42 protein-coding genes and 2 pseudogenes (1 of these 44 cut by a window edge) are annotated in these 42,575 nt (G+C 70.3%); 15 read left to right on the top strand and 29 right to left on the bottom strand.

Going from position 1 to position 42,575, the window contains the following annotated elements:
* Nucleotides 1-128: pseudogene (locus ACIOHC_RS33155) on the bottom strand (electron transfer flavoprotein subunit beta); the annotation flags it as partial.
* A 145-nt stretch (nucleotides 129-273) separates the two neighbouring features.
* Here ACIOHC_RS33155 and ACIOHC_RS33150 point away from each other — a divergent pair.
* From ACIOHC_RS33150 to ACIOHC_RS33135, 4 genes are all read left to right on the top strand, one after another.
* Nucleotides 274-945, top strand: coding sequence for a TetR family transcriptional regulator (locus tag ACIOHC_RS33150; RefSeq protein ID WP_351087376.1), 672 nt, complete (start codon nucleotides 274-276; stop codon nucleotides 943-945).
* Nucleotides 946-1,089: 144 nt separating this feature from the next.
* Nucleotides 1,090-1,449, top strand: coding sequence for a hypothetical protein (locus ACIOHC_RS33145; protein ID WP_351087374.1), 360 nt, complete (start codon nucleotides 1,090-1,092; stop codon nucleotides 1,447-1,449).
* 482 nt (nucleotides 1,450-1,931) lie between these two features.
* Nucleotides 1,932-3,809, top strand: coding sequence for a gamma-glutamyltransferase family protein (locus tag ACIOHC_RS33140; protein ID WP_401845183.1), 1,878 nt, complete (start codon nucleotides 1,932-1,934; stop codon nucleotides 3,807-3,809).
* A gap of 63 nt (nucleotides 3,810-3,872) precedes the next feature.
* Nucleotides 3,873-4,718, top strand: a complete 846-nt coding sequence (locus ACIOHC_RS33135) for an inositol monophosphatase family protein (protein WP_351080527.1) — start codon at nucleotides 3,873-3,875, stop codon at nucleotides 4,716-4,718.
* Here ACIOHC_RS33135 and ACIOHC_RS33130 read toward each other — a convergent pair.
* Together ACIOHC_RS33130 and ACIOHC_RS33125 are read right to left on the bottom strand one after the other, a co-directional pair.
* Nucleotides 4,654-4,953 (bottom strand): annotated as a pseudogene (locus tag ACIOHC_RS33130) (hypothetical protein); the annotation flags it as partial. The gene ACIOHC_RS33135 and the pseudogene ACIOHC_RS33130 overlap by 65 nt on opposite strands.
* A gap of 96 nt (nucleotides 4,954-5,049) precedes the next feature.
* Nucleotides 5,050-5,445 carry a VOC family protein gene (locus ACIOHC_RS33125; RefSeq protein ID WP_351080529.1) on the bottom strand — a complete coding sequence of 132 codons (396 nt, stop codon included), beginning with the start codon at nucleotides 5,443-5,445 and terminating at the stop codon, nucleotides 5,050-5,052.
* Between the two features lie 173 nt (nucleotides 5,446-5,618).
* Here ACIOHC_RS33125 and ACIOHC_RS33120 point away from each other — a divergent pair, with 173 nt between their 5' ends.
* Nucleotides 5,619-7,034 (top strand): NAD(P)/FAD-dependent oxidoreductase, encoded by a 1,416-nt coding sequence (locus tag ACIOHC_RS33120; RefSeq protein WP_351080531.1) that lies wholly within the window; start codon nucleotides 5,619-5,621, stop codon nucleotides 7,032-7,034.
* Nucleotides 7,035-7,293: 259 nt separating this feature from the next.
* On the top strand, nucleotides 7,294-8,589 hold the full coding sequence (locus ACIOHC_RS33115) for a hypothetical protein (protein ID WP_401845180.1): 1,296 nt from the start codon (nucleotides 7,294-7,296) through the stop codon (nucleotides 8,587-8,589).
* Between the two features lie 101 nt (nucleotides 8,590-8,690).
* Here the strand turns inward: ACIOHC_RS33115 and rpsR are convergent, their stop codons facing one another.
* From rpsR to rpmG, 4 genes are all read right to left on the bottom strand, one after another.
* A complete protein-coding gene (gene rpsR, locus ACIOHC_RS33110) occupies nucleotides 8,691-8,927 on the bottom strand; it encodes a 30S ribosomal protein S18 (RefSeq protein WP_351080535.1) in 237 nt (78 codons plus the stop codon).
* A 65-nt stretch (nucleotides 8,928-8,992) separates the two neighbouring features.
* Nucleotides 8,993-10,147 (bottom strand): GTP-binding protein, encoded by a 1,155-nt coding sequence (locus ACIOHC_RS33105; protein WP_351080536.1) that lies wholly within the window; start codon nucleotides 10,145-10,147, stop codon nucleotides 8,993-8,995.
* Entirely contained in the window at nucleotides 10,147-10,401 is a 255-nt protein-coding gene (locus ACIOHC_RS33100; protein ID WP_351080537.1) for a type B 50S ribosomal protein L31, read from the bottom strand. Before ACIOHC_RS33100 ends, ACIOHC_RS33105 begins: the two co-directional genes overlap by 1 nt.
* Nucleotides 10,402-10,433: 32 nt before the next feature.
* Complete coding sequence (gene rpmG, locus ACIOHC_RS33095) at nucleotides 10,434-10,598, bottom strand: 50S ribosomal protein L33 (RefSeq protein WP_351080538.1); 165 nt, start codon at nucleotides 10,596-10,598, stop codon at nucleotides 10,434-10,436.
* Nucleotides 10,599-10,665: 67 nt separating this feature from the next.
* Between rpmG and rpmB the strand changes: the two genes are divergently transcribed.
* Nucleotides 10,666-10,902, top strand: a complete 237-nt coding sequence (gene rpmB, locus ACIOHC_RS33090; RefSeq protein WP_365694596.1) for a 50S ribosomal protein L28 — start codon at nucleotides 10,666-10,668, stop codon at nucleotides 10,900-10,902.
* Nucleotides 10,902-11,207 carry a 30S ribosomal protein S14 gene (gene rpsN / locus ACIOHC_RS33085; protein WP_351080542.1) on the top strand — a complete coding sequence of 102 codons (306 nt, stop codon included), beginning with the start codon at nucleotides 10,902-10,904 and terminating at the stop codon, nucleotides 11,205-11,207. Before rpmB ends, rpsN begins: the two co-directional genes overlap by 1 nt.
* A 415-nt stretch (nucleotides 11,208-11,622) precedes the next feature.
* On the opposite strand, the gene rpmF is transcribed toward rpsN, so the two are convergent.
* Nucleotides 11,623-11,793, bottom strand: coding sequence for a 50S ribosomal protein L32 (gene rpmF, locus ACIOHC_RS33080; protein ID WP_401845176.1), 171 nt, complete (start codon nucleotides 11,791-11,793; stop codon nucleotides 11,623-11,625).
* A gap of 128 nt (nucleotides 11,794-11,921) precedes the next feature.
* On the bottom strand, nucleotides 11,922-13,127 hold the full coding sequence (locus ACIOHC_RS33075) for a PstS family phosphate ABC transporter substrate-binding protein (protein ID WP_401845174.1): 1,206 nt from the start codon (nucleotides 13,125-13,127) through the stop codon (nucleotides 11,922-11,924).
* A 302-nt stretch (nucleotides 13,128-13,429) separates the two neighbouring features.
* On the opposite strand from ACIOHC_RS33075, the gene ACIOHC_RS33070 reads away from it, so the two are divergent.
* Together ACIOHC_RS33070 and ACIOHC_RS33065 are read left to right on the top strand one after the other, a co-directional pair.
* On the top strand, nucleotides 13,430-14,902 hold the full coding sequence (locus tag ACIOHC_RS33070; protein WP_351080548.1) for an AlkA N-terminal domain-containing protein: 1,473 nt from the start codon (nucleotides 13,430-13,432) through the stop codon (nucleotides 14,900-14,902).
* Between the two features lie 20 nt (nucleotides 14,903-14,922).
* Nucleotides 14,923-15,447 carry a methylated-DNA--[protein]-cysteine S-methyltransferase gene (locus ACIOHC_RS33065; protein WP_351080550.1) on the top strand — a complete coding sequence of 175 codons (525 nt, stop codon included), beginning with the start codon at nucleotides 14,923-14,925 and terminating at the stop codon, nucleotides 15,445-15,447.
* Between the two features lie 144 nt (nucleotides 15,448-15,591).
* Here the strand turns inward: ACIOHC_RS33065 and ACIOHC_RS33060 are convergent, their stop codons facing one another.
* Nucleotides 15,592-16,176, bottom strand: coding sequence for a TMEM165/GDT1 family protein (locus ACIOHC_RS33060; protein ID WP_351080552.1), 585 nt, complete (start codon nucleotides 16,174-16,176; stop codon nucleotides 15,592-15,594).
* A 336-nt stretch (nucleotides 16,177-16,512) separates the two neighbouring features.
* On the opposite strand from ACIOHC_RS33060, the gene ACIOHC_RS33055 reads away from it, so the two are divergent.
* Nucleotides 16,513-16,917, top strand: a complete 405-nt coding sequence (locus ACIOHC_RS33055; protein WP_351080554.1) for a (2Fe-2S) ferredoxin domain-containing protein — start codon at nucleotides 16,513-16,515, stop codon at nucleotides 16,915-16,917.
* 98 nt (nucleotides 16,918-17,015) lie between these two features.
* Here the strand turns inward: ACIOHC_RS33055 and ACIOHC_RS33050 are convergent, their stop codons facing one another.
* The 3 genes from ACIOHC_RS33050 to ACIOHC_RS33040 all read right to left on the bottom strand — a co-directional run bounded on the left by ACIOHC_RS33050 (nucleotide 17,016) and on the right by ACIOHC_RS33040 (nucleotide 19,737).
* On the bottom strand, nucleotides 17,016-17,780 hold the full coding sequence (locus tag ACIOHC_RS33050; protein WP_351080556.1) for a Sir2 family NAD-dependent protein deacetylase: 765 nt from the start codon (nucleotides 17,778-17,780) through the stop codon (nucleotides 17,016-17,018).
* Nucleotides 17,781-17,823: 43 nt separating this feature from the next.
* Nucleotides 17,824-19,050 carry a hypothetical protein gene (locus ACIOHC_RS33045; protein WP_351080558.1) on the bottom strand — a complete coding sequence of 409 codons (1,227 nt, stop codon included), beginning with the start codon at nucleotides 19,048-19,050 and terminating at the stop codon, nucleotides 17,824-17,826.
* Nucleotides 19,051-19,242: 192 nt separating this feature from the next.
* Nucleotides 19,243-19,737: an NUDIX hydrolase gene (locus ACIOHC_RS33040; protein ID WP_351080560.1), complete on the bottom strand. Its 495-nt coding sequence runs from the start codon at nucleotides 19,735-19,737 to the stop codon at nucleotides 19,243-19,245.
* 130 nt (nucleotides 19,738-19,867) lie between these two features.
* Here ACIOHC_RS33040 and ACIOHC_RS33035 point away from each other — a divergent pair, with 130 nt between their 5' ends.
* Nucleotides 19,868-20,983, top strand: coding sequence for a glycerate kinase (locus ACIOHC_RS33035; protein ID WP_351080562.1), 1,116 nt, complete (start codon nucleotides 19,868-19,870; stop codon nucleotides 20,981-20,983).
* Nucleotides 20,984-21,077: 94 nt separating this feature from the next.
* Here ACIOHC_RS33035 and ACIOHC_RS33030 read toward each other — a convergent pair whose 3' ends face one another.
* From ACIOHC_RS33030 to ACIOHC_RS33020, 3 genes are all read right to left on the bottom strand, one after another.
* A complete protein-coding gene (locus ACIOHC_RS33030) occupies nucleotides 21,078-21,608 on the bottom strand; it encodes an SRPBCC family protein (RefSeq protein WP_351080564.1) in 531 nt (176 codons plus the stop codon).
* Nucleotides 21,609-21,737: 129 nt separating this feature from the next.
* Nucleotides 21,738-22,673: an MASE1 domain-containing protein gene (locus tag ACIOHC_RS33025; protein ID WP_351080566.1), complete on the bottom strand. Its 936-nt coding sequence runs from the start codon at nucleotides 22,671-22,673 to the stop codon at nucleotides 21,738-21,740.
* A gap of 183 nt (nucleotides 22,674-22,856) precedes the next feature.
* The gene (locus ACIOHC_RS33020) at nucleotides 22,857-23,738 is read right to left on the bottom strand and encodes a PP2C family protein-serine/threonine phosphatase (RefSeq protein WP_389637599.1); all 882 of its coding nucleotides are present in this window, start codon (nucleotides 23,736-23,738) and stop codon (nucleotides 22,857-22,859) included.
* A gap of 261 nt (nucleotides 23,739-23,999) precedes the next feature.
* On the opposite strand from ACIOHC_RS33020, the gene ACIOHC_RS33015 reads away from it, so the two are divergent.
* A complete protein-coding gene (locus ACIOHC_RS33015; RefSeq protein ID WP_401845170.1) occupies nucleotides 24,000-25,031 on the top strand; it encodes a zinc-binding alcohol dehydrogenase family protein in 1,032 nt (343 codons plus the stop codon).
* Between the two features lie 242 nt (nucleotides 25,032-25,273).
* Here the strand turns inward: ACIOHC_RS33015 and pssA are convergent, their stop codons facing one another.
* From pssA to ACIOHC_RS32965, 10 genes are all read right to left on the bottom strand, one after another.
* On the bottom strand, nucleotides 25,274-26,131 hold the full coding sequence (gene pssA / locus ACIOHC_RS33010) for a CDP-diacylglycerol--serine O-phosphatidyltransferase (protein WP_351080570.1): 858 nt from the start codon (nucleotides 26,129-26,131) through the stop codon (nucleotides 25,274-25,276).
* On the bottom strand, nucleotides 26,118-26,765 hold the full coding sequence (locus ACIOHC_RS33005; protein ID WP_351080572.1) for a phosphatidylserine decarboxylase: 648 nt from the start codon (nucleotides 26,763-26,765) through the stop codon (nucleotides 26,118-26,120). The genes pssA and ACIOHC_RS33005 overlap by 14 nt, the downstream gene beginning before the upstream one ends.
* A gap of 181 nt (nucleotides 26,766-26,946) precedes the next feature.
* Nucleotides 26,947-28,152, bottom strand: a complete 1,206-nt coding sequence (locus tag ACIOHC_RS33000; RefSeq protein WP_351080574.1) for an acyl-CoA dehydrogenase family protein — start codon at nucleotides 28,150-28,152, stop codon at nucleotides 26,947-26,949.
* Nucleotides 28,149-28,682, bottom strand: a complete 534-nt coding sequence (locus ACIOHC_RS32995; RefSeq protein ID WP_351080576.1) for a MaoC family dehydratase — start codon at nucleotides 28,680-28,682, stop codon at nucleotides 28,149-28,151. Before ACIOHC_RS32995 ends, ACIOHC_RS33000 begins: the two co-directional genes overlap by 4 nt.
* A gap of 2 nt (nucleotides 28,683-28,684) precedes the next feature.
* Nucleotides 28,685-29,647, bottom strand: coding sequence for a CoA ester lyase (locus tag ACIOHC_RS32990; protein WP_351080578.1), 963 nt, complete (start codon nucleotides 29,645-29,647; stop codon nucleotides 28,685-28,687).
* A complete protein-coding gene (locus ACIOHC_RS32985; RefSeq protein WP_365693370.1) occupies nucleotides 29,644-31,656 on the bottom strand; it encodes a protein meaA in 2,013 nt (670 codons plus the stop codon). Before ACIOHC_RS32985 ends, ACIOHC_RS32990 begins: the two co-directional genes overlap by 4 nt.
* Before the next feature lies 1 nt (nucleotide 31,657).
* A complete protein-coding gene (gene ccrA / locus ACIOHC_RS32980) occupies nucleotides 31,658-33,031 on the bottom strand; it encodes a crotonyl-CoA carboxylase/reductase (RefSeq protein WP_365693368.1) in 1,374 nt (457 codons plus the stop codon).
* A gap of 360 nt (nucleotides 33,032-33,391) precedes the next feature.
* On the bottom strand, nucleotides 33,392-34,189 hold the full coding sequence (locus ACIOHC_RS32975; protein WP_365693366.1) for a GNAT family N-acetyltransferase: 798 nt from the start codon (nucleotides 34,187-34,189) through the stop codon (nucleotides 33,392-33,394).
* Nucleotides 34,190-34,285: 96 nt separating this feature from the next.
* Nucleotides 34,286-35,101, bottom strand: coding sequence for a TetR family transcriptional regulator (locus ACIOHC_RS32970; RefSeq protein ID WP_365693364.1), 816 nt, complete (start codon nucleotides 35,099-35,101; stop codon nucleotides 34,286-34,288).
* A 292-nt stretch (nucleotides 35,102-35,393) separates the two neighbouring features.
* Nucleotides 35,394-37,175: a 3-hydroxybutyryl-CoA dehydrogenase gene (locus tag ACIOHC_RS32965; RefSeq protein ID WP_365693363.1), complete on the bottom strand. Its 1,782-nt coding sequence runs from the start codon at nucleotides 37,173-37,175 to the stop codon at nucleotides 35,394-35,396.
* A 358-nt stretch (nucleotides 37,176-37,533) separates the two neighbouring features.
* On the opposite strand from ACIOHC_RS32965, the gene ACIOHC_RS32960 reads away from it, so the two are divergent.
* On the top strand, nucleotides 37,534-38,106 hold the full coding sequence (locus ACIOHC_RS32960; protein WP_365693361.1) for an adenylosuccinate lyase: 573 nt from the start codon (nucleotides 37,534-37,536) through the stop codon (nucleotides 38,104-38,106).
* 64 nt (nucleotides 38,107-38,170) lie between these two features.
* On the opposite strand, the gene ACIOHC_RS32955 is transcribed toward ACIOHC_RS32960, so the two are convergent.
* The 3 genes from ACIOHC_RS32955 to ACIOHC_RS32945 all read right to left on the bottom strand — a co-directional run bounded on the left by ACIOHC_RS32955 (nucleotide 38,171) and on the right by ACIOHC_RS32945 (nucleotide 41,412).
* Nucleotides 38,171-38,722: a GNAT family N-acetyltransferase gene (locus tag ACIOHC_RS32955; RefSeq protein ID WP_365693359.1), complete on the bottom strand. Its 552-nt coding sequence runs from the start codon at nucleotides 38,720-38,722 to the stop codon at nucleotides 38,171-38,173.
* Between the two features lie 65 nt (nucleotides 38,723-38,787).
* Entirely contained in the window at nucleotides 38,788-40,392 is a 1,605-nt protein-coding gene (locus ACIOHC_RS32950) for an alpha/beta hydrolase (RefSeq protein ID WP_351080591.1), read from the bottom strand.
* Between the two features lie 144 nt (nucleotides 40,393-40,536).
* Nucleotides 40,537-41,412: a radical SAM protein gene (locus tag ACIOHC_RS32945; RefSeq protein ID WP_401845167.1), complete on the bottom strand. Its 876-nt coding sequence runs from the start codon at nucleotides 41,410-41,412 to the stop codon at nucleotides 40,537-40,539.
* Between the two features lie 35 nt (nucleotides 41,413-41,447).
* Between ACIOHC_RS32945 and ACIOHC_RS32940 the strand changes: the two genes are divergently transcribed.
* A protein-coding gene (locus ACIOHC_RS32940) for a recombinase family protein (protein WP_401845166.1) crosses the window boundary here: on the top strand, nucleotides 41,448-42,575 show its 5' portion. It continues 456 nt past the right edge of the window; 1,128 of the gene's 1,584 nt are visible here — the first part of the coding sequence; the start codon lies at nucleotides 41,448-41,450; its stop codon lies off the right edge, out of view.

The following is a 42,575-nucleotide window of genomic DNA, read 5'->3' as shown; positions in this document are numbered from 1 at the left end:
GCATACTCGTCCAGCTCCGACAACAGACCATCGACATCCTCACGGTCCACCGTCAGATCATCGGCGAAATGCCGGTCACCCGTGGCGTCGGGCACGTACTTCACACAGACAACGATCCTCAAGCTCACGCCGGCTCTCCTACCTGGGTGTGGGTCGTAGGGACGACCATATGGCACTCAGTACCCTCTGTAAAGGAACCTGGTGCCAAAAAGGGCTCTCCGGTGCTACGTTCCCCGCATGACTGACGCACGCAGACCACCGAAGAAGGCCCCCATGCGGGAGGTGCTCGCCGAGGCGGCCTTCGCGCTCTTCCTGGAGCGGGGTTTCGAACAGACCACGGTGGACGACATCGTGGCGCGGGCCGGGGTCGGGCGCCGGTCGTTCTTCCGGTACTTCCCCTCCAAGGAGGACGCGGTCTTCCCGGATCACGAGCGCTGCCTCGCCGACATGACCGAGTTCCTCGCGACGGTCGGTGACGTGGATCCGGTCGACGCGGTGTGCGACGCGGCCCGGCTCGTGCTGCGGATGTACTCCGCCAACCCGGAGTTCTCCGTCCAGCGCTACCGGCTCACCCGGGAGGTGCCCGGACTGCGCACGTACGAGCTGTCCGTGGTGCGCCGGTACGAGCAGACGCTGGCCGGTCATCTCCGCGGCCGGTACGGCGAGTCGGGGGACGGTGCGCTGCGGGCCGAGGTGATAGCCGCCTCCGTGGTCGCCGCACACAACAACGGGCTGCGGACCTGGCTGCGTTCGGGCGGCGAGGGGGACGCCGAGGCCGCGGTCGACCATGCCCTCGGACTGGTGCGCCAGGTGTGGGGGAGTGCGGCCGCCGCGGGCACGCCCATGCCGTCGTCCGAAGGTGACGTGGTGGTGATGGTTGCCGCGAAGGGTGCTCCGATGTGGCGCGTCGTGCAGCAGGTCGAGGCCGCCATCGGCCAGGAGTGAACCCGGGCGCACCATGATCTGGCACTGAGTGCCTTTACGAATCGACACTCAGTGCCCTATGGTGCGGACGCGCCGACGCGCAGCCGCGGCGCATCCGAGCCGAGCGCAGGGGGTCGAAACGTGTCCCAGTCATCAAGTGGCACCGTGCAGACGGTGCATGAGAAGGCCGGCCTGAACTACCACCGCTGCCGCTGGTGCGGCACGGCCTCCTTCCGGAGGCTGCTGTGTCCGGTGTGCGCGTCAAGTGATCTGAAGCCCGAACACAGCGCCGGACTGGGTGTCGTGGTGAGGTCCGGTGTCGTGCACCGCTACACGGAGGCGGCGCGCAACGAGTCCCTCGTCCGGCTCCCCGAGGGCTTTGTGTTCCGCTGCAGAGTCGTCGGCGCCGCACCGCATCTGGTGTCGGTCGGCGCGCAAGTGCGCCCGCTCGCCGACGACGATCAGGAGGCGGGAGAGGTCGTCTTCGAGCTCTGCGAACCGCCCCGGCGCGACGACTGGCTCTGAGCCGCCGCAACGGCCTGGTGCACGATGGCGAGCGGGCTCCCGGCGTCATACGACTCCGCCTCCGGCGTGGTCGTCGGTCGACGACGCTCCGCGTCGCCTCCCTCCTCCGCCTCGGATCCGAAGCCGCATGACGCCGCTCGCCGATCCACTCTCCATCGTGCACCAGGCCGTAAGTCCGGCCTGCGGGGCACCGCGGTCATGAACTGCGACGGCGCCGACGTCCGTCGTCGCGCGGGTGCCCCGAACAGCCGCTTTCCGGTGGGCCGTTGTCCGTTCTCCACCGACCGGTGCCGCGCGGAGGTGGCGGACCTGCGTGAACTGCCCGGCAGCCGAAAGGTTTCCCGCCATCTCGTCGAGGACGACGGCGCCGCCCCTCGGTGCGGCCGGCCGATGCCCGTACATTCGTTCCGGGCCGGCCCCGGCCCGGGACCCCTTCGAACCGCACTCCAGAACCCCGCACGCCGCAGCAAGGAGCCGCATCCGTGTTCACCACCCGGCCCACTCTCCAGGGCACGTTCGGCATGGTGTCCTCGACCCACTGGCTCGCCTCGCAGTCCGCGATGGCCGTCCTGGAGGACGGCGGCAACGCGTTCGACGCCGCCGTCGCCGCCGGGTTCGTCCTCCATGTCGTCGAACCCCACCTCAACGGGCCGGCCGGTGAGGTGCCGATGATCCTGGCGCCGAAGGACGGCGAGGTGCGGGTGCTGTGCGGCCAGGGCCCGGCCCCCGCCGGCGCCACCGTCGCGCACTACCGCTCCCTCGGCCTCGACCTGGTCCCCGGCACCGGACCGCTCGCCGCGGCCGTGCCGGGTGCCTTCGACGCCTGGATGCTGCTGCTGCGCGACCACGGCACCAAGTCCGTCGTCGAGGTGCTGCGCTACGCGATCGGGTACGCCGAGGACGGCCACGCACCCGTCGAACGGGTCGGTCAGACCGTCGAGACCGTCCGCGAACTCTTCGAGACCGAGTGGCGGTCCTCCGCCGACGTGTACCTGCCCGGTGGCAGGTCGCCGCAGCCGGGCCAACTGTTCCGCAACCCCGCACTCGCCGCCACCTGGCGCCGGCTGATCGCCGAGGCGGAGAAGGCCGGCGGCGAGGACCGCATCGCCCGGATCGACGCCGCACGCAAGACCTGGAGCGAGGGCTTCGTCGCCGAGGCCCTGGTCCGCCAGGCCGCCCGCCCCACCATGGACACCAGCGGCTCCCGCCGCACCGGCACCCTCACCGCCGGCGACCTGGCCGGCTGGTCCGCGTCCTACGAGGCGCCCGCCACGTACGACTGGAACGGGTGGACGCTCGCCAAGGCGGGCGGCTGGAGCCAGGGCCCCGCCTTCCTCCAGCAGCTCGCGCTGCTCCCCGCCGAGCTGCCGCGGTACGGCTCCGCCGAATACGTCCACCTGCTCATCGAGGGCTGCAAGCTCGCGATGGCCGACCGCGAGGCCTGGTACGGCGACGCGGCCGACGTACCCCTCGACACGCTGCTCTCCGAGCCCTACAACGCCGAACGCCGTGCCCTCATCACCGACCGGGCCTCGCGCGAACTGCGGCCCGGCAGCCCGGACGGCCGCACCCCCGTCCTCAGCGGACACGCCCACGCCGTCGCCGTCGGCGCAGCCGGGTTCGACGCCCTGGGCATCTCGACGGCGGGCGTCGGTGAACCGACGGTGGCGAAGAGCGGTCCCGGGGCCGGGGAGCCGACCGTCACGAAGACCCGCGCCGGAATCGGGGAGCCGACCGTCGACGCGAACGGTACGACCCGTGGCGACACCTGCCATGTCGACGTGGTCGACCGCTGGGGCAACATGGTCTCCGCCACCCCCAGCGGCGGCTGGCTGCAGTCCAACCCGGTCGTGCCGGAGCTCGGCTTCCCGCTCGGCACCCGCCTCCAGATGGCCTGGCTCGACGAGGGCCTGCCGAACTCCCTCACCCCCGGACGGCGCCCCCGCACCACCCTCACCCCGTCCCTCGCCCTGCGCGACGGCGAGCCGGTCATGGCGTTCGGCACCCCCGGCGGGGACCAGCAGGACCAGTGGCAGGTCCACTTCTTCCTGGCGGTCGCCCTGCGCGCCGAGGTCCGCGGCGGTCTCGACCTCCAGGGCGCCGTCGACGCCCCGAACTGGCACAACGACAGCTTCCCAGGCTCCTTCTTCCCGCGCGGGATGCGACCCGGCAGCGTCACCGTCGAGGAGCGCATGGACCCGGAGGTCGTCGCGGAGCTGCGCCGCCGCGGCCACGATGTCACCGTGGGCGACCCCTGGTCCGAGGGCCGGATGTGTGCCGTGGCCCGCGACCCCGGGACGGGAGTGCTCTCCGCGGCCGCGAACCCGCGCGGCATGCAGGGATACGCCGTCGGACGCTGACCGGTCACCTTCCCGCAATGACCAGGTCATCGGCCTCTCGGAGGGCCGTGCTTAGCTGGGGTCGTGATCGATGACTTTCTCGCTGAGAACACCTGGGACGCCGGACGCCGGACCGAGGTCGAGGCTGCGGTCCGCGCAGCGGCCGCCGCCGAGATCATGCCGCGCCACCGGCAGCTCGCCGCGCACGAGATCGTCGAGAAGAGCGGCCCGCACGACCTCGTCACCACCGCCGACCGCCTCGCCGAGGAACACCTCACCATGTCCCTGACCCGGCTCCTGCCCGGCTCGGTGGTCGTCGGCGAGGAGGCGGTCCACGCAGATCCGAAGGTGTACGACGCCCTGGGCGGCGACGCACCGGTGTGGATCGTCGACCCCGTCGACGGCACCCGCCAGTTCGTCCGGGGCGAAACGGGCTTCTGCACGCTGGTCGCCCTCGCCCACCGTGGCGAACTCCTCGCCTCCTGGACGTACGCGGCGGCACTCGACGACATGGCGGTCGCGATCCGCGGCCACGGCGCCACGCTCAACGGCAAGCCGATCCGTTCCGGCTCGCCCGCGCCCGGCGCCGTTCTGCGCGTGGCCATGTCCCACCCCGACTACACCACGGACGAGCAGAAGCGTGCCCTGCTCGGCCTGGGCGCCGAGGGCATCGACGCCCGCCCCTGCGGTTCGGCCGGTCTCGAATACCTCGCCGTCGCGCGCGGCGACCAGGACGCGGTCGCCTTCACCTGGGAGTACGCCTGGGACCACGCGGCGGGGCTGCTCCTGGTCACCGAGGCAGGCGGGGCCCAGGCCACGCTCTCCGGCGCCCCGTTCCGCATAGCCGGCCCAAACGCCATGCCGTTCACGGCGGCCCGCGACGCGGCGACCGCGGAACGCATCCTTCAGGCGCTGCGCGGCGAAGCCTGACCGGAGCGCCGAGAAGTTCCTGCGTCCATGCCCTGAGCCGGGCGCGGGCCCGCGGGGTGTAGGCCTGCTCAGGTGCGGACTTCTCCGTGAACCGGTCGAAGTATCTGCCGGTGACCTCCGACAGGGCAGGGTCGGTGATCAGCCGCACGGTGGGCCGTACGCCCTCCTCGACGGGGACGGCCGGCGTCAGCCCGTACTCGCGCACGGCCCGCGTGTCCATCAGGTGGGCCGGGTGAGGGACGAGTTCACCCCGCAGGAACGGGAAGACCTGCGGGGTCTGCTCGCCCGCTGTCTCACGGCCATCCAGCGGGACTGGGGATCCGGGGTACGGTCACACCGCGCCGTTGCCGTGCCCGACCAGGCAGAACGGATGCCCCGCCGGGTCCGCGTAGATCCGCCACGGCCGCCCCGACCCGGCGCCGTCGTCGAGGACCGTCGCTCCCGCCGCCACGACCTGGATCTGCGCCGCGTCCGGATCCGCGACACCGAAGTCCGGATGGAACTGCTGGGGGTGTGCCGGGTCCGGCCATCGAGGCGGCCGGTGGTCCGCCACCCGCTGGAAGGCGAGGACCGGCCCGGCAGCCGTGTGGAGCGTCGCCCACCCGTCACCCACCGCCCACCGCGCGTCCGGCCGATCGACCTCTCCGCCGAGCAGGTGGTGATAGAACCCGGCGAGGCGTACGGGATCGGGGCAGTCGAGCACCACGCACTGCAGTTCGGCGATCATGGCCGGACCCCCGGGTCCTGTTCCCGCGACGCGCGGTGCGGGCGGAGCGGACGGCAGGACGGCGAGGAAGGGGTCGTTGTGTTCATCGAGCGGCGACCCTACCCGCGACGTCGCTGTCGGTGCCTCGGAATATCCTGGGTGTCCTGGCCGTCGGCTGACGAAGGAGTCCGAAGGTGCCGTCGATGCTTGATGCCGTCGTCGTGGGGGCGGGGCCCAACGGACTGACCGCCGCGGCCGAACTGGCCCGCCGTGGCTTCGCCGTGGAGGTCTTCGAAGCGGCCGGGACGGTCGGGGGCGGTGCCCGCACCGAAGAGCTCACCCTCCCCGGCTTCCGTCACGACCCCTGTTCCGCGGTCCACCCGCTGGGCATCGGCTCGCCCGCGTTCGCCGGGATGCCGCTCGCCCGCCACGGCCTGGAATGGCTGCACCCCGAGCTGGCGCTCGCCCACCCCTTTCCGGACGGCTCGGCGGCCGTGCTCACCGGGTCGGTGGGGGAGAGCGCCATGTCGCTGGGCGCTCAGGACGCGGGGGCCTACCGCAGGCTCGTCGCCCCGTTCCTCGGCCACTGGGACACTCTCGCCGAGGACTTCCTGCGCACTCCGTGGGACGGGCTGCCCCGTGACCCGTACCGCTGGGTGCGCTTCGGTCTCGACGCGCTCCAGCCCGCGACGCTGCTCTCCCGCCGCTTCCGCGGCGCGAAGGCGCGCGGCCTGATCGCCGGGCTCGCCGCCCATGCCATAGCCCCCGTCAGCGGCGTGGCCACCGGAGGGATCGCCCTGCTGTTCGCCCTCGCCGCGCACGAGAAGGGCTGGCCGGTGCCGCGCGGCGGGTCGCAGGCCATCTCCGACGCCCTTGCCTCGTACATACGCGAACAGGGCGGCGCGATCCGAACCGGTACGGAGGTCAAGCGCCTCGACGAGCTCCCGCCCGCCCGCGCCTACGTCTTCGACACCTCGCCGACGGCACTCGCCCGTATCGCGGGGCTGGGCAACGCCTATCGCGGCTATCGGTACGGCGCGTCCTGTTTCAAGATCGACTACGCGCTCTCGGGCCCTGTCCCCTGGACCGCGGAGGAGGCCCGCCGGGCCGGAACGGTCCACGTCGGCCCCACGGCCGGTGAGATCGACGCCGCGCTGAGCGCCGCGGTGGCCGGCCGCGACCCCAGTGTCCCGTTCCTGATCACCGCTCAGCCCAGCCTGGCCGATCCGTCCCGCGCACCCGAGGGCCGTCATGTCTTCTGGGCCTACGGACATGTCCCGGCAGGCTGGGAAGGCGATGCCACCGACGTCATCGAGCGGCAACTGGAGCGCTTCGCTCCCGGCTTCCGCGACCTGGTGCTCGCCCGAGCGGTCGCGGGGCCGCCCCAACTGGCCCTGCGCAACGCCAATTACGTCGGCGGCGACATCGCGTGCGGAGCGTTCGCCGGGCTCCAGACGGTGATCCGGCCGAAGCTCGCACGCGTGCCGTACGCGACCGCGCACCCGGCGGTGTTCCTGTGCTCCTCGGCCACTCCGCCCGGCCCGGGGGTGCACGGCATGTCCGGCCATCACGCGGCGAAGGCGGTCTGGAGGCGCCTGCGGGCGGCCTGAGCATCGCAGGGCCCGGGTCGTCACAGCTCCGGGGCCGCCGTCCGGGGCGACCGGATGGCGGCCCACCGGAGTCGCGAGCCGTCCAGGGACGGGGCAACTCCGCGGGACGCAGCGGGATACGGGCCTCCGGCGGCCGGCCCCGAGCGTTGCTTCCCGGCCGACGCCTTTCTGCCGCGGTGAACGCCCGCCGTCCGCCGCCGCGAATGCCCGAGGCGCACGGTTGCGACAGCCGGTGCACGTCGGTGCCGGGGAGGAAGTGATGGTGCGCAGACCGGTCGACGGCGAGGTGCATGTGCACTACGGCCAGATCTACGTCGAGAGCGATCCGGACAGTTCCGGCCCCGACCTCGACGAGGCGTTCGCCGGCCAGACGGCGGGACTGTGCGGCGCCGCGATACCCGGCGCGCTGTGGCTGACCACCGGGCTGCACACGGGCGACGTGGGCTTCACCGTCGAAGTGCACGACCGGGTCCCGCCGCTGGATCCGGCGTGGGAGGACGTCGTGGAGGTGTCCTTCCGCCCGCTCTCGGTGGACAGCGCGCTCACGGAGTGGGCGGGCGAGGACGCCTGGGAGCTGGATCTGGAGATGACCGACTACCGGGTGCGGTACTGCGCCCAGGGGATGGACCGGGCATTTCAGCAGGACACCAGGCTGGACGAGGAACCACAGGTGGACCGGTACCTCCTGCAGTTCTGGCCCGCCCCGCCCGAAGCGGACCGCGTACTGCGGCAGAGCGCGGAGATAGCCGCCTACTGGCACGACCACGCCCGTCGGCAGCCATCGCCCGCCACGCCTGCCGAACGTGCCGAAAGCGAGTGTGCGGCCGCTCTCGCGCAGGAACGGGCCGACCGGGAACGGGAGCTCGCGTTCGAGCAGTGGGAGTGGGGCGGCAGACTCCCCGGCCAGGCCCTGCGCGAGGTCGGCGGCAACGTCTGCGGCCTGCTGGAATTCGACGCCGACCTGGTACACGCGATCGACGCGGCAGGCCCCGGAACCCAGCGCACGGTGGCCCTGCTCGCGGCCCGTCGCGCATGCGAGGCGGCTGGTCTCACCCGCCTCGACTGGATCACCGAGGCGCTCACCGCCCTCGCCGAAGGCCGCCCTCTGCCGGCTCCCTTCGACGATCCGGAACACGTGTGGCAGACGCTGGAGTCCGATCCGCGTGTTCCGAACGGGACGGTCGGCCGGGCCGTTCCACCCGTAAGGCCTCCCTTCCGGCCGCCCGCGGCCCCGGGCGCGTCCACGCCGGAATCGCAGCAGGCGTCATATGCGGTGACGGGCCCCGCAACCACGGCGACGTGGTCGACGGAACCGCTGGGGACGTCGAACCCTCCCGGCCCTGGATCCCGCACCCTGAGGGTCACTTTCGGCGTACCCGACCCGTCCCTGCGGATGTCGCAGCCGCACATGGCCGTTCCCGCGCTGCTCGGCGCCGCCGAAGCCGATCCGCTCCGCGCGGCTCTGGACGCGGTCTTCGCAGCCGTGGTCACGTACGGCGAGGACTATCCGGCACTCCTTCAGGACATCTGGTCCGTGTGCGCCGGACCTACGTGACCGTCACCGGGGTGATGCCTTCGGCCCGGGGGCGACTCCGTCGGACGCCGCGTGCGTCCGATGAGCGGGGAAGGCCCGCCGGACGTACGCGGCACGCGTGGTCATCGGTGGGCGTAGGGCAGCAGGGCCATCTCGCGCGCGTTCCTGATCGCCCGTGCGAGCTGCCGCTGCTGCTGGGCGGTCACCCGGGTCACGCGACGGCTGCGGATCTTGCCTCGGTCCGAGATGAACTTCCGCAGCAGGTCGGTGTCCTTGTAGTCGATGTAGGTGATCCCGGCCGTGTCCAGCGGATTGGGGCGGGACTTCGGCGGCTTGTGCGGGTCGGTGCGTCGTGCCATGTGCATTCCTTGGTGATTGATTTGCGGGAAGAGCGGCCGAAGAGCCGCACACAGCTGAAAGGTGGTCAGGAGACCGGGTCGAGGATCGAGTCGAAGGGGGCCGGAAGCCGCTTCCAGGCCTCGGGTCCCGCGGCGTATTCGGTGTCGGTGAGCAGACAGGATTCGAGGAGTCGCGTCAGCCCTTCGCGGTCGAGGCCCGGGGAGGTGAAGACGAGGTGCTGGCAGCGGTCGCCGTGCTCGGGGTCCCAGTCGAGCGACGCCGCCGCCCTGCGCATCGGGGGCACCAGGTCCCAGGCCGCGTCCGGCAGGGAGGCCAGCCACGGTCCGGCGTTCTCCACGCAGAGCGCACCACCGGCGGCGTCCCAGGCCAGCAAGGTGTCGGGACGGTCGGCGAGCCAGAACCGGCCACGGCTGCGTGCGGCCGCGCAGCACAGATCCTCCAGCGCCTGGTAGAGCCGTTCGGGGTGGAAGGGACGGCGGCGACGCCAGACGAGCGTGGCGACCCCGGCCTCGTCCGCCTCCTGCGGCAACAGGGCGCAGGCGGGGTGCTGGGCCGCAGCCGCCGTCTCCACGTCGAAGCCGGCGAAGGCCAGTTGGCCGAGTTCGCCCGAACCGGCTGGCACCTGGCGCGCGGTGGGGTGGAGCTGGGTGAGCAGCGCGCGGTCCTCGTCGTCGGCCGCTTCGCCGTCGACGAGAGCGAGTACGGGCGCGTACTCCAGCTGCCTCGCCCAGGTGTCACCCACGGTCCGCTGGTCGGTGGTGGCGGCGGCGAGCCCCGCCTCGGCCAGATCGTCACCGTTCCCCAGGCAGGGCAGCACGAGCGCGGGGTCGACGGCGGTCATGACATTGGTGAGTTCCAGTACGTGACCGCCGTGCGCGACGACGACCTCGGCCATCGCCCTGGGCTCGACGGAGTCCCACAGCTCGACGATCGCCAGCCTGGCCGTACCGCTTTCGGCCAGCCGCTCCAGCTCGGGGACCAGGTCCTCGCGCAGCGCACAGCAGGCGCAGTCGTTGACGAGCGGGGCGTCACCGCGGGACAGCTCGCCCGACGCGTCCCGCACGAGGCGCCGCACGATGCCTTCGGCGGCGGTGGCCAGATCGTGGTGGAGGGCGACGCTTCCGGGGACGGTGCGCAGGAGTCCCGTCACGACCTCCTTGCGGGCGTCGGAGTGGAGTCCGCCCACGATCACGACGGGCAACCGGGACCGGTCCCGCATCAGTTCGCCCCGCGGCGGCCGTAGCGGCGCTCGAACCGCTCGACGCGGCCGGCGGTGTCCAGCACGCGGGCGGTACCCGTGTAGAAGGGGTGGCTCGCGGAGGAGATCTCGACATCGACGACGGGGTAGGTGTTGCCGTCCTCCCACTCGACGGTCTTGTCGCTGGTCGCGGTGGAACGGGTGAGGAAGGCGGAGCCGGCGGCCTTGTCGCGGAAGACGACGGGACCGTACGGGGGATGGATTTTGGGCTTCATGAGGTGTCCTTCTGGCTCGGGCGGGGGATCGGTCAGCGTTCTTCGCGGAAGTCGACGTGCTTGCGGGCGACCGGGTCGTACTTGCGCAGAACCATGCGCTCGGGATCGTTCCGACGGTTCTTGCGGGTGACGTAGGTGTAGCCGGTCCCGGCGGGGGAGCGGAGCTTGACGACGGGGCGTAGTTCGTTGCGTGCCATGGGCGCTACTATATGGCAATGATTTCCATTTCCAATACGCGGTTCGCCGTGGGGAGCAGGTGACGCCATGTCCGCCCACTGCCAACTGACCGGCGCCCGGCCGGGGTTCGGCAACAACATCTCCCACTCGCATCGGCGCACCTCGCGTCGGTTCGACCCCAACATCCAGCACAAGAGGTACTGGTTGCCGAGTGAGGCCCGGAACGTCCGGCTGACGCTCAGTGCCAAGGCGATCAGGACGATCGACGACATCGGGATCGAGGCGGCCGTCGCCCGGATCCGTGCCAGGGGAGTGAAGGTCTGATGGCCAAGAAGAGCAAGATCGCGCAGAACGAGAAGCGCAGGGTGATCGTCGAGCGGTACGCCGCCCGTCGCGCCGAGTTGAAGGAGATCGCCCGTCGCCCGTCCTCGACGGATGCCGAGCGCCGCGCCGCTGTGGACGAGCTCCGGCGTCAGCCGCGCGACGCCAGCGCGACCCGGCTGCGAAACCGGGACGGCGTGGACGGGCGGCCGCGCGGACATCTGCGGAAGTTCGGTCTCTCCCGTGTGCGCATGCGTGAGCAGGCCCATGCGGGATTTCTCCCCGGAGTCACCAAGTCCTCCTGGTGAGGCGGCCGCCGGCAGGAGCGGCCGTTCGCGATCTCCGGCGGCAGAGGTGCGGCCTGCCTGTTGGAGTCGCCCTTCGGGTGCCGTTCGCGGCGCCGCCCCTGCTGCGGTGGCGAGCTGTGTGAAGGTGTGGCCACGCAGGGCCCTGGCGATGTGACATGGCGCGACTTTGACGATGTGACATGGCATGGCATCGAAGGTGTGACATGACGCAGCCCCGGTGGCCGAATCGGCTCGCCGGGGCTGCGTGTTTGTGTGCCTGTGCGGCCGCGGGGCTGTGGGTGCTGCGGCCCGTGTCGTACGTACCGGGTCGGGCGGTGCCGCGGCCGCGACCACTGCCCGACCCGGAGTTCTTTCAGGCCTGCGGTACGAGTTCGGGGTGCTCGTGCTCGCGGGCGGCCGGTCGTGCGTGAAGGGCTCAGCCCGCGGGGTGCAGAAGCCCGCGTTCGTAGGCCTTGGCCAGCCGCTGCGGTACGAGATGGGTGGCGCCGTCGACGGTGATCGGCGTCAGCTGTGCCGGTGCGGCCTTCCACTGGGCACGGCGGTGGCGGGTGTTGCTGCGGGACATCTTCCGCTTGGGGACGGCCATGTCGGTCTCCTGGTTCGATGGGCGGCTCCGCAAGTTACATGAAAATGGATCCCATTATCAAACTGCTGGTGTGTGCGGCTCCGGTCCGGGCGTGCGCGACCGTCCGGACCGGAGCCGCGGCAAGGGGGTCAGGGAGCCGCGTCGAGCACGTCGAGGCTGTCGCGCGTCTGCCCCGAGCGCAGCGGCAGGAATACCTGCTGCCCCGAAACCACCCGCTGGCCCTGCTTGCTGAGAATGAACCGGATCAGTTCCTCCATGACCGGGTCCAGCTGCTTCCCCGGCTTGTTGTTGACGTTGAAGTACGTGACCCGGCTCAGGGGGTACGCGGCCGAGGCGACGTTCTCGTAGGTGGGGGCGTATGCAGGGTCGCCGGCGTGGTCGCTCAGAGAGATGACCTCGACCGCCGAGTCGACGTAGGCCATCCCCGTGTATCCGATGGCGTAGGGGTCCTCGGAGACGGCCTTGGAGAGGTTGAAGACGGTCTTCTCCCAGTGCACCGCGGGATCGGCGGGAGTCGTGCCGTCCGCCGCTCCCGGGCGCCATTCGCCGCGTTCGCCGTCGTGGTCGAGCACCCGCTGGCGGACGAACTCCTCGAAGCCGTTCCACGGCTGAAGGCCCACGATGTGGACCGGCTTGTCGGCCCAGTCGCCGGTCGCGCCCAGATCGCCCCAGGTAGTGGCGGCCTCGCCGCCGCGGTTGCGGGTGGTGGACAGCATCGCGTCGAGCTGGTCGAGGGAGAGCTTGTCCACCGGGTTCTTCTTGTTGACCATGAACCCGACGGAGTCGAGGAAGCCGAAGTGCCGGTAGCTTCCGCCGGACATGGGGATGCTGAGCGGGTCGTAGCCGAAGGCGTCGTGGAAACCCTGGATGTCGGTCGGTCTGAGTTCACGCGACACGAAGACGCAGTCGAGCTTGCCCTTGATCAGCTCCAGGGCGCCGAGGCTTCCGGCGTAGGGCGGGTTCACGCTGATGTGGACCTTGGGATATTTCTTTTCGAATTCCTTGATCCACTTTTGCGAGAGGTCGGCGAGCACGTCCGAGGCGGCGCACTCGTAATCGCCACGCAACGAGTTCCGTGGACGGGTCCGGTAATTTCCGAGGCCGGTATCGAGCGTCGGCTGGAGGAGTTCGGGGGCGGGGAGGGGGCGGCCGTGCGTCTTGTTGTACTCGTCCTGTTCGGGGGTCTGCGGGGTCACCTTCTTCTGCGGTGCTACGGCCCAGGTCGTGAGGTTCTCGGCGTCGTTGTCGGTGGCGGCGAGGCTGGTGACGGATCCGGCTGCCGCGAGCGCGACGGCGGCGGCCGGTGCGGTTGCCGTGCGAGCCGTACGTTTCATCGATGGTCTCCCGGATGTGGGTCCGAAGGGCGTCCGGGGAGGAGCGCTCCGTACCCGGCTGCCTGTCCTGCGACGGCGACGGGAACGCCAGGGTCGCGTGCCGGGAGGGAGCCGGAAGGACGCTGGTAATGTTCATTGACCGCCCTTTTGATCATTCTGCTCAGGAGTGATCAGCGCTCCTTCGACTTCATTCGTGTCCATTCGTGTTCATTCGCGAGATGAATTCGAAGAGTTCCTGGCCATGGAAGGTTGATGTCGGATTTTCGCCAGCTCGCGGGTGGCCGGTGACCGATCCTTGGACCATGCATACCGACACCGAGCGCTGCGTGCGGGCCGTCCAGTCCAAGGACGCCCGCTTCGACGGCTGGTTCTTCACGGCGGTCCTGACCACTCGTATCTACTGCCGTCCCAGCTGCCCCGTCGTACCGCCCAAGGTCGAGAACATGACCTTCTACCCCAGCGCCGCCGCCTGCCAGCAGGCCGGATTCCGGGCCTGCAAGCGCTGTCGGCCCGACACCACCCCCGGCTCCCCGGAGTGGAACGCGCGCGCCGACTCCGTCGCCCGCGCGATGCGGCTGATCCGGGACGGTGTCGTCGACCGTGAGGGCGTCCCCGGACTCGCGGCCCGGCTGGGCTACTCCGCCCGGCAGATCGAGCGCCAATTGCTCGCCGAGCTGGGCGCCGGCCCGCTCGCCCTGGCCCGCGCGCAGCGCGCCCAGACCGCGCGGCTGCTCATCGAGACGACCGGGCTCCCCATGGCCGAGGTCGCCTTCGCCGCCGGGTTCTCCTCGATCCGCACCTTCAACGACACCGTCCGTGAGGTCTTCGCGCTCGCCCCGGGCGAACTGCGCAGCCGTGCCGCCAGGTCCACGACACCGTCGCCCACACCCGGCGTGATAGCGCTGCGGCTGCCGTACCGGGCCCCGCTCAACCCCACCAACCTCTTCGGCCACCTCGCCGCGACCGCGGTCCCCGGCGTCGAGGAGTGGCGCGACGGCGCCTACCGCCGCACGCTCACCCTCGGGCACGGACACGGCATCGTCGCCCTCACCCCGCACCCCGGCCACATCGGCTGCCGGCTCCTCCTCACCGATCCACGCGATCTCACCCTCGCGATCAGCCGCTGCCGCTGGCTGCTCGACCTGGACGCCGACCCGGTGGCCGTCGACGACCAACTGCGCTCCGATCCCTTGCTCGCCCCGCTGGTCGACAAGGCCCCGGGCCGACGGGTGCCGCGTACCGTCGACGGCGCGGAGTTCGCCGTACGGGCGGTGCTCGGCCAGCAGGTCTCGACCGCCGCCGCCCGGACCCACGCGGCCCGGCTTGTCGCCGCGCACGGCCTCCCGGTCGACGACCCGGAGGGCGGCCTCACCCATCTCTTCCCGACGCCCGAGGCCCTCGCCGGGCTCGACCCCGAACAGCTCGCCCTGCCGCGCAGCCGCCGCACCACCCTCACCACGCTGGTCACCGCACTCGCCGACGGCGGACTGCGGCTCGGCACCGACACCGACTGGGAGGGGGCGAGGGTCGAACTGGCCGCCCTGCCCGGCTTCGGCCCCTGGACCGTCGACGTGATCGCGATGCGGGCGCTCGGCGACCCGGACGCCTTCCTCCCCACCGATCTCGGCATCCGGCGCGCGGCCGAGGAACTCGGCCTCCCGTCGACGCCCGCGGCGCTCACCGCCCGTGCGGCCGCCTGGCGGCCCTGGCGGGCCTACGCGGTCCAGTATCTTTGGACCGTGGATGATCACCCCATCAACCACCTGCCCGTATGAGCAAGTTGGGAAGTCAACCCATGACGGCGACGCATACGCGCGAGGCGATCCGGCAGCACACGGTCGTCGACAGCCCGTACGGTCCGCTCACCCTCGTCGCCACCGACGGCGTCCTCGCGGGCCTCTACATGACCGACCAGCGGCACCGCCCGCCCGAGGAGACCTTCGGCGACCCCGACCCGCGCCCCTTCACGGAGACGATCCGCCAGCTGGACGCCTACTTCGCCGGGGAACTGCGCGAGTTCGACCTCCCACTGCATCTGGACGGCACCCCGTTCCAGCGCAGCGTATGGGCGCAGCTCCAGCTGATCCCGTACGGCGAGACCCGCTCGTACGGCGAACTGGCCGAGCTCCTCGGCAAACCCGGCGCCTCGCGTGCGGTGGGCCTCGCCAACGGCAAGAACCCGGTGGGCATCATCGTCCCCTGCCACCGGGTCATCGGCGCCTCGGGCAGCCTCACCGGCTACGGCGGCGGGCTCGACCGCAAGCAGCGGCTGCTGGCCTTCGAGAACGGCACACAGGACTCCACCCCGGCGCTCTTCTGACACCGTCGGCGCGTGACGCCGCCCACGCCGTGCGACGCCGCCCATGGAAAGAAACGCGAGGACGGGTCCGGAAACGCGAGGACGGGCTCGGAGGACCGAGCCCGTCCGGAGGCCGCTCGGGAGCGGACCGATGCGGCGAGGACGTCAGCCGATGAAGATCTCCACCAGGGTCCAGATCGCCAGTCCCAGCATGCAGAGCCCGCCGATCCGCTGCACCGTCTTGAGCGGCACCCGCTTCGCGATGAACTGCCCCGCGAGCAGCGCCAGTGCCGAGACGGACATCAGGGCGGCGGCGGACCCGATGGCCGTGGACCAGGTGCCGTTGCTCGCGGCCAGGTTGGCCGTGGTGATCTGGGTGAGGTCGCCCCACTCACTGATGAAGACAGCCATGAACGCGGTCGAGTAGACCGGCCAGAAGCCGGTCACCGTCTTGGTGCCGCCCTCGTCCTCGTCTTCGCCGCCGCCATTGCGCAGCAGCATGAACGCCCCGAACGCGAAGAGGGAAGCCGAGACGAGCTTGACGATCCAGTCGGGCAGCAGCCCGATCAGGCTGCCCGCCCCGACGGCGATGGCGACGTGCACGATGAACGCGGACGACGTACCGAACCAGACGTACAGCGGACGCATGCGGGTGCCCATGGCAAGCGACGCGAACATCGTCTTGTCGGGGAGTTCCGCGAGAAAGATCAGCCCGAAGGCGGTGAGGATCGCCAGGGGGTCGAGGTGCATTCCGGGTGGCTTTCTGTGAGAGCCGGGCCCCGGGCCTTCGCGAAGCGCCACTCGGGCTTTCGGAGGACCACTCGGCCCGGCATGACGTCAGCGCCCACGGGGCGCGGGCGTGTCATACCTGACCGAAGGTCTCGCCCGCCCGTACCGATCCACGAGCCCGGCCACCGGGAACCCGAGGGTTCCAGTGTGTCGACGACCGGTTTGCGGGGCTACTCCCCTTCGCAGCCGTCAACACTACCGCATCGGCCGACGACGCAGTGCAGGTGTTCGATCCGGAGGCGCGGATCGATACAGTCCCACGGTGATCATCCGCGCCCGCACCGGAAGTGTCCCCGCATGAGCCGCCGCGCCCGCAAGGCCGTTCCCGCCCAGGGCACGCCCCGGCCCACCGTCAGTGTCTGCCGCGGCTGCTGCTGCGGAACACCGAAGATCCCGGAACTGGACCACGCAGCTCAGCTAGCCGAGCTGCGCCGCACGCTCGGCGAAACGGCCACGGTCCGAGTCGTGCAGTGCCTGGACGCCTGTGAGCAGGCCGACGTCGTCGTCGTACAGCCCTCGGCACAGGGGCGCAGGGCGGGCGGCCGTCCCGTCTGGCTCGGGCTGGTCAACGACCAGGACGCCGTGCGGGAGATCGCCGCCTGGGTCGAGGCGGGCGGCCCCGGGCTGGTGGACCCGCCCGAGATCCTCGACCTGTACACGTTCCGTCCCTCGCGCCGCGTGCAGCAGGAACTCGATCACTGAGGGCTGTCCGACGGGCGACGAGGCGGTGCCCACCACTTCGTCGTCGGTGCTGCCGGTGCTGTGACGGGACGGGCGTCGCTCTTCGGCCGTACCGGCCCTCAGCCGGACGAGTCCGTTCCGCGGGGGCTCGCACTTGTGTCCGGAGCGGCGGTCAGCCGCTTCAGCAGTGCCGGCAGCGCCGTGCCGATGGGCTCGCGGATGGTCTCGTCGGCCAGTTCGTCGTACGGCGTGGGTTCCGCGTTCACGACGATCAGCCGCGCCCCGTTGTCCACCGCGATCCCCGCCAGCGAGGCGGCGGGCTGCACCTGCAGTGTCGTGCCGACCGCGATGAACACCTCGCACGCCCTGGCGATCGACATCGCCTCGCCGAGCACCACCGGATCGAGCCGCTCACCGAACATGACCGTCGCCGACTTCAGGATGCCTCCGCAGGCCGCGCACGGCGGGTCGGCCTCGCCCGCCTCGACCCGGGCCAGTGCCTCGGCCATCGGGGAGCGGGCACGGCAGCGGGTGCAGACCGTCTCGCGCGCGGTTCCGTGCAGTTCGAGGACCTTGCGGGCGGGGAGACCGGCGAGCTGATGCAGACCGTCGACGTTCTGGGTGATGACCCGCACCGGGGCGCCGGAGCGCTCCAGCTCCGCGACCGCGCGGTGGGCCGCGTTCGGCTCCGCGCCCCAGGTCGCGCTGGTACGGCGCAGCTGCCAGGAGCGGCGGCGGATCTCCGGATCGGCCATGTAGAAGTCGTACGTGACGAGCTTCTCGGCCTCCGGGTCCTTGCGCCAGAGCCCGTTGGGCCCGCGGTAGTCGGGGATGCCGGAGTCCGTGGAGATGCCGGCGCCGCTCAGGATCGCGACGAGAGTCATGGAGCGAGCCTATGCAGCACCGGCCATCACCTGCGAGGTCATTTCACCCGGTGCCGGATCCCGTGGGCTCGGCAGGATGCGGGACAGGGCTGAACGGCGAAGGGGTCCGGCCGGTCCAGGTGTTCAGCACGGCACGGGCGGTCTGCCTGGTGACGCCGCCGTCCTGGACCGTGCCGCTGCGCGCGACGTAGAACCGGCCGTCGTCGAGCGAGATGAGCCCGTACTGTCCGTACTGCCCCGGCGCCGGCCACCCGTAGGTGTCCGTCGCCGCGTCGTACGCCCCCGCACGCAGCAGGGGGAGCAGCAGACCGCGCTCCGGCTTCTGCTGCCCGCGGACGGCGCCGCGCACCGGCTTCCTCGCACCGTCCAGCGCGAAGACGGAGTAGTTGGGGAAGCCGGGCTTGGTGCCCTTGTAGACGGCCATCAGCCAGTTGCCGCTGTACCCGTCGTACTCCAGGTTCTGCACGCCGTACGTGGTGTTCCCGGTGTAGGCGAAGAACTTGCCGTCGACATGGGCGGGACCGCTGGTGTGCGGGGCGGACTCGGTCAGCGGGCGTTCGTACTTCTTCCACCGTGTGACGTCGTACTGGAGCAGCACCTGATGGTCGTTGTCCGTACGGCCGGCGTTGGCGTACACGCCGTACGCCACCGTCAGCCTGCGCTCGCCGCGACTGCCGCGCCGGTCGCCGAACGCCGGTCCGAACGCGACACCGTCGATGCCGCTGCAGCCGTACCGGTGGTCGGGTGTGTTGCCCGTGTCGCCGTCGAAGACGCCGTCGCCGTTCATGTCGGCGGTGAAGTCCTTCACGACCTCCTCGAGGTAGACGGTGGAGACGACCCCCGTGGACTGGGCGTCCATGTCCATCCGGGTGATGCGGTCGACGTCGAGGATCGCGATGTAGAAGGACTTCGCCTCCTTGTACTCCAGCGAGCCGTAGACCCTGCCGTCCTTCTCGTTGAAGTCCAGATCGCCGAGGTGGCCGGTGAAGCCGGTGACCGAGCCGACCGGCTTGCCCTTGAGGTCGGTCTTGACCAGCAGATTGGTCATCGAGAAGTACATGAAGCCCTTGCGGCGGTCGATGGCCATGCCCTGGACATGGCCCGACTGCCAGGCGCCGCCGTCGACCGACAGCGGCATTTCGCGGTGTGCGGCCGGAGCCGGGGCCGACTCCGCGGTGGCGGTCGACGCCGTGGCGACCACCGCCGTGCAGGCGAACGCTGCGACGATCGTGGCCAGCAGTCCGCCGAGGTGTCCCGTGTGCGTGCGCATGATCCCTCCGCTGTCGTGGAGTTCGGATGATGCCGGTCGAGCGTGCACTGCGGACCAATGACACATGAACGAGGGTGTCCGGCAGCAGACGACCGGACTATCAGTCGACGGCCCGTCAGGACAACGGGACACAACGGGAATACCGGCCGAATACGTCGGGCGATGCGTCTGGGAGGCGAGCGGGCCCGCAGCTCAGCCGGCGACCGGGCGGCCGTCCTCCAGTTCCACCGCGCCGCCGCCGGAGTCGAGCACGTCCAGTGCCGCCCTCAGACGCATCGCGAGACCGTCGCGCAGATAATGGCCGAGGGCGTCGCGCCCGACCAGCTCCCAGGACAGGAGTTCCTCCTCCTGCAGCCGGATCGCCTTCAGGGCGGCCTCGTCCAGCACTCCGCCGTCGTACAGATAGGCGGCGATGGGGGGCCGCTCCGGGCCGCGCGCCCAGTCGATCGCGAGCAGTCGTCCCGGCTTCAGGTCGAGACCGATCTCCTCGACCGTCTCGCGGTGCGCGGCCTGCCTGGGGCTCTCGCCGGTGTCGGACTCGACGGTCCCGCCGGGCAGCGCCCAGCCTTCCCGGTAGTTCGGCTCGACGAGCAGCACGTGCCCCCGGGCGTCCCGGAACACGGTGGCGGCGGCGGCCAGCACCCGGGGGAGCCCCGCGATGTAGGTGGCGTAGTCAGTGGTGGTCACGCGGGCAGCGTAGTGGGGAGGCGCCGGGGTGAGACGACTCTGGGCAGCGGGTATGCGCTGCGGATAGGGTCGGGGGCGGCGCGACTGCCTGTTCGAAAGCAAGGGATTCAAGGTGGCGGACGGAGCAGTGATGGAGACCGCACGCGTGCTCGTCGCGGCGGACAAGTTCAAGGGCTCGCTCACGGCCGTGCAGGTCGCGAAGCGGGTGACGGCCGGACTGCGGCGCGTCGTCCCCGATGTGGGCGTCGAGACCCTGCCCGTGGCGGACGGTGGCGACGGCACGGTGGCGGCGGCGGTGGCCGCAGGGTTCGAGCGCCGTGAGGCGCGGGTCACCGGGCCGCTCGGAGATCCGGTGACCGCGGCGTACGCGCTGCGCGACACCACCGCAGTGGTGGAGATGGCCGAGGCCTCCGGCCTCCAGCACCTCCCCGCAGGGACGTTCGCCCCGCTCACGGCCACGACGTACGGCTCCGGCGAACTGCTGGCCGCCGCGCTCGACGCGGGTGCCCGGACGATCGTGTTCGGTGTCGGTGGCAGCGCGACCACGGACGGCGGTGCGGGCATGCTGGCCGCGCTCGGGGCCCGTTTCCTGGACGCGGACGGCAAGCCCGTCGGTCCCGGTGGCGGCGGGCTCGCCGACCTGGCCGAGGCGGACCTGTCCGGCCTCGACCCGCGCATGGCCGACGTGGACCTCATCCTCGCCAGCGACGTCGACAACCCGCTGACGGGCCCGAAGGGCGCCCCGGAGGTGTACGGCCGGCAGAAGGGCGCGACGCAGGAGGACATCGCGACCCTCGACGCCGCGCTCGCCCACTACGCGTCCGTCCTCGGCCCGGAACACGCCGCGCTGCCCGGCGCGGGTGCGGCGGGCGGCATCGGCTACGGGGCGCTGGTCGCTCTCGGCGCCCGGTTCCGCCCCGGTATCGAGGTGATGCTCGACGTCCTCGGCTTCGCCCCGGCGCTGGCGCGGGCCACTCTGGTGATCACCGGGGAGGGATCGCTCGACGAGCAGACCCTCCACGGCAAGGCCCCGGCAGGCGTGGCCGCGGCTGCCCGCGCCGCGGGCATCGAGGTGGTGGCGGTCTGCGGCCGCCTCGCCCTGCCACCGGAAGCACTGACCGCCGCGGGTATCAGCCGCGCGTACGCGCTCAGCGACCTGGAACCGGACCCCGCGGTCTCCATGGCCCAGGCGGGCCCCCTGCTGGAACGTGCGTCGGAGGCGCTCGCGCGCGACTTCCTGCTGTAGCCCCTCCGGATCGCGACCCTCGGCCACCGGGCCCGTCCGGCGTTCGAGGGTCGCGATCCGGAGGAGACCTGGGGGCCGCCCCACTCCCACCGCATCAGCCCACGGAGGGCTCCGCATCCTGACCGCCGCTCGGCGCGGCGTCGGGACCCGCTCCGGCAGCCCCGTCACGTCCTTCGCCGGTGAGATCGCCATCGGTGAGCAGCTCCGCCAGACACCCGAGCTCCGACGGCAGATCACGACGCCACGCCATCGTCACGAACGGGGCAAGAATGATCATGCCGCCGTCCAGATGGGGCTTGACCGACACATCGACCATCGTTCCCCGGCGGCTCGGACTCAGCCGGAATTCGAGCTCCGGGGAGTGACGGCCCAGCGGGGTCCACATGCACGCCCCGCGGAAGGCCAGGTACTCGACGGGTGCGCTCGCGGTGCACGTGAGACGGTGCGCCCGGCGTCGGCCCGGAAACTTGCAGGTGTACGCGTCACCGAATTCCGTGCTGATCGGTCCCTCGATCACGTGATCTATGGTCGATGACCACACGGCCAGATTCCGCGGATCCCGGAGGAACGAGAAGATCTCGTCGGCGGGGCGGGGCACATGGACATTCGCAGACACACGGGGCATGGCTCCACCTCTTACGGCGCCCGTCCGCCCGAGTGTCGGCGTCCGGTTGCCTTCGTCGCGGTGCCGTTCGACCATCAGCCTGCGTCGGATCGCGGGTGCGCGCACCCTTCGCACGGCCGATCGAGTGATTCAGATGTCCTGTCGTGCCACTTTCTCGGAGAGTTGCGCACAGAGTCGCTTGATTTCCTGGTAGGTGCGGTTCCGCTCGGTGACGACCGCCGCGAGCAGCAGAGCCATGAGCGAGATGGCTCCGTTGAAAGCCTGGAGCGTGATCATGTTGGTGAGCAGACTGCGATGGGCGAAGGGGCCGGTCATCCGTCCGGCGGCGAGGATCGCGATGAGGGACACGCCCAGCGCGCAGCACGCGGCGCCGGCCCGCTCGAAGCGGAAGGCGGCCCAGATCAGGATGGGGAACACGAGAAAGAGCAGGGAGGCGCGGGTGTCGGTCGTCACGCCGGTGACGATCACCGCGCACGCCACCAGGGCTGCCGCCTCGGCCCATCTGGGCAGGCCGGCGCCGCGCGGCCACCGGAACCTTCGCACGACGAGCAGGAACGGCGTGACGACCATGACGCCCATGGCGTCGCCCGTCCACCACACCGACCACGTCGGCCAGAACCCACCGGGCCGGAGCGCCCCCGACAGGACCAGGGTGGCGGTGCCCACGGTCGAGCTGATCAGCATGCCGCCCAGCGCACCGAGGAAGACCAGCGACAGCGCGTCCCGCAGACGGTCGAGATCGTTGTGGAAGCCGGCCCGGCGCAGCATCAGGTAGGAGCAGAGCGGAGCAAGGGTGTTTCCGGCCGCGATGACCAGTACGGGAACTACGGAAGGCCCGAGGAAGATGTTGACGGCGAGGGCGCCGATCGCGATTCCGGGCCAGACCCGCACACCGAACAGGAGCAGTGCCGCGACCGCGATCCCGGTCGGCGGCCACAGGGGCGTGACCTGCCCGCGCACCAGTTGCTGGAGCAGTCCCAGGCGGCCCGTCGCGTAGTAGCAGACGGCCACCGCCACGAACGTCAGGACCGTGGCCGTGTGCTGCCGGAACCGTGCGTTGTCCACCACAGCAGCATCAGACACCAGGCCGAGGCGTCCCGAGCGGTCAGGCGCGCCGACGCCACGCCGATGGAGCGGACGGAACGCGTGACGTCATGGGCACGCCCCCGGTCCGACGTGCGGAGGGCGGCCACCGAACCGGCGAACGGGGCACCTGGGCGTACTCGCCGCCGGGGCCCGTCCGGTGGATCACGGACGCGGGTGCGGCCCCGGTCCGCCGGACAGGTCACGGGCGGCGCCCGGTGTGCCGTCGCAGCGGATGACGAGAACGGCGGCGTCGTCCTCATGACCGGTCAGGTCCGCCACCTGGATCACCCTCGAAGCCAGCTCCTCGGGATCGCTCCCGTCCGCCGAGGCGATCAGCCCGGAGACGGCGGCCAGCCCCTCGTCCATCGGGTAGGCGGGGCCTTCCACGACGCCGTCCGTGACCAGGACCAGATATCCGGGCTGCACCAGCCGCCGACGCGTCACGGGGTACTGCTGGCCGGGCAGTATCCCGAGGGGCACCCCGCCGGCGTCCAGGGAGACGCCCGAGTCGCCCGAGTCGGTGCCCCAGATGATCGGGACGTGCCCGGCACGGGCGATGGAGAGCTCGCCGCTCCCCGGGACCATGCTCAGCAGACAGCAGGTCGTGAACAGGTCACAGCCCAGCGAGATCAGCAGGTCGTTGGCGCAGGCCAGCACTTCCCCGGGGTCGACCGTGACGCTGGCGAGGGCCCGGAGACTGGCACGGGCCTCGCCCATGAAGGCGGCGGCCTCCACCCCGTGCCCCTGCACATCACCGATCGCGATCCCCGCCACCCCGTCCTTCATCGCGAACGCGTCGTAGAAGTCACCGCCGACGGCCAGACCGTCCTGCGAGGGCGTGTAACGGGCCGCGATCCGGATACCGGGGAATTGCGGCAGCTCGGCCGGGAGCATGTGCCGCTGCAGCGCTATGCCCAGCTCCGCGCGGGCCCGCTGGATCCTGATGTTCTCCAGCGCCTGATCGACCAGACGCCCGAGGGTGACGAGGAGCTCCTGGGTATTGTCCGGTGCGCTGCGGTGTCGGTGCATGACGTCCCTGGGCATCTGGGTGTGCCCCTGATGAAACCTTACGGCCTGGTGCACGACAGCGAGCGGGCCCCCGGCGTCACGTGACTCCGCCTTTGGCGTTGTCGTCGGTCGACGATGCTCCGCGTCGCCTCCCTCCTCCGCCTCGGATCCGAAGCCGCATGACGCCGCTCGCTGGTCCACTCTCCCTCGTGCACCGGGCCGTCAGCCCTCCTGCCGTCGGGTGCAGGCCGGCGACAGGAGGTTGCCGCCCCGGCGCCGCCGCCGCAGGCTGGATGTGTGGCAGTCTCCGCGTCCGTCCCGGCCGAGCAGAGCGTCTGGGCCGTCCGTACACCCGGTCCGATCGGCACCGGGCCCCTGACACACGTACGTCGCAGGGTGCCCGATCCCGGTCCGGGAGAGCTGTTGCTGAACGTCGAGGCGTGCGGTGTCTGCCGCACGGACCTCCATCTGGCCGAGGGCGACCTCCTTCCGCACCGTCCGTCCACGGTCCCCGGCCACGAGATCGTCGGCCGGGTGGCGGCGGTCGGCGACGGGACCGGCCTGTTCCGTGTCGGTGAGCGGGTGGGCGGGGCCTGGCTGCGCGGAACCTGCGGACGCTGCCGGTACTGCCGCGGCGGCCGGGAGAATCTCTGCCCGTGGTCCAGCTATACGGGGTGGGACGCGGACGGCGGCTTCGCCGACACCACGCTGGTCCCGGAGGCGTTCGCCTACCGGCTTCCGGAGGATCAGGACGCCGCCCGGCTCGCACCGCTCCTCTGCGCGGGGATCATCGGTTACCGCTCGCTCCGGCGCAGCGCACTGCCGGAGGGCGGGCGGCTCGGGATCTACGGATTCGGCGCGTCGGCCCACCTCGCGGCCCAGGTGGCCCTTGCCGAGGGCGCCACCGTCCATGTGCTCACCCGCTCGCTGGCGGCGCGTGCGCTGGCTCTGGAGCTCGGCGCCGCGTCGGCGGGCGGTGCCTACGACCGCCCGCCGGAGCCCCTGGACTCGGCCATCCTGTTCGCACCCGTCGGTGACCTGGTGCCGGTGGCGATGGAGGCACTGGACAGGTCGGGCACCCTGGCCATCGCCGGGATCCATCTGTCGGACATTCCCGTGCTGAACTACCAGCGCCATCTGTTCCAGGAGCGCAGTCTGCGCAGCGTCACCTCCAACACCCGTGAGGACGGCCGCGCATTCCTCGCCCTGGCCCGACGCGTGGGCATCCGCGCCACGGTGAGCACCTACCCGCTGAGCAGCGCGGACCGGGCGCTGAACGATCTGGCGGCCGACCGCGTGAACGGGGCCGCCGTGCTCGTACCCGGGTGATGAGCGGGGTGGCGAACGACGGGGGCCCTGTCCGCGGATCGCCGGCATCCGACCGCGCACCGTCGCATCGTCTCACCGGCGACGACGGTGTGGTGGTGCCCGTCGGCCGCCCGTCGGCCGTCCGCGGACCGGACCCACGGCACGCGACCCACGCCGTCCGCGGGACGGCCCCGGCAAGACGGAAGGGCCCCGGGTGCTGGGGAACACCCGGGGCCCTTCCGTACGCGTTTGCTTCTGTGCCGCTACGGCAGCTGAGCGGTCCGTGCCTCACGCCGGTTGCCGCGGAAGGTGTTCACCCGCCGTGCTGTCGCGAAGAGCGGGATGACCGCTCCCAGGACCACCTGGAGCGCACAGCCGGTCTGGAGGAGCAGCTGACCGCCGGGGGCGTCGAACGCCCAGGCGGCGAGGAGCCCCATCGCGGCCACGATCCAGCTGAGCATGGCCACCGCGAGGACGCCCCGCGGCTTCGGGTACTCGACCCGGCTGACCATCAGCCACGCCACTCCGACGATCGCGAGCAGCGTCGGCACGAAAGGCAGCTCCAGGAGCACGATCGAGACGACCGTGAGCGCTCCGAAGGGGCTCGGCATGCCCTGGAACATGCCGTCCTTCATGGTCACGCAGGAGAATCTGGCAAGCCTCAGCACCACCGCCAGCAGCACCACGATCGCCGCCAGCGCCGACACCCGCTGGTGTGCGTCGTCGGCGACCATGCCGTAGACGAGGACGAAGTACGCAGGGGCCAGCCCGAAGCTGATCAGGTCCGAGAGGTTGTCCAGCTCGGCGCCCATCGGCGAGGAGCGCAGCTTGCGCGCCACGAGCCCGTCGAAGAGGTCGAACACCGCGGCGAGGAGCATCAGTATCACTGCGGTGGCCGCGGAGTGCCGGGCCATGCCGCTCTCGTCGCTGCCCGTGAGGTGCGGGATGAGGATTCCGGTGGTGGTGAAGTACACCGCCATGAAACCGCAGGTGGCGTTGCCGAGAGTGAGGGTGTCCGCTATCGACAGCCGCAGAGAGAGCGGCATGTCCTCGCCGGCGTCCTCCTCGGACTCCGCCTCCGGCACCCAGCCGGCCTGTGTGTCGGGATCAATCACGGTCAATTCGAGTCACCCCCGCGGTAGTGGCCTGGCCGACCTCGACCGCGACATCGATACCTTCCGGAAGGTAGATGTCGACCCGGGAACCGAAACGGATCAGACCGATGCGCTCGCCCTGTTCCACCTTCGTGCCCTGCGGGACGTAGGGGACGATACGACGGGCGACCGCACCCGCGATCTGCACCATCTCGATGTCACCGAGTTCGGTGTCGAAGTGCCAGACAACGCGCTCGTTGTTCTCGCTCTCCTTGTTGAACGCCGGGACGAAACCACCGGGGACGTGCTCGACCGAGGTCACCGTGCCGGCCAGGGGCGCACGGTTGACGTGGACATTCAGCGGGCTCATGAAGATCGCGACGCGGGTGCGTCCGTCCTTCCAGGGCATGATGCTCTGCACCACGCCGTCGGCCGGCGAAATGACCCGGCCCTGGGTGATCTCACGCTCGGGGTCGCGGAAGAACCACAGCATGCCCGCCGCGAGCGCGGTGGTGGGCACGGCCACCGCGGCCCAGCGTCCGGACTTGCGGGCCCGGGTGAGGCTGAGTGCCGCGGTGGCGACAGTCGGGAGGAGCCACGGCGAAGCTCCGCGCGCAAGGCGGACTCCGCCGCGTGGTGCAGAGGTTTGGCTGTCGGGCATGGATGACCTTCGTAGCGGATGATGCCGCGCTGGCAACGGGGGACGGCGGCTTTTCCGGCGATGTTATCGGTTGCGAGCAGCAACTGGGCAAGCCAGCAGCCGAGTCGGACGGCTTGAAGGCACCGCCTGAGGGTGACAGGGTGTGATCTTCTTCGCGGCTAAATCGCCTCGAAAGGGACAATCAACCCTGGAACCGGTACTCCTCGAGGAGTCGGCGCCCGATGATCATTTTCTGGATCTCGGCGGTACCTTCACCGATCAGCAGCATCGGGGCCTCCCGGTAGAGGCGCTCGATCTCGTACTCCTTGGAGAAGCCGTAGCCGCCATGGATCCGGAAGGCGTCCTCGACGACTTCCTTGCAGTACTCGGAGGCGAGGTACTTCGCCATCCCTGCCTCCAGGTCGTTTCGCTCCCCGGAGTCCTTTTTGCGTGCTGCGTTGACCATCATCGCATGGGCGGCCTCGACCTTGGTGGCCATTTCGGCCAGCTTGAACTGGATCGCCTGGTGCTGGGCGATCGGCTTTCCGAAGGTCTGGCGTTGCTGGGCGTAGGAAACGCCCAGCTCGAACGCACGCTGAGCGACACCGCAGCCACGCGCGGCCACATTCACCCGGCCGACCTCGACGCCGTCCATCATTTGGTAAAACCCTCGGCCGGTGGTGCCGCCCAGCACTCGATTGGCCGGAATACGTAGCCCGTCCATGATGAGTTCGGTCGTGTCGACACCCTTGTAACCCATTTTGTCGATTTTGCCGGGAATGGTGAGGCCGGGGCGGACCTCGCCGAACCCGGGCTCCTTCTCCACCAGGAACGTCGTCATCGACTTGTGCGGGGCGGTGCCCTCGGGGTGGCCTTCGTCACTCCGGCACAGAACGGCGACGAGCGAGGACGTACCACCGTTCGTCAGCCACATCTTCTGGCCGTTCAGGACGTACTCCTCGCCGTCCCTGACACCCTTGGAGGTGATCGCCGAGACGTCCGAGCCCAGTGCCGGCTCGGACATCGAGAACGCGCCCCGGACCTCACCCAGCGCCATCCGCGGCAGGAACGTGTCCTTCTGTTCCTGGGTGCCGTGCTGCTTGAGCATGTACGCCACGATGAAGTGCGTGTTGATGATCCCCGACACGCTCATCCAGCCGCGGGCGATTTCCTCCACGCACAGCGCGTAGGTGAGCAGCGACTCGCCCAGGCCTCCGTACTCCTCGGGGATCATCAGCCCGAAGAGGCCGAGCTCCTTGAGTCCCTCGACGATCTCGGTCGGGTACTCGTCACGGTGTTCGAGCTGGGTCGCGACCGGAATGATCTCCTTGTCGACGAAATCCCGGACCGTGGAGAGGATTTCCTCCTGGACATCGCTGAGGCCGGCAGTCTGGGCGAGTCGTGTCATGGCTGCTTCTCCACGTTCTTCTGCGAAGGCTGGGTCGGCTCGGGGCGGCCGGGCTGTTCTCCGCCGCGCTCCTTGATGTAGGTCTCGGTGGGCACCATCACCTTGCGGCGGAACACACAGACGAGCGTGCCGTCCTGTTTGTATCCCCTCGTCTCCACATGGACGATTCCGCGGTCGCTCCTGGATTTTGACGGGGTCTTGTCCAGAACGGTGGTCTCGCCGTAGATCGTGTCGCCGTGAAAGGTCGGTGCGACATGCTTCAGCGATTCGACCTCAAGATTGGCGATCGCCTTTCCGGAGACATCCGGGACCGACATGCCGAGCAGCAGAGAATAAATGTAATTGCCGACCACGACGTTCTTTCCGAAGTCGGTCGTCCTCTCCGCGTAATTGCTGTCCATGTGCAGCGGGTGATGATTCATGGTCAGCAGACAGAAAAGGTGGTCGTCGTACTCGGTGACCGTCTTTCCGGGCCAGTGCTTGTAGACAGCACCGACCTCGAACTCCTCAAAGGTGCGTCCGAACTGCATGATCAGGCCTCCGGGGCTTCGAACTTGGAGGTGCGCTGCATACCGGCCGCGCGGCCCTTGCCCGCGACGACGAGCGCCATCTTGCGGCTCGCCTCGTCGATCATCTCGTCGCCCAGCATCGCCGAGCCCTTCTTGCCGCCCTCCTCGGAAGTGCACCACTCGTACGCGTCGAGAATCAGCTCCGCGTGGTCGTAGTCGTCCTGCGAGGGCGAGAAGACCTCGTTGGCCGCATCGACCTGACCGGGGTGCAGCACCCACTTGCCGTCGAAGCCCAGCGCCGCCGCACGGCCCGCGACCTCGCGGTACGCGTCCACGTCACGGATCTGCAGAAAGGGGCCGTCGATCGCCTGGAGGTCGTGCGTACGGGCCGCCATCAGAATGCGCATCAGGATGTAGTGGTACGCGTCCGCGCCGTAGCCGGGCGGCTGCTGGCCGACGACCAGGGTCTTCATGTTGATCGACGCCATGAAGTCGGCCGGGCCGAAGATCAGGGTCTCCAGGCGGGGCGAGGCCGCCGCGATGTCGTCGATGTTCACCAGGCCCTTGGCGTTCTCGATCTGCGCCTCGATGCCGATCCTGCCGACCTCGAAGCCCATCGTCTTCTCGATCTGGGTGAGCAGCAGATCGAGGGCGACGACCTGCTCGGCGTCCTGGACCTTGGGCAGCATGATGCAGTCGAGGTTCTGGCCGGCGCCCTCGACGACCGTGATGACATCGCGGTACGTCCAGTGGGTCGTCCAGTCGTTGACCCGCACGACCCGGGTCTTGCCCGTCCAGTCGCCGTCGTTCAGCGCGTCGACGATGGTGTGCCGGGCGCCCTCCTTGGCGAGCGGCGCGCAGGCGTCCTCCAGGTCGAGGAAGACCTGGTCGGCCGGGAGGCCCTGGGCCTTCTCCAGGAACCGCGGGTTCGAGCCGGGCACGGCCAGGCACGAGCGGCGCGGACGCAGGCGGTTGACGGCAGTCATGCGGGGACCTCCAGAGGGTCGAGCTTGTTCGCTTTCCGGATCTCGTCGACGATACGGCCGATGATCTCCGTGATACCGAAGTCCTTCGGGGTGAATACGGCGGCGACACCGGCCCCGACCAGGGCGGCGGCATCCGCGGGCGGAATGATCCCGCCGGCGATCACCGGGATGTCGGCGGCGCCCGCTCGGCGCAGCCGGGAGAGCACGTCCGGCACGAGCTCGGCATGCGAGCCGGACAGGATCGACAGACCGACGCAGTGCACGTCCTCGGCCAGGGCGGCCGAGACGATCTGCTCGGGGGTCAGCCTGATCCCCTGGTAGACGACCTCGAATCCGGCGTCACGGGCCCGTACGGCGATCTGCTCGGCGCCGTTGGAGTGCCCGTCCAGGCCCGGCTTGCCGACCAGCAGCCGCAGCCGTCCGGCACCCAGGTCGGCCGCCGTGCGGGCGACCTTCGCGCGGACCAGGGCGAGCGGTGTGCCGGGTTCCGCAGTCACCGCGACCGGGGCGGACGAGACGCCCGTCGGGGCCCGGAACTCGCCGAAGACGTCGCGCAGCGCCCAGGACCACTCGCCGGTGGTGACGCCCGCGCGGGCGCACTCCAGGGTCGCTTCCATCATGTTCTCGGTGCCCGCGGCGGCCTTCTTCAGTGCGGCCAGCGCGTCGGTGGCGCGGGTCTCGTCGCGGTTGTCGCGCCACTCGTGGAGGGCCGTGACGACCCCGGCCTCGTTGGCGGGGTCGACCGTCATGATGGCCCCGTCGAGGTCCGCGGTGAGCGGGTTCGGTTCCGTCGTCCCGTAGATGTTGACGCCGACGATCTTCTCCTCGCCACCCTCGATGCGGGCCCGGCGCGCGGCATGCGATGAGACCAGCTCCGACTTCAGATACCCGGACTCGACGGCCGCCATGGCGCCGCCCATCTCCTCGATCCGGTCGATCTCGGCGAGTGACTCCGTCACCAGCTCGTCGACCTTGGCCTCGATGACGTGCGATCCGGCGAAGATGTCCTCGTACTCCAGCAGATCGCTCTCGTGCGCGAGCACCTGCTGGATGCGCAGCGACCACTGCTGGTCCCAGGGCCGGGGGAGCCCCAGCGCCTCGTTCCAGGCCGGCAGCTGGACGGCGCGGGCGCGGGCGTCCTTGGACAGGGTGACGGCCAGCATCTCCAGGACGATGCGCTGGACGTTGTTCTCCGGCTGCGCCTCGGTCAGACCGAGGGAGTTGACCTGGACGCCGTAGCGGAAGCGACGCTGCCTGGCATCGTTGATGCCGTACCGCTCGCGGGTGATCCGGTCCCAGATGCGACCGAAGGCGCGCATCTTGCACATCTCCTCGATGAAGCGGACGCCCGCGTTCACGAAGAAGGAGATCCGCGCGACCACGTCGCCGAACTTCTCCTCGGGCACCTGACCGGAGTCGCGCACGGCGTCCAGCACCGCGACGGCGGTCGACAGGGCGTACGCGATCTCCTGGACCGGAGTGGCTCCCGCCTCCTGCAGGTGGTAGCTGCAGATGTTGATCGGGTTCCATTTCGGGATGCGGTCGACCGTGTACGTGATCATGTCGGTGGTCAGTCGCAGCGAAGGACCGGGCGGGAAGACGTGCGTCCCGCGCGAGAGGTACTCCTTGACGATGTCGTTCTGCGTGGTGCCCTGGAGCCTGGCGATGTCGGCGCCCTGTTCCTCCGCGACCACCTGGTAGAGCGCCAGCAGCCACATCGCGGTGGCGTTGATCGTCATCGAGGTGTTCATCCGTTCCAGGGGGATGTCCCGGAACAGCACGCGCATGTCGCCGAGGTGCGACACCGGCACACCGACCCGGCCGACCTCGCCGCGGGCGAGGACGTGGTCGGGGTCGTAGCCGGTCTGCGTCGGCAGGTCGAAGGCGACCGACAGGCCTGTCTGGCCCTTGGCGAGGTTGCGCCGGTAGAGCTCGTTGGACGCCTCGGCGGTCGAGTGGCCGGCGTACGTCCGCATGAGCCACGGGCGGTCCTTCTGGCGGCCCGTCATGTCAGACGTTCCTGCTGTGCACGTCGGTCCGCTCCGCCGACGTGTCACGGAAGAGGTTGATGGCGTCGAGGTGCTTCTCGCGCAGCTCGTGGTCGCGCACGCCCAGGCCTTCGCGGGGGGCGAGCGCCAGCACGCCGACCTTGCCCTGGTGGAGGTTGCGGTGGACGTCGTACGCGGCCTGGCCGGTCTCCTCCAGGGAGTAGACCTTCGACAGCGTCGGGTGGATCCTGCCCTTGGCCACGAGCCGGTTGGCCTCCCACGCCTCGCGGTAGTTCGCGAAGTGCGAGCCCACGATCCTCTTCAGCGACATCCACAGGTAGCGGTTGTCGTACTCGTGGTTGTAGCCGGACGTGGAGGCGCAGGTGACGATCGTGCCGCCCTTGCGGGTCACGTACACCGAGGCGCCGAACGTCTCGCGGCCCGGGTGCTCGAAGACGATGTCGACGTCCTCGCCGCCGGTGAGCTCGCGGATGCGCTTGCCGAACCGCTTCCACTCGCGCGGGTCCTGGTTGTGCTCGTCCTTCCAGAACGCGTAGCCCTCGGCGTTGCGGTCGATGATCGCCTCGGCGCCCATCCTCCGGCAGATGTCCGCCTTCTGCTCGCTGGAGACGACGCAGATCGGGTTGGCGCCGCCCGCGAGGGCGAACTGCGTGGCGTATGAACCGAGTCCGCCGCTGGCGCCCCAGATCAGGACGTTGTCACCCTGCTTCATGCCCGCACCGTTGCGCGAGACGAGCTGGCGGTACGCGGTGGAGTTGACCAGGCCCGGGGCCGCGGCCTCCTCCCAGCTGAGGTGCTGCGGCTTCGGCATCAGCTGATTGGACTTGACGAGCGCGATCTCCGCGAGGCCGCCGAAGTTGGTCTCGAAGCCCCAGATGCGCTGCTCGGGGTCGAGCATCGTGTCGTTGTGGCCGTCCGAGGACTCCAGCTCGACCGAGAGGCAGTGCGCGACGACCTCGTCGCCGGGGTGCCACGCGTTGACGCCGGGGCCGGTGCGCAGGACGACGCCCGCGAGGTCGGAGCCGATGACGTGGTACGGCAGGTCGTGGCGCCGGGTGAGCTCGCTGAGCTTCCCGTAGCGCTCCAGGAAGCCGAAGGTGGACATGGGCTCGAAGATCGAGGTCCACACGGAGTTGTAGTTGACCGAGCTCGCCATGACGGCGACGAGTGCCTCGCCGGGTCCGAGTTCGGGCACCGGGACCTCGTCGAGATGCAGTGACTTGCGGGGGTCCTTGTCGCGGGTTTCGAGCCCGGCGAACATCTCCGTCTCGTCCTTGTGCACGGTCACCGCGCGGTACGACTCAGGGATGGACAGGGCCGCGAAGTCCGCGGCTGTGCTGTCCTGCGATCGGATCGCGTCCAGGATTTCCTTCACGGTGTGCCTCCGGCGGATGGGGGGCGCTGAGGGAACGCTTGAGAGTCCCTGCAAGCAGACGGGGAGCTGTGTGGTGTGGAGGTGCTGCCGTCGGTTCGGCTGGTGGGGCTGCGGCTTGCTCTGTGGAGCAGAAGGGTTTGCCTGTGACGCAGGCGTCCGGGCGCGCAGGCATCCTGCTTGCGGGGACAGCCGGCGTACGTGAGGTCTCAGCACGCCGGCCGCCCGGACAACTTCAACGTATGGCACTCCGTGACACCTGGCAAGGCACTCGGTGCCAACAATTTCTCTCACTTGTCACCCGCCGGGCACGCATGAGCAAGGTGGGAGGTGTTCTGGGTGGTTACGTCCCGCTGGATGTGATCAGCGCGAGGGCCGGTACACGTACGGGGTCGTGGTGCTCAGGGCCTGGAATCCGAGTCGCTGGAGGATCGGGCTGCTCCGGTCGGAGGCGTCGACCTGAAGGTAGCCGTAGCCGCGCTCCGCCGCGATCCGGGCGCGGAAGGCGACCAGGGCGCGGTAGATGCCCCTGCCGCGCCACGAGCGGACCGTTCCGCCGCCCCAGAGCCCCGCGAAGCCCGTGCCCGGGTACAGCTCCATCCTGGCCGAGCTCACCGGCTCGTCGCCCGCCATCGCGAGGATGCCCACGAAACCGTCCGGATCCTCCGACAGTCTGGCCAGGACCTGATGCCGCAGCCGCGACCAGTCCGAGCCGAAGGCCTGCTCGTGGGCGCGCCCCATCAGTTCCACGTCGTCCGCGTCGCTCACGGTGCGCAGCCGGACGCCCTCGGGGAGCTCCACCGTCGTCGAGAGGTCCGCCACCCGGGCGACCAGCAGGGTCTCCGGCTGCTCCGCCTCGAAACCGGCGGCGAGAAGCCGCTCCGACAGGTCGGCCGGCCGGTCGTGCGCGTACAGCTTCCACTCGAACTCGTCATGCCCGAGAGCCGTGTAGTGCGCCACCTGCGCCCCGATCGCCGCGTCCGCGCGTGCGGGATCCAGGTCCGGGGCCGACCAGAGCACACCGTTCCAGTCGCGGGCCGTGCCGACCTGCCGTACGACGCCACCGGTGCGTTCGACCCGTACGCCGGGGCCGTCGGGGCGGGCGTGTTCGCGCATTTCGCGGTCGAAAAGGGCCAGAAGTGTGTCGCGATCATGATTCATCCGCACACCACAGCACCGGGGTGCGGACGCGGCAACCGGGTTTCGGCCCCAGCCGGCCGTCGGGCCCGTCGGCCGGGTGGGACCGGCCGGCATGCCTCAGCGGTCCTCGAGCGCCTGCTGGATCGTCCGCATCACCTCGTCGAGCGGCGCGTCCGTGCGCGCCACCGCGACCAGTACCTCGCCCTGGGGCGCCACCGAGGCGGCCGGCTGCCTCGTCGGTTCGACGCCGGCGATCCTGCCCGCGCCGATACCGCTCCCGAACGTGTCGCGGACGATCGAGAAGGCGTGGTCGAGCTGGGCCTCCACGTCGCCCTCGCCGCCCGCCCGCAGCCAGCGGCGCAGCACATGGTTGTGCGCGGTGACGACAGCGGAAGCCGCGACCTCGGCGAGCAGGGGGTCGTCATTGCCGACATGGTGGTCGCGCTCGTCGAAATGGCCCAGCAGATACCGCGTGAACAGCCGCTCGTAGCGGGCCACCGAGGCGATTTCGGCCTCGCGCAGCGTGGGAACCTCACGGGTCAGCTTGTAACGCGCCACGGAGACCGCCGGCTTCGCCGCGTACATCTTCATGACTTCCTTGATGCCGCGGCAGACGGTGTCGAGCGGGTGCTCGTGCGCGGGGGCCGCGTTGAGGACGGCCTCGGCCCTGACGAGGGTGTCGTCGTGGTCCGGGAAGATCGCCTCTTCCTTGGAGCGGAAATGCCGGAAGAAGGTTCGCCGGGCGACGCCCGCGGCGCCCGCGATCTCGTCGACCGTCGTCGCCTCGTACCCCTTCGTGGCGAACAGCTCCATCGCCGCGGCGGCCAGTTCGCGGCGCATCTTGAGCCGTTGGGCGGCGGCGCGGGTGCCTGCGGCACTCTCCGGGGTGTCGGACGCGGCGGAGACACGGGGGGACCTGGCGGGCTGGGACATGGTGTGAACGTACTGCATCGGCGCGGGGGACCGCGCCTGCGGGGGAGGGCCGCCCGACGGGTCGAGCAGCCCTCCCCCGCAGGCTCCCGGCTCAGCGGGTCCGGCAGCGGGCTTCGCGGCGTCACGGGGCCGGGGCACGCACCTCGCGGCGTTGTCGTCCATCATCATGGCTCCTTCCCCAGGCTCTCAGCTGCGTTCGAGCAGGGGAGACCCCATCTGCCTCAACCCTCCGCCTTGCGATGCACGTACCCCAGCCCCGCTCCTCAACCGCGCTGCCCACTGCCGGACCCTCTCAGCGCCGGGCATATTCGCGGAAGCCGCGCCCCGTCTTTCGACCGAGGCAGCCGGCGGCCACCAGATGTTCGAGCAGCGGCGCCGGGGCCAGGCCCGGGTCGCGGAACTCGTTGTGCAGAACCTTCTCGATGGCGAGCGAGACGTCGAGCCCGACGACGTCGAGGAGTTCGAACGGGCCCATCGGGTAGCCGCCGCCCAGCTTCATCGCCGCGTCGATGTCGTCGAGGCTCGCGTAGTGCTCCTCGACCATCTTGATCGCGTTGTTGAGGTAGGGGAACAGCAACGCGTTCACGATGAAACCGGCCCGGTCCCCGCAGTCCACCGGGTGCTTGCGGACCTTGACGCACACCTCGCGGGCGGTGGCGTGGACGTCGTCCGCGGTGAGCACCGTACGGACGACCTCGACCAGCTTCATCGCGGGCGCCGGGTTGAAGAAGTGCATCCCGACGACGTCCTGCGGACGCGAGGTGGCCCGCGCGATCGCCACGACCGGCAGCGACGAGGTGGTGGTGGCGAGCACCGCACCGGGCTTGCAGACCTTGTCCAGCGTCCCGAACAACTGCTGCTTGACCGTCAGGTCCTCGGCGACCGCCTCGACCGCGAGATCGACATCGGCGAAGGCGTCGAGCGAACCGGCCGCGGTGATCCGGGCCAGTGTCTCGTCCCGGGCCCCGGCCGTCAGCCGCCCCTTGGTGACGGAACGCTCCAGCGACTTGCCGATCCGGGCCTTCGCCGTGTCCGCCTTCTCCTGACCGCGGGCGGCGAGCACCACGTCGTAACCGGCCTTCGCGAAGACCTCGGCGATCCCCGAGGCCATGGTGCCGGAGCCCGCCACCCCCACCGAGCGCACCGTGCGCCCGGCGGCCGTCGCCACGTTCTCCCGCGGGGTCAGCGCGTCCGGCACCTCGGTCTGGCTGCCGGGTCCGGTGTACGTGTAGAAGCCGCGGCCCGACTTGCGGCCGGTCAGCCCCGCCTCGCTGAGCTGTCCGAGCACGGGAGCGGGGGCGTGCAGCCGGTCGTGCGACGCGGAGTACATCGCCTCCAGGACGGTGCGGGCGGTGTCGATCCCGATCAGGTCGAGGAGGGCGAGCGGGCCCATCGGCAGGCCGCAGCCCAGCTTCATCGCCGCGTCGATGTCCTCACGGGAGGCGTAGTTCGCCTCGTACATCGCGGCGGCCTGGTTGAGGTATCCGAACAGCAGCCCGTCGGCGACGAAGCCCGGCCGGTCGCCGACCGCGACCGGCTCCTTGCCCAGACTGCGGGCCAGCTCGGTGACGGCCGCGACGGCCGGCGGCGCGGTCAGCACCGACGAGACCACCTCGACCAGCTTCATCGCGGGCGCCGGATTGAAGAAGTGCAGGCCGAGCACGCGCTCGGGGTGCAGCGACTCGGCGGCCAGCCGGGTCACCGACAGGGCATTGGTGCCGGTCGCCAGGATCGCGGTGGGGGAGACGACCGCGTCGAGCTCCCGGAAGACCTGCTGCTTGATCTCGTACGACTCGGGAACGACCTCGATGACCAGCTCCGCCTCCGCGGCGGCCCGGAGGTCACCGAAGGTACGGAACCGGGCGAGGACGTCGCTCCGCTCCTGCTCCGTGATCCGCTCGCGCCGTACGGCGCGAGCGGTCGCGGCTTCCAGGGAGGCGACGGCCTGACGGGCTGCCGCCTCGCTGATGTCGATACCGATGACCTCATGGCCGGCGCGGGCGAGGACCTCGGCGATGCCGGTGCCCATGGTGCCGAGACCGACGACGGCGATGGTGCTGAGCGGGATGTCCATCACGGGACTCCAGGGAATGAGTGACGACTGTGAGGAAGCACGGCGCGCGTCGGAGGACGAAAGGGCGCCACTGTGCGGGAATTGCGTGTCGTGGTGTTCAGTGCCGGGGCGCGCTGGGCACGCCCGGACCGGGAAGGGGCGACGGACTCTGTCCCGGAGTCACGTCTCGCGAAGCTGCCGAACCGACAAGCACTCCGAGTGACTGCGTCACCAGGCCACCGGAGCAAGCGGGGAGTGTGTCCCGCTCACATGAGGTTAACCGGTCGGTAACGAGCGCACCAGTCCTGAGGTGTCGTGCGCCATGTCACATTCACCCCGGCTCTCGATACGCAGAGTTCCCGTCGATACGCTGAGGGTCATGGATGAGGAGTTCCGCTCGCTGACGGACCGACTGGCCGACGAGGCGGGTGAGTCCGCGGCGTTCCGCAGACTGCTCGCCACCGACGACGACGAGGAACTGGCCGACGTCCTCGTGGAAGCCGAACGCCCGCTCTGGGCAAGGGAGATCGCCGCGTTCCGGCTCGGCTGTGCCGGTGACCGACGGGCCTTCGAAGCGCTGGTCCTGCTGCTCAACCACCGTGACCCGGAGCGCTGCGTCTGCGCCGCACACGCCCTGGAGCGCCTCGGCGACCCACGCACCCCCCGGGCCGCCGCCGCCCTCGCGACCAACACCCTGCGCACCGCGTACGCCCTGCACCCGGTGCGGCTGCTGACCGCGCTCCGTGCCCCGGAGTCCGTACCGGCGTTGATGGCCACCCTGGAGCGGCTCCTGGCCCCGGAGGACCCGCACTGGCGGGTGGCGCTGGCCTGCGTGGAAGGGCTCGGGCAGCTGGCGGACGAGCGGGCCCGTCCCCTCCTGGAGGCGGCGCTGCCGCACCCGCGACTGGGGGGCGCGGCCCGCGAGGCGCTCAGCCGGCTGCGGAGGGCCTGACGGGGGCGGATGTCTTGTCCCCGGGCGGGGCCCGTCCCCGCGCGCCGGACCGGCGCGGACGCGTTCAGGCGGTGCCGGGGAGCCCGAGGGCGCGTACGTACCGCAGCTCGGGCACGAGCACGCCGTCCACCTCGAAGGACTCCTCGGCACCGTCGGGAAGGAAGCCGGCGCGCTCGTAGAAGCGGCGGGCCGGGGCGTTCTCCCTCAGCACCCAGAGCGCCAGGTCAGGGAAGCCGTCCGCGGCGGCGCGAGCGAGCAGCTCCGCCGTCAGGGCGCGCCCGGCCCCGGTCCCGATCATCTCGGGCAGCACGTAGATCGCGTACAGCTCACCCCGGTCCGGTCGCCCGTCGTCCTCGCGGTACGGGCCGTAGCAGCCCCAGCCGATCACGCCGAGGCCCGCTCGTTCGGCCACCACATTCACCACCGTGGTGCCCTCGTCGAAGAATCCACGGCGCCGGTCCGCGTCCTCGGCGATGTCCATGGAGTCCAGATACGACTGCGGCATCAGTCCGGCGTACGCGGCCTGCCAGCCGCGCACCCGGACTCTCGCGACCGCCTCGCAGTCGTCGACAGTCATGTCCCGTACAAGCACATCCGGCGTGGTCCGCATCGTCATACGGGCCATCCTGACGCATGCGTCAGGATGGCCCGTACGGGAATCCGGCCCGGGTTCGCAGGGCGTCAGCCGCGGAAGCCGAGCAGGCCGTGCAGGATGCTGCCCCTGCTGCCGGAACCCGTTCCCCGGGCCGCCTTCGCCGCGGCCCTGCCGGTCAGCGGCTGCGGGTCGGGGGACTTGGCGCAGACCGCGTCCGCGTCGGCCCCACTGCCTTTGCCGCGCGGGACGGTGCCCTTGTCGAGATAGTCCGCCAGATAGGTGTCCAGGCAGTCGTTGCCGCTCAGTGTGATGCCGTGGTTGCCGCCGCCCTGCTCGACCACCAGGCTGGAGTCGCGCAGCTTGCGGTGGAGGGTGACTCCGCCCTCGTACGGCGTGGCCGCGTCCTCGGTGGCCTGGAAGAGCAGCGCCGGCGGCAGGCTGTCGTTGGAGACCGGTACCGGGTTCAGCGGCTCCACCGGCCAGTCGGCGCACGGCGCGTTGTACCAGGTGTTGTTCCAGGTGAAGAAGGGTGCCTTGTCGTGCACCTTCCAGCTGTCGCTGCGCCAGGTGTTCCACTGACGGGGCCACTGGGTGTCGCGGCACTGCACGGCCGAGTAGACCGAGTACCCGTTGTCGGCCTTCGCGTCCACGGCGCCGAACTTCTCGTACGCCTTCACGAGCGCGTCAGGGTCCTGGTCGTTCACATACGCCGCGAACGCATCGGCCAGATAGGGCCAGTAGCCGTTGTAGTAGCCACCGGGCAGGAAGGTGTCCTCCAGCTCGCTCGCCCCGACCCTCGCGCCCGCGGGGTGCGCCTTGACGGCGGCACGCATCGCGTACCAGGCATCCTCGACCTTCGCCGGGTCGCTGCCGAGCCGGTACGTGGTGTCGTGCTTCGCGACCCAGGCGGCGAACGCCTTGTGGCGGGCGTCGAACGCGTAGTTCTGGCCGATGTTGTCGTCGTACCAGACGCCCTCCGGGTCGACGTTCGAGTCGAGGACCAGACGCCGCACCCGCTCCGGGAACAGCTTGGCGTACACCGCGCCGAGGTAGGTCCCGTACGAGTACCCGAAGTAGTTGAGCTGCTCGGAACCGGTTGCCTGCCGGACCACATCGAGGTCCTTGGCGGCGCTGACGGTGTCCATGTGGGGCAGCAGATCCGGGTACTTCTCGCCACATGCCTGCGCGAACGAGCGGGCCCGGTTGCGGTTGGCCTCCTCGACCGCGAGCGAGTCCGGCACCGAGTCGGGGCGCAGCGGATCGAAGTACTTCGGTACGCAGTCCAGCGCGGGTTCGCTCTTCCCGACGCCGCGCGGGTCGAACCCGATCACGTCGTACTGCGCGGCAACCGACTTCGGCAGCGAGGACGCCACGAAGCCGGCCATCGAGAGGCCGCTGCCCCCGGGACCGCCCGGGTTGACCAGCAGCGGCCCCTGGAAGGTCTTCGCGGTATGCGGGATCCGGGACAGGGCGAGCGTGATCTGCCGCCCCGACGGATCGTCATGATCGAGCGGGGTGCTGACCGATGAGCACTGCAGCGTCGGATACGACGCGGTGCCGCAGTCGGTCCACCGGAGCTGGGCGGCGGCGCGCCGCGCGCCGGTGTCGGCGGTAGCCGGGGACGGGGCGGCGGTCACCAGACCGGCGACCGTCGCCCCGACGGCGAACAGAATTCCTGGACGTTTCGTCATATGGCCTCCCGTGGTGGGGGAAAGACGGCCGCGCGTGGCGCAGCCCCCGCCGCATGCTCCCCGTATTCGTGCCCGGGAGGACATGTTCCGTTGAGAGTTGACCCATTTGCCTGACTCCGATGCGCCGGGCCCGCCCGCAGCGGGTCACAGGAGGGTCAGCTGGGTGGAACCGGGGTCGTCGAGCGGCGGCCGCTGCTCCCGGCGTACGGGGAGCCGGCGGGCCGTGCCCCGGTGCGAGGGTCCGATGCCGAACTCGGTCGCCAGCTCGTGGACGTACCGCGTGATGCGGCGCTGGTACCACTTGGGCGCGTAGGCGCCCTCGGTGTACAACCGCTCGTACCGCCGCACCAACTGGGGGTGGTGCTGCCCGAGCCACCGCATGTACCACTCCCGGGCGCCGGGCCGCAGGTGGAGCACGAGCGGGGTCACCGAGGTCGCCCCGGCCGCAGCGATCGCCCGGACCGTGGCGCGCAACTGGTCCGGATGGTCGCCGAGGAACGGGACGACGGGCGCCATCAGTACGCCGCAGTCGATGCCGTTCTCGCTCAAGGTGCGGACGGCGTCGAGGCGGCGCCCGGGGGAGGGGGTGCCGGGCTCCACGGTGCGCCACAGCCCCTCGTCGACGAAGCCCACGGAGACGGAGATGCCGACTTCGGTGACCTCGGCCGCCTGCCGCAGCAGCTCCAGGTCGCGCAGGATCAGCGTTCCCTTGGTCAGGATGGAGAACGGGTTCGCGTGATCGCGCAGCGCCGAGATGATGCCGGGCATCAACCGGTAACGGCCCTCCGCGCGCTGATAGCAGTCGACATTGGTCCCCATCGCGATGTGCGCGCCGTGCCAGCGGCCGGACGCGAGCCGGTCGCGCAGCAGGTCCGGGGCGTTGATCTTGACGACGATCTGGGAGTCGAAACCGATTCCGGTGTCGAGGTCCAGATAGCTGTGGGTCTTGCGGGCGAAGCAGTAGACACACTCTTGCTGATCGGAGTCACAACGGGTGGCGCTGAGGGGTGTCCTTACCAAGAGTCGCAGGTAAGGGGCATGGTCCTATGGAGTCCATGAGGGTCTTCACATACCGCCGCATCTCCCGGGTGACGGAGCGCACCACCAGCATTGAGCGACAGGGCGAGCACTGCGCCGCTGAGTGCGACCGTCGTGGGTGGAAGGTCGTTGACGATTTCTCGGATGAGGGTGTCAGCGGTGCGACGGACCCGGAAGACCGCCCGGCCATGGCGCGGATGCTCGCCCGGTTGGATGAGGTGGACGCGATCGTGTTCTACAAGCTGGACCGTCTGTCACGGTCCACGCTCGCGTTCGCCGAACTGATGGAGCGTTGCAAGGCAGCCGGGGTTGCCCTGGTGAGCTGCACCGAACCGCTGGACCTGTCGTCACCGATGGGTGTTGCCATGGCGGAGATCATCGCTGTCTTCGCCAAGCTTGAGCGCGCCATGATCCGTGAGCGTTCGATGGACGCGCGGCGCAAGGGGCTGGAAGACCACAAGTTCGTGGGTGGCCGCTTCCCGTACGGGCTCACCCCGGCTCCACACCCGTCCGGTAAGGGGCGGGTCCTGGTGCGGGATGCCGAAGCGGTGAAGAACATTCGGCATATGGCGTCCCTGGTCATCGCTGGTCATTCCGCTTCCGCCATCGCCCGGAAGCTGAATGAGGACAAGGTGCCCACGTCCCGGCAGCAAGGGGCGACGGCGAAGCGTGCGGGTGGCCATGAGGCGCGTGACACGTACTGGAGGGGTAACGCGGTGCGCGCCATCCTCCGCAATCAGGTGCAGTTGGGCTATCGAGTGGGGAAGAACGAGCGTCCCGAGACGGGCTCTGACGGTCTGCCGCTGGTCATCTGGGAGCCGGTACTCACCTGGGAGGAATGGGAAGCCGTTCAGACGGCCATCGACGCCGTGGAAGTGACCCGTACACAGCGCCATGACGCGCACTGGTTGCAGGGGGTCACTCGCTGCGGGGTGTGTGACGCTCGCCTGACTCAGACCGTGGCGCACGGCCGTACGGGGCTCAAGTGCGCACGGCCCAACGAGGAGCGCCACAAGCCCGCGCCGTTCATCCGGGCCGATGACCTTGACGCGTGGGTGAACGAGCGGATGACGATCGTCTACGGCCGTATGCGGGTGATCGAGAACGTGTGGCACTCCGGGAGCAATAACCGGCAGGAACGGTTG

This window comes from Streptomyces sp. NPDC088252, from assembly GCF_044740965.1.
Taxonomy (GTDB): Bacteria; Actinomycetota; Actinomycetes; order Streptomycetales; family Streptomycetaceae; genus Streptomyces.
This window is presented reverse-complemented; position numbering and strand designations above follow the sequence as displayed.

Excerpts from the sequence above, each read along its gene's own strand:
- ACIOHC_RS33150 (WP_351087376.1), top strand. The coding sequence starts at position 274 with ATGCGGGAGGTGCTCGCCGAGGCGGCCTTCGCGCTCTTCCTGGAGCGG.
- rpmF (WP_401845176.1), bottom strand. The coding sequence starts at position 11,793 with ATGGCCGTCCCCAAGCGGAAGATGTCCCGCAGCAACACCCGCCACCGC.
- rpmG (WP_351080538.1), bottom strand. The coding sequence starts at position 10,598 with ATGGCACGCAACGAACTACGCCCCGTCGTCAAGCTCCGCTCCCCCGCC.
- ACIOHC_RS32975 (WP_365693366.1), bottom strand. The coding sequence starts at position 34,189 with ATGAATCATGATCGCGACACACTTCTGGCCCTTTTCGACCGCGAAATG.
- ACIOHC_RS33035 (WP_351080562.1), top strand. The coding sequence starts at position 19,868 with ATGGAGACCGCACGCGTGCTCGTCGCGGCGGACAAGTTCAAGGGCTCG.
- ACIOHC_RS32950 (WP_351080591.1), bottom strand. The coding sequence starts at position 40,392 with ATGACGAAACGTCCAGGAATTCTGTTCGCCGTCGGGGCGACGGTCGCC.
- ACIOHC_RS32955 (WP_365693359.1), bottom strand. The coding sequence starts at position 38,722 with ATGACGATGCGGACCACGCCGGATGTGCTTGTACGGGACATGACTGTC.
- rpmB (WP_365694596.1), top strand. The coding sequence starts at position 10,666 with ATGTCCGCCCACTGCCAACTGACCGGCGCCCGGCCGGGGTTCGGCAAC.
- ACIOHC_RS33125 (WP_351080529.1), bottom strand. The coding sequence starts at position 5,445 with ATGATCGCCGAACTGCAGTGCGTGGTGCTCGACTGCCCCGATCCCGTA.
- rpsR (WP_351080535.1), bottom strand. The coding sequence starts at position 8,927 with ATGGCACGACGCACCGACCCGCACAAGCCGCCGAAGTCCCGCCCCAAT.
- ACIOHC_RS33115 (WP_401845180.1), top strand. The coding sequence starts at position 7,294 with ATGGTGCGCAGACCGGTCGACGGCGAGGTGCATGTGCACTACGGCCAG.
- ACIOHC_RS33030 (WP_351080564.1), bottom strand. The coding sequence starts at position 21,608 with ATGCCCCGTGTGTCTGCGAATGTCCATGTGCCCCGCCCCGCCGACGAG.
- ACIOHC_RS32960 (WP_365693361.1), top strand. The coding sequence starts at position 37,534 with ATGGATGAGGAGTTCCGCTCGCTGACGGACCGACTGGCCGACGAGGCG.
- ACIOHC_RS32965 (WP_365693363.1), bottom strand. The coding sequence starts at position 37,175 with ATGGACATCCCGCTCAGCACCATCGCCGTCGTCGGTCTCGGCACCATG.
- ACIOHC_RS32985 (WP_365693370.1), bottom strand. The coding sequence starts at position 31,656 with ATGACGGGCCGCCAGAAGGACCGCCCGTGGCTCATGCGGACGTACGCC.
- ACIOHC_RS33060 (WP_351080552.1), bottom strand. The coding sequence starts at position 16,176 with ATGCACCTCGACCCCCTGGCGATCCTCACCGCCTTCGGGCTGATCTTT.
- ACIOHC_RS33105 (WP_351080536.1), bottom strand. The coding sequence starts at position 10,147 with ATGCGGGACCGGTCCCGGTTGCCCGTCGTGATCGTGGGCGGACTCCAC.
- ACIOHC_RS33070 (WP_351080548.1), top strand. The coding sequence starts at position 13,430 with ATGCATACCGACACCGAGCGCTGCGTGCGGGCCGTCCAGTCCAAGGAC.
- ACIOHC_RS32995 (WP_351080576.1), bottom strand. The coding sequence starts at position 28,682 with ATGCAGTTCGGACGCACCTTTGAGGAGTTCGAGGTCGGTGCTGTCTAC.
- ACIOHC_RS33005 (WP_351080572.1), bottom strand. The coding sequence starts at position 26,765 with ATGCCCGACAGCCAAACCTCTGCACCACGCGGCGGAGTCCGCCTTGCG.
- ACIOHC_RS32970 (WP_365693364.1), bottom strand. The coding sequence starts at position 35,101 with ATGTCCCAGCCCGCCAGGTCCCCCCGTGTCTCCGCCGCGTCCGACACC.
- ACIOHC_RS33000 (WP_351080574.1), bottom strand. The coding sequence starts at position 28,152 with ATGACACGACTCGCCCAGACTGCCGGCCTCAGCGATGTCCAGGAGGAA.
- ACIOHC_RS33075 (WP_401845174.1), bottom strand. The coding sequence starts at position 13,127 with ATGAAACGTACGGCTCGCACGGCAACCGCACCGGCCGCCGCCGTCGCG.
- rpsN (WP_351080542.1), top strand. The coding sequence starts at position 10,902 with ATGGCCAAGAAGAGCAAGATCGCGCAGAACGAGAAGCGCAGGGTGATC.
- ACIOHC_RS33065 (WP_351080550.1), top strand. The coding sequence starts at position 14,923 with ATGACGGCGACGCATACGCGCGAGGCGATCCGGCAGCACACGGTCGTC.
- ACIOHC_RS33050 (WP_351080556.1), bottom strand. The coding sequence starts at position 17,780 with ATGACTCTCGTCGCGATCCTGAGCGGCGCCGGCATCTCCACGGACTCC.
- ACIOHC_RS33100 (WP_351080537.1), bottom strand. The coding sequence starts at position 10,401 with ATGAAGCCCAAAATCCATCCCCCGTACGGTCCCGTCGTCTTCCGCGAC.
- ACIOHC_RS33055 (WP_351080554.1), top strand. The coding sequence starts at position 16,513 with ATGAGCCGCCGCGCCCGCAAGGCCGTTCCCGCCCAGGGCACGCCCCGG.
- ACIOHC_RS33020 (WP_389637599.1), bottom strand. The coding sequence starts at position 23,738 with ATGCCCAGGGACGTCATGCACCGACACCGCAGCGCACCGGACAATACC.
- ACIOHC_RS33045 (WP_351080558.1), bottom strand. The coding sequence starts at position 19,050 with ATGCGCACGCACACGGGACACCTCGGCGGACTGCTGGCCACGATCGTC.
- ACIOHC_RS32990 (WP_351080578.1), bottom strand. The coding sequence starts at position 29,647 with ATGACTGCCGTCAACCGCCTGCGTCCGCGCCGCTCGTGCCTGGCCGTG.